Source organism: Corynebacterium sp. HMSC036D02 (assembly GCF_001836165.1).
Classification (GTDB): domain Bacteria; phylum Actinomycetota; class Actinomycetes; order Mycobacteriales; family Mycobacteriaceae; genus Corynebacterium.
The window spans coordinates 120,056-169,037 of record NZ_KV827705.1 but is presented as its reverse complement, the minus strand read 5'-3'; the positions used below and the strand labels follow the sequence as shown (position 1 = coordinate 169,037).

Below are 48,982 nucleotides of genomic sequence, written 5' to 3'. Positions count from 1 at the left end.
CTTCATCCCACCCTGGGGTGCGCCGATTACAGCAATGCCGGAATACCAAGAAGCAGTAGCCAGACTCGCCGCCGAACAAGCAGGACAACCACCAGACCCACCACCTGACAGCAGTTAGTGTCCCAAACACAGAGAGGACAGCGCCAACCACCGGCCCCGCCAACCGAAAGATGGTTGACGGGCATATCGGTGATCTCCGCGAACCGCAGCATGGTGCGCGGGGAAATCGGGGATCCTGGTAGCGATTCGCCTGCCGTCGGATGCATTAGGAGCAACGGGACGCTTAGCCCTTAAAGAGCGAGCCCCCTTAAAGGCGAAACCCGCCAGCCGGATGAAGGCTGACGGGTTAGGCGGCGTGGGTAGTGCGTGTGAGCTAGTGGCCGGTGCCGATTTCCAGGTGCATACCCGGAACCGAGTTGATGAGGTTGCGGGTGTAGTCCTGCTGGGGGTTGTCGAAGATGTCGTCGGCGGTGCCCTGCTCGACGGCCTGGCCCTTCTTCATGACCACCACGTCGTCGGCTGTCTGGCGGACCACCGCGAGGTCGTGGGTAATGAAGAGGTAGGACAGGCTGAGCTCCGACTGCAGCTCCGCGAGGAGCTGGATGATCTGGTTCTGCACCAGCACGTCGAGCGCGGAGACGGCCTCATCGAGGACGATGACCTCCGGGCGCAGTGCCAGCGCGCGGGCAATGGCGATACGCTGGCGCTGGCCACCGGAGAGCTCGTTGGGGTAGCGGCGCATGGCGGAGCGGGGCATGGAGACCATGTCGAGAAGCTCGGCCACGCGGGCCTCACGTTCTTTGCGCGAGCCCACCTTGTGCAGCGCCATGGGTTCCTCGATGCACTTATAAATCGAGTACATCGGATCCAGCGAGCCATAAGGGTTCTGGAAAACCACCTGCATCTTGCGGCGGAGCTTGAAGAGTTCCTGCTTCGATAGCTTCGAGGTATCGCGGCCTTCGAATTCGATGGTGCCGGAGGTCGGCTCCAGCAGGCCCAACACCATGTTGGCTACCGTGGACTTGCCGGAGCCGGACTCACCCACCAGCGCCAGGGTGGTGCCGCGGCGGATGTCGAAGGAAACATCGTCGACAGCTTTGAGGAGCTTCTTGCCGCCGCGCTGGCCGCGGATATCGAATTCCTTGGTGAGGTTGCGCACCGAGATGACCGGGGCCTGAGCCGCGGAAGATGAACCTGCAGCGGTGGAGCCAGGCTCGACGGCGGCGCCGATCGCCTCACCCGACTTCAGCTCCTTGGCCTCCACACCAGCTTCCTTGGCCGCGCGGATGCGGGAGGAGGCGAGGGAGGGGGCGGCGTCGACAAGCCGGCGCGTGTAGGGGTGCTGCGGGGAGCGCAGAATCTCACGTGACGGGCCGGACTCGACGATGCGGCCGCGGTGCATCACGATGAGGTGCTCCGCGCGCTCGGCTGCCAGACCGAGGTCGTGGGTAATGAAGAGCACCGCGTTACCCAGCTCCTCGGTGAGGTGTTCCAGGTGATCCAGGATGGTCTTCTGCACCGTCACGTCGAGGGCGGAGGTCGGCTCGTCGGCGATGAGCAACTTCGGGCGTGCGGCCAGGCCAATCGCGATGAGCGCGCGCTGGCGCATACCACCAGAGAACTCGTGGGGGTACTGCTTGGCGCGCCGCTCGGCGTCGGGAAGCCCGGCTTCCTCCAGAAGCTCCACCACGCGTTCGTGACGCTTGGAGCCCTCCACCACGTGGTTGGCCTTGAGAGACTCCTCAACCTGCGTGCCGATGCGCCACACTGGGTTGAGGTTGGACATCGGATCCTGCGGGACCAAGCCAATCTTGTCACCGCGCAGCGATTCGAATTGCTTGTTGTTGTAGTGAGTGATGTCTTCGCCCTCAAAGAGGATCTGGCCGCCGGTGATCTTGCCTGTGCCCGGCAGCAGACCCAGGATGGACATCGCCGTGGTGGACTTACCGGAACCGGACTCGCCCACGATGGCCACGGACTGGCCCGGGTAAATGGACATGTTGACGCCACGCACTGCCTCAACCACGCCGGTGGACGTGGTGAAGGAGATGTGGACGTCCTTCATTTCAAGAAGTGGCTTAGTCATTAACGCTTCCTCGCCTTCGGATCGAGTGCATCGCGGACGACGTCACCCATCATGATGAAGCTCAACACGGTCAGGCCCAAAGCACCCGCCGGGTAGAACAGGACTGCCGGGGCAACACGCAGGGAAGCCTGCGCGTCGGAGATGTCTCCGCCCCAGGACACGAACGTCGGCGGCAAGCCGATGCCCAGGAAGGACAGGGTGGCCTCGGCGACGATGTAGGTGCCCAGCGCCACGGTGGCGTAGGAGATGATGGGCGCGGCCGCGTTCGGCAGAATGTGGCTGAACAAGATGCGCCAGCTCGACGCACCAATGGAGCGCGCGGATTGCACGAATTCCTCGTTCTTGATGGAAACCACCGCACCGCGCGTGATGCGGGCGATGGAGACCCAGCCGAAGAGGCCGAGCACCAAGACCACCGTGACGATGGTGCGGTGCTCCTTGAACATCTGCATGACCACGATGGCGGCGAGCACCAGCGGGATGGCGAAGAAGATGTCGGTGATGCGGGAGAGAACAGAGTCGATCCAGCCGCCGAAGAAGCCGGCGATAGCACCGATCATGGAACCAAGCACCACGACGAGCAGCGTGGTGAGGATGCCGACGGCTACCGACGCGCGCGCACCGTAGATCACGCGGGCGTAGATATCGCAGCCTTGGCGGTTGAAGCCGAAGGGGTGGCCTGGCTCGGCGGGGGCGAGGGACTTGGACAGCTCGCACAGGCGTGGGTCAGTGCTAGTAAAGAGACCCGGTGCGATGGCCAGGAGGACGGCCACGAGGATCATGACGGCGGCAACCCAGAACAGCGGGCGACGGCGCAGGTAGCGCCATGCCTCGCCCCACTGGGAGGAAGGCGCGGACTCGTCCTTGACGGCATCGACCGCGCCGAGACCCGTTTCATCGGTTTCCGAGACGAAGTGCTCTTGGCCCGGATAGGGAGTGGTTTTCTCGAAATTAGGCATAGCGGATCCTCGGATCAAGTACGGCGTACAGGAGGTCAACGAGCAGGTTGGCGATGATGTAGATGATCACCAATACCGTGGTGAAGGAGACGATTGTGGTCGGCTCACCACGCAGGATGGCCTGGTACATGGTGCCGCCGACGCCGTTGATGCCGAAGATGCCCTCGGTCACGATGGCGCCGGTCATGAGCGCACCGATGTCGGCGCCGATGAAGGTGGCCACGGGAATCAGCGAGTTACGCAGCACGTGGCGGCGGGTCACCGCGCCGTTGGAGAGGCCTTTGGCGCGGGCGGTGCGCACGTAGTCGGCGCGCAGGTTCTCCGCCACGGACTGGCGGGTCAGGCGGATGACATACGCCAAGGAGAGCGCGCCGAGCACCATGGCCGGCATGAGGAGGGACTTCACCGTGGCGTTAGCGCCGACGGTGACCGGCAGGACACCCCACTTGATGCCCACGATGTACTGGAAGACGAAGCCGATGACGAAGGAGGGCACGGCGATGACGAGCAAGGAGATGACCAGCACGGTGGAATCGAAGAAACCGCCGCGGCGCATACCGGCGAAGACGCCGAAGAGGATGCCGAAGACGGATTCAAAGATGATGGCCATGACGGTCAGTTTCACCGTGACGGGGAAGGCGTTGGCCATCACCTGGGTTACGGGGACACCGGAGAAGGTCGTGCCGAAGTCCAGCATGAAGATGCCCTTGATATAGAGCAGATACTGAATGATGAACGGCTTGTCGAGGTTGTATTCCGCCTCAATGCGGGCGCGGGCAGCCTCGGTAAGGCCGCGGTCACCGCCAAGGGCTTCGACAGGATCGCCGGGCATCAAGAAGACGAGCGCGTAGATGAGCAAGGTAGCTCCGAAGAACACCGGAATCATCTGGAGCACTCGGCGCCCGATATAGCGCAGCATAGTGTGGTCCTTTACTCGTTGTGGGGCAGGTGCTTGCCAGCGTTCTCCGGATTTCGGGACGCAGGTCAAAGCTTAGAAGAATTTTAATGTGTGATCCCACGCTTCGAGAAATCTATAGCGCGTTTCTAATCACACTTCGGGGGTGAAAACGTGGGGCGACCCCCGCTCCACAGAGGTTGCGGGGGTCGTGCGAAGTAGCTAGAGGCTGGCGTTACTTCTTGGTGATGTTGTAGTACACCGGCTGGGACTTCCAGGAGAAGACGACGTTGTCGACGTTCTCGGAGTAGCCACCGGTGGCGTTGGAGTACCACAGCGGGATAGCCGGGAGATCCTTGAACAGGACTTCCTGGGCCTCGGTGTACTTCTTGATGGCCTCTTCCTCGGAGGAGGAGGTCAGGGCTTCGTCGAGAAGCTTGTCGAACTCCGGGTTGGTGTAGTCACCGTCGTTGGAGGAACCGTTGGTCCTGTACAGCGGGGAGAGGAAGTTAGCCTGGCTTGGGTAGTCTGCCTGCCAGCCGGTGCGGAAGGCGGACTTGATGGTGCGGTTGGTCACCTCATCGCGCAGGGACTTGAAGTCCGGGTACGGAGCGCCAACTGCCTCGATGCCGAGGGTGTTCTTGATGGAGTTGGTGGTTGCATCCACCCAGCTCTTGTGGCCGCCGTCGGAGTTGTAGGCAATCTCCAGGGTCGGGTTATCCCACTTGTTGAGCTTGTCAGCCTCAGCCCACAGCTCCTTGGCCTTCTCCGGGTCATACTTCAGGACCTCGTTGCCCTTGATGTCCTCGGAGTAGCCCGGCATAACCGGGGAGGTGAAGTCCTTGGCCGGGGTGCGGGTGCCCTTGAAGATGGTGTCCGTGATCTCCTCGCGGTTGATGGCATAGGAGATGGCTTGGCGACGCAGCACGCCTTCCTCGCCGGAGTAGTGCTCGAGGTTCTCGCCCAAGGTGAAGGACTGGAAGATAGCAGTCGGCTGGTTCACTGCACGGTCGCCGAGGTCGGCGTCGTAGACATCGAAAGCGGAGTCCGGAACGGCGTCGAGAACGTCGAGGTTGCCCGAGAGCAGATCGGCGTAAGCGGCGTCCTGGGAGGCGTAGAAGACGAACTTGATGCCGTCATTCTGCGGGGTCTGGCCACCCTTGTACTCCTCATTCGGAACGACGGTGGCGTCCTGGTTGTGGTTCCACTCGGTCAGCTTGTACGGGCCGTTGCCAATCGGGTTCTGGCCGAAGGCATCCATGTCTTCCAGGGACGACTCGTGCAGCGGGTAGAACGCGGAGTAGCCCAACTGTGCCGGGAAGTCCTGCTCCGGGCTGTTCAGGGCGATGGTGAAGGTGTGGTCGTCGACGACCTTGAGGCCCTCCATCTTCTCGACGCCTTCCTCGAAGCCCTTGATGTTGGCAAAGAAGGAGGCGTTGAGCTGGTCGTTGGCCACGGCGTAGTTCCACGCATCCACGAAGTTCTTCGCGGTCACCGGGGAGCCGTCGGAGAACTTCGACTCCTTGAGCTTGACGGTGAACTCAGTGTTATCGTCATTCGGCTCGATGGATTCAGCCAGTTCGTTCTGCGCTTCGCCATCGCCGTCGTAGTAGACCAGGCCGGCGTAGATGGAATCGACGATGCGTCCGCCGCCGACCTCGTTGGTGTTGGCCGGGATGAGCGGGTTCTGCGGCTCGGAGCCGTTGACGGTGACGATGCCATCACCAGAGCCGGAAGCAGAGTCCGAACCGGAGTTGTCGCCACCACAGGCCGCGAGGGTGAGCGGCAGGGTAGCGACAGAGAGAGCAGCGAGTGTCTTCTTGAGCGTCATGTAGGGCTTAGACCTCCGTGGTGCGAAAGATGTAGAAAACCTGTGATGTTGGTTTTATATGAAGCTACCGCGTGGCTCGTCTCATATACAAGGAATTGAAAAATATGTCCTGTGATAAAAGCTATAGGGCGGTAGGTATTCTTTCTTAACCTGCGGTTTTGTCAACGAATTAAAAAAAGTCCCCATCCCCCTGAGAGGGGTGGGGCACGGAGGGCGGTGAATGTTACCTATCTCGCAGCCATTGGATGATGGTCTGAGTAAAACCATGCGGGTTCTCAAGATAGGGCAGGTTCTTGGAACCGGGGATAGTGGTGGCGGTGAAACCCGCGCGGCAGCGCCGCGCCGCCCGCCGCGCAACTGGCCGCCAGAGCATCTGATCGGCATGAATGAACAGCGTCGGGCACTGCAGGGTGAGCTCGAGCCAGCTTAGCGGAACCACGGCGGTACGCAGTCGGTGGTTCCAGATGATTCCCCGGCGGACGTTTCCTATGCGTGACGACGTCACGCGCAGGCGCAGGGCCTCCTCGCGCTCGGCGCCGCTGAAGGATCCGAGGGCGTCGAGATCCATCTCCCGAAGGTAGGTGGACTCCCGTAGCAGAAGGCTTGGGGCGCCAATTTTTCCCAGGCGACACAATGTCGCGCGCAGGAGAACCCACCCAAAGTCCCAGGGGCGTGCGGCGACGGCGCGGCGTAAATCTGCAGGGTGCGCTGCCGATACGGAGATCAGTCCGCGTACCCGTTCGGGCCGCTCGGTGGCCAGCGCCCATGCCACCGCACCGCCGGTATCCGCGCCGACCAGGTAGGCATCGTCGTGGCCTAATGCGCGGATGGCACCGCTGACATCACCAACCGCCACGCGGATATCTTGGCCGGGCTCGAGCGGCGGTTTATCGGACATGCCAAAGCCACGCATGTCGAGGGCGGCGACGTGGAAGCCGGCGTCGGCAAGCGGGGCAATGACATTCCGGAAATCGAACCACCCGCCAAAGGAACCATGGAGCAGCAGCACCAGCGGGTTATCCGGGGCGCCAGCGGTAGCGGCGTGCAGGCGGATGCCGCGCGTGTGCAGGAACTCGTGCTCAAAGGGGCCGTCAAGCTCCACTACGGAGGGGGGTAGGGGATTCATGGGCGGGCCTTTCGTGGGAGGGGTGCACAGACGAAATCCGCCCCGAACGCATGTGCTCGGGGCGGGAGGTTGAAAAGGACCTTAAAGATTTAGGTGTAGAGGCCATGCTCGATGGACTTTTCAGCCTTACCTGGAACCAGCTTCTTGAGTTCCTTCGTGGACTGGATGGTCTTCTCCGGGGCCTTGATCTGCTTGACCTGCTTGAAGCCGATGAAGGCCACGACGGCGGCTAGGACGACCATAATGAGGAAGACAATCAGGAAGGCAGCCCAGCGGTCGAGCCATACGGCCAGCAGCTCCGCCAAGAAGAAGAAAAAGAAGAAGGAGCTATACAGCGCCACGGTGCCAGCCACACCGAACATGCCCGCGCCGATGCCGCCCTTCTTGGCAGAAGCAGCGAGCTCGGTCTTGGCCAACTCGACCTCGGAGCGAACCAGCTGGGACATCTGCTCGGTGGCGTTGGATACGAGCTGGCCGATGGATGCTTCGCCACGGCGGGAGGTATCCGCATCGCTCAAGGGAATGCCGTCTACCTTCGGGGCGAACTTGTTGGACCCGTCAGTGAATAGTCCGTCGTTGCTCACGGTTTAATACTCCTACTGTTTGTCGCAATCTATATCGGCCATAGTAATGAACTTTCCAGAGTTCATGTGGTGCGGCCCGCAAAGTGGGTACGGCGTTATTGTAATGGGTATGCCGCATTCTGACCCGCTGACCCCGCTGATGGCCCTTTCTGGGGTGGAGGATAAAGCTGCTTCTGCCGTCGCAGCGATAGCGCGCGTGCACCGTCGGCCCGCGGGCTTGCGCAAGTTTGACGTTATTTCTTCCGAGTCGCTGTTGCGCGGCGCGCGGGCGGCCGCGGCGATCGACGGCGCGCCACTTGAGGCTGACGGTATCCCGCCCGCGGTTAGTGCTTATTCTTTGCTAGCTCCGGAAAAACAGGCGGCCACGGTGCGCACCTTCGCGCGCGCCCCGCTGCAGGTCTTGGCCAGCATCGATATTGCGGCGAGCGGCGTGGGGCATCCGGATCAGAATCCGGCGGTGGCGCAGGCACTGGCGCAGCTCATCACGCGCGGGGCCGGCGTAGACTTCGACCGTTTGTTGCCGGTGGTGGTGCACGCGGAGATTGCCGCGCGCTCGCTCTTCGGTGCGCGCAGCACCGCCGTGGCGCTCGTCGCCGCGCGCACCGCCGCCATCCATACCGGCTTCGATCCGCGGGGTTTCGCCGTGCCCGAGACCTTTCTTAACCGTCATCGCGCGGATTACCGCGCGGCACTGGACACCTATGGCCAGGATCCGGCGGCACTCATCACGCTGCTTCTCGACGCCTGGGAAGCCGGCGCCCGCGAAGCCGACGGCATCGCGCAAGCGGCTTAATCGCGCAGCTGCTGGCGTGCAAATAAAATTCCGCCGACCACTAAGGCTGCGATGCCGGCCACGACCGCCGAGCCGATACCGAATTCGCGGGCGCTGGGTGCGGTGAAGAGCGGAACGGGGTGTTTGAACGTGCGGATTTCCCAGTCGTGGGCGATGGCGTGCTTCTTCAACAGGCGGTCCGGGTTCACGGCAACGGGGTGGCCAACCTGCTCCAGCATCGGGATGTCTGTGGCGGAATCGGAATAGGCAAAGGACGCGTCGGGGTCGACGTTGAGCTCCTGAGCAATGCGCGCCAAGGCCTCGGCCTTCGCCGCACCTTTGCAATAAAACAGGATCTCCCCGGTGAACCGGCCGTCTTCCTCGGCAAGCTCGGTGGCCACGACGTGCTCGATGCCCAGTTCCTGTGCGATGGGCTTGACTAGCACGCTTGCCGACGCCGAGATGATCACCACCTCGTGGCCGGCGGCGCGGTGGGCGTCGATAAGCGCGCGTGCCTCCGCATAAATGGCGGGGGTGACCACAGTGTGCATGGTCTCTACCGCGATGTCGTGGACCTCCTGAACGGACCAGCCGGTGGCCATGGCGGCGAGCTGATCGCGGGTGGTGTCCATGTGCTCGCTGCTGTGGCCGGCGAGCATATAGCTGGCCTTGGCTAAAGACAGCTGGAGTGCCTCCGCATGCGTAATGAGCCCGTTGTGCATGAACTCGCGGCCGAAGGCATAGGCCGAGGATGTGGCAATGATCGTTTTGTCCAAGTCGAAAAACGCGGCCGCGCGGGTGGTGCCGTCGGTGGGGAAAGGGGTACCGGTCATCGAGGAAGGCCTGCCGTTAGTGTGCGAGTTACCCTGCTCATCGTAGCCTCTTAGCAGGAAGAATCGGGAGTGCGCAAACATATTGCCAGAAAACTCAAGGAATGTTGGATTTCGCTGTTGTCATCTCTTCTTTCGCATGTCATAATGTCAGGTGCAAGGCCCCGATATACAGTGCGGCCTGCCCCGGCGCACCCCCCGATGCCGGGTTACCGATGGCCCGCGCACACCCCCCCGAGGCGCGGGCCATCACCTTTTTCAAAAAACCGGGCTCGCCTGTGGCCATTGAGCTGAGACATATTTGATGTCCTAGCACGGCGATATACTCTCAGCTGTGACAAGCTATCAAGCACATTCTTCTTCTCACCAAAAGGGTTCAGGTCCTCCTCAGGTGAGTTTGCCGCTTGCTGCAGAAAGTGCCGTCTACTTTGTAGATGAAGCCGGAAGTAAAGGCACGTTGGGTAAGCATTTCGTTGTTGCGGCTGTGCGCACGAAGGATCCTGATTTCCTTTCGCGGGAGATTAAGGCATGTCGTGAGCGGAATAACTTCACAAAGGCTGACGAGATTAAGTTCTCGAAAGTTACTAAGCACTCTGAACCGATTTTGCTTGATATTTTTCGAGCAGCGATAAGCTCGGGGTGCACGTTCGGAGCTTTTGTTTTGGACAAGAGGCATTTCGATCCGTGGAGTAGTCGAGAACAGTGGCAAGGGCATTTGTTCGCGACAGATCGGCTGCTGCGGGGGCTGGTTACTCGTCGTGAAGTTGGGGTGGTGATGCTCGACCACATTGATGTCCCAGTAGGGGTTTCCTACGGAGACACACTAGTGAACTCTCTCAACAATCGATTTGGAAATAAGCGGTTTGCAACGGCCGTTAGTCTGGATTCTCGGACTTGTCCGGCACTACAGGTGGCAGATCTGCTTGCTAGTTCGGTTTTCCATGCGCGAAAAAAGATCGAAGACGTGGGGTTGGAGGCTTTCTTGGAAGATCGTTCGCCAAAGGCCCGGCTTTCGAAGGGTATTGCGGCCGCATTAGGCGAGAGTCATTTTGGTGACTGCCGTACACCACTTTTGAAGATTGAGACAAGCCATGAGAGGTCATTGACAGAATTGAAGCGCCAACGATACTCTTAGGTGAGGCGCTGAACGCCATAGCCGCAGGCTAAAAGCAAGCGCCCCTCGGGCCTAGTCTCAGACTTACTACCCGAGTTTTATGGCTAACCAAGCCATTCTTTACCGCACTTATTGCGATACCCTCGAGCGTGGCTCGGGGGTATTTGCTTTTGACCCTTAACCCGATTCTGAGGATTGTGGAAGCACGGTTTCCTGTGAGTTTTGGTACGTGAGCCCCGGTAATTTTGTTCAAGCGTCAGCAAAATAGGGGCGAAAGACGCCACAATGGCGAAGTTATCCACAGGTGGTGAGGAAGCCCTAGCGCGCGGTTGGTGCGCTCGCGCATGCTTCAGGCATGAGCACGTTTCACCTAGTTATCGCTGTTGGGGATTCCACGCTGCGAGCAGAGGCGGCATCCGCGGCAGCCGCCAGTACTGCGGAAGTGAGCACCGTGGAGGACCCACGGGACTTCTCCCGGCACCTGCCCAAGGCGGATGCCGTCTTGGCTGATTCGCTGACGGCTCGTCTCGTGGCGGGGCATCCGAGGGTGTATTTCTTGGCGCTGGATCCGGGGCCCATCGATTATGAGGCTGCGCTGTGCTGCCGCGCGACTGCCGCCTTCATTGTGCCCGCCCAATCGAAAGAGCTCCTGGGCGCACTAGCAGCAGACGCCACTCCGGAGACCACCGTGTCTACCGGCTTAACCCTGGCGGTGACCGGCTCCGCCGGAGGTTTGGGTGCATCAACGGTGGCGGTGGCGCTGGCCCGCGAGGCGGGCGCGGATCTCCTCGTTGATGCGAGCCCTTATTCCGGCGGCCTCGATTTGCTCACCGGAATTGAGAACAAGCCCGGCGCGCGGTGGCCGGATCTTGCCGCGGGGACTGGTTCGGTTGATGCAGCAGACCTTGTCCGTGCTTTGCCCGCCACCCCGGATGGCATCGCGGTTCTCTCGGCTGCGAGGTCATCCAGCGTAGAGGTGGTTCAGATGAGTAGCGCCAGGCGCGCGGCCATTATGCAAGCTGCGTGTTTATACCCGGGGACCGTGGTGGTGGATTGCCCGCCGTGGGATATCCCCGATGCGGCGGATCACGTGGTGGTGCTTACTGCCGCTGAGGTGCGGGCGGCCGCTGCCTGCGCGCAGCTAGTAGCTGAACTTCGCGCCCGGCCGCAGGAGTGCTCCGTCGTCGTGCGCAACCGCCAGTGGGCGGGCCTGGATGCCAGCGATATTGCCACGGTGACTCACGCGGATCCCATCGCTGAGTTGCCCACCATCCGTGGCCTGACGCGCACGGTAGAAACCAGTGGGCTGCCGAGCCAGCTGCCCCGGGCCCTTGCGCGTGCCGCGCGCCAGATGTGGGAGGCCGTGGCATGAACCTGATCGATACGATGCGCACCATCGTGGCCTCCGAGCCACAGCTGGCCCACGACGCCCCTGCTTTGGCGCGGCGCATTCGCCAGGAGGCTGGAGTCATCAGCGATGTCGATGTGCTCGACCTTCTGCAGCGCCTGCGCCACGATTCCGTGGGCTTGGGATTATTGGAGCCGGTCCTGTCGCTGCCGGGGCTGACCGATGTCGTTGTCAATGGCCCCGATTCCTGTTTCGTCGATTGCGGGCAGGGTTTGCAGCCGCGCGATATTGGCTTTGCCGACGACACCGAGGTTCGCCAACTGGCCACCCGGCTGGCTGCGGTGGCGGGCGTGCGGTTGGATGATGCGCAACCTTTTGCCGATGGGCGCCTGACCCGCCCCGACGGAACGAGGATTCGCCTCCACGCGCTGCTTGCTCCTCCCTCGGCAAGCGGAACCTGCATCAGCCTTCGTGTGTTGCGTCAGGCCCAAACCAGCCTGGAGGAACTGATAGCTAGTGGCAGCATTGATTCCAGCCTGGAGCACGTCCTGCGCGCCGTGGTTGAGCGGCGGGCGTCCTTCCTGGTTACGGGAGGGACAGGCTCAGGAAAGACGACGTTGCTCGCAGCCTTGCTGGGGTGCGTGCCCGCTACCGAACGCTTGCTCATCATCGAGGACACCCCGGAGCTTTCGCCTAATCACCCGCACGTTGTGACCCTGGTATCGCGCCGGGCCAACGCGGAAGGGCGCGGCGAGATCTCCATGTCGCTCCTGCTCCGCCAAGCGCTACGCATGCGCCCGGACCGCATCGTCGTTGGCGAAATCCGCGGCGCGGAGGTCGTGGAACTGCTTGCCGCGCTCAACACCGGGCACGATGGTGGTGCGGGCACCGTGCACGCAAACTCTGTTGATGAAGTGCCCGCCCGCATGGAGGCCCTCGCCGCTCTCGGCGGACTCGACCGCGTAGCACTGCATTCGCAGCTGGCGGCCGCCGTGCACGTGGTCCTCGGGATGGAGCGCACGCCGGAGGGGCGTCGGCTAGCGCACCTCGGCGTGCTGGAGGGAAACCCGGTTACACCGCAGCTGGTGTGGACGGCCGAAGACGGTCCGCTTCCCGGGTTTGCGCAGCTGTGTTCGCGGCTGGGGGTGGAACCATGATGTGGCTATTCCTCGCGGCGGCGTGTTTGCTCTCGCAGCCGCCTTCGGTGACGCGGCTGGAATCGCCGAAGCCTCGCTCGTTGGCACCCGCGGCTGTCTTTCTCGGGGTCGGGTGCTGTGTCTTCTTCGGCAGGCCCACTGTCGTGGTGGCGGTGGGCTGCATTGTGGTTTGTGCGCTGTGGTTTGCCAATGACCTGGCGGCGTCCCGGCGCGAGCGCCGTGGCGCGGAGGCGCTCGCCTCCTACTTCGGTTCTGTTGCCGCCGAGCTGCGGGCGGGATCGACAACGGCGGGCGCGCTTCGCCGGGGCGCCGACGCTCTTCCAGACTCCACCCCGGAGAACCTCCGCGCCGCGTTGATCACGGCTGCGGGTCTCGCGGCACAAGGAGGTTCGCCTGCGGTTGCTCTCAATGCACCGGAGGTTGCCCGCTATGCAGCGCTGCTCACGCTCTCGGGACGCCATGGCGTGGCGTTGGCGAACCTCATCGAGCAGGCTCAAAGTCAGCTGGATACCGCGCGCCGCCATGCCGGTGAGACCGCGGCCTCCTTGCAAGGGCCACAGGCCACCGCGGTCATCCTGGCGTCCCTGCCGCTGGCGGGCATCCTTATGGGTGGGGCGATGGGCGCGGATTCCTTGGGGTTCTTGCTCGGCGGTGGCCTTGGGGGCGTGCTTCTCGACATCGGCGTGGCCCTCGTCTGCGCCGGCTTTGCTTGGTCGCGTCTCATTCTGCGAAGGGCGGCGCAGTGATGGTCTTGACGTATATCTCCGCTGCATTCATGGCTGCGGCATTCGCTGTTACCTCTGCTGCACCGTCTGGACGAATAGCCCAGTCTGGCTCACGCACACCGCGTCCGAAGACGCCGCGTGATGGTCCCGAAACGGACTATAGTCCGCTCGATGCTGCCAGCGACCTGGAGCTCTTCGCCGCGTGCCTGGAGGCCGGTCTCTCCACGCGCAGTGCCGTGCTAGCTGTCGCCGAAGCCTCGCCGCAGTGGTCGGAGGCGGCCGCTCTCATCGGGGTGGGGGTGCCCATGAGTTCGGCATGGTCGGCGCTGGCCAGTCAACCGCATTTGGAAGAACTAGTGCGGCTTACGCAGCTGTCTGGCGAATCGGGTGCGGCTATGGCTACGGGGTGCCACCGGTTGGTGGCGCAGCTGCGTGCCGAAGCCTCGGCGCAAGCTACCGCGCGGGCGGAGCGCGCTGGCGTGTTCATTGCAGCACCGCTAGCGGTGTGTTTCCTTCCCGCATTCCTGGTCCTTGGGTTGATACCTGTCCTTATCAGCTTGGGCCAGCAACTCTTCTAGGGCAGTTCATTCCAATAACCGCTTAACTAACCACTCACCAACTCAGTACACGCAACCTTCATAAACACAAGAAAAGAAAGCTAGGTATATCATGCAGAAAAAGGTAAACTACCAGTCACTATTAGCGAATGATGATGGTATGTCCACGATTGAGTACGCCATGGGTTCGCTCGCGGCCGCGGCGCTTGCTGCGGTGCTCTATGCCGTGGTCAACGGTGGCGAAGTCACCAGCGCCATTACCTCCATCATCACCGACGCCCTGTCCAACACCCCAGGCTAATGCGCGCGCTTGATGACGCCGGCTCCGTCACCATCGAGGCGGCATTGTCACTGTCCGCGCTCGTCATCGTTGCTGCGGGAATCGTGGGTGGCATCGCCACGTTGTCGGCCCACCTCGCTGCCGTTGATGCTGCGGGCGCTGCGGCTCGCTCTGCTGCCATCGGTGTGGACTTTCAGCGCGATGGAGTGACGGTCAGCTTAAGCGAAGGCTCCGGGCTTATGACCGCTGAGGCCGCCGTGCCGGCACCGCTGGGGACCATGCGCGCGCAGGCGGTGTTTCCCGCGGAGATGGCAGCCGGTGGGAACAACGGGGCGCAGCCATGAGGCGTCGTCGGCGCAGCTGGGGAAGGATCCTGGCGGGGGAGGAGGGCTATGCCACCGTCGTCACCGCCGGGATCATCGCTGCAGTGGCGTCTCTGTTGTTGGCAGTCGCGGCAGTTGCTTCGCTCGTTGTGGCGCGGCACGAAGCGCAGGTGGCGGCGGACCTCGCCGCGGTGGCCGGTGCGTGGGAGGTGGCCAAGGGCAGGGACGCCTGCACGAAGGCCACAGAGATCGCCGCGCTCAACGGCGCGGAACTCGGCTCCTGCGACATCGATGGGCGCGACGTTGAGGTCACTGCCCGGCTGCGCGGGCGCAGCGCCGTTGCCCGCGCCGGTCCGGTCTAAGAGGTCATGGTGACCAGTGCGCCGAGGAGGGCCACAGCGCCTGCCTTGTCCAGAGGGTTGTTGCCGTTGCCGCACTTGGGGGATTGCACGCACGACGGGCAGCCGGATTCGCAAGGGCAGGAGCGCACGGCCTCGAAGGTGGCTTTGATCCACTCGGGGAAGCGCCGGAAACCTTCCTCGGCGAAGCCAGCACCGCCGGGGTGGCCGTCGTAGACGAAGACCGTGGGCAAGCCCGTATCGGCGTGCTGCGCGGTGGACACGCCGCCAATGTCCCAGCGGTCGCAGGTGGCAATGAGCGGCAACAACCCAATGGCGGCGTGCTCTGCCGCATGGAGGGTGCCCGGGGTGCGCCCGGCGGTGACTCCCATCGCTGCGAGTGCCAGCGGATCGATGGTGTAGGCCACCGCCCGGGTCGCCAGGCGCTGTTCCGGCAGGTCAAGGGGGATATCCTCGCCCACGGAGCCATCGGGAAGCCGCACCTGGTAGCCGGTAACCTTATCGGTCACCTCGACCTCCAGGCTGGCCACCCACAGGCCGGGGGCGTAGTTCACTAGGTCATCGGCCTCGCGCAGGATGCGGATGTCCGTCGTGGACTTCGGCTGTGTGGTGTAGTCCGGGGCCTTCGGTACGGCGAGGGCCACGCCCGGCTCGGCGGACGCCGAACCATCGCCTCCGCCGAGGTGAAGTTCCTCGATGACGAAGCTCTCGCCACGGTGCAGATACACCGCGCCGGGATGCACCTGGCTCACCGCGCGGGCGGAATCGATGGTGCCCAGCAAGCGGCCATCGGAGGAATCCACAATCATGACCTCCTCGCCCGAGCCACCCCGCAGCGAGACGGCCGTGTGAGCGGTCTCCGGGGTGAGCTCGCTGGAGCCAGCCGGCAGGGGAGCGGCGAACCAACCCTGCGGGCGTCGGCGCAGCAAGCCTTGCTGGGCTAGGTCGTGGACCACGGATTCGGCGCGGAAGGCGGCCACGTCGGCGTCGCTTAGCGGCTTCTCCACCGCCGCGCAGTACACGTGCCCGCCCAGGATGTAGGGGTTGGCGGGGTTGAACACACTGGCCTCCACCGGCCGGCCTAACAGCGCTTCCGGGTGGTGAACCAGGTAGGTGTCCATCGGTTCATCGCGGGCCACCAGCACCACCAGCGAGCCCTGGCCGCGGCGGCCCGCGCGCCCGGCCTGCTGCCAGAAGCTAGCAACCGTGCCCGGGAACCCGGCGGTGACCACAGCATCCAGTCCGCCGACGTCGATGCCCAGCTCCAAAGCAGACGTGGTGGCCACGCCGAGCAGGGAGCCATCATCCAGCGCCTGCTCCAGCGCGCGGCGGTCTTCGGCCAAATACCCCGCGCGGTAGGCGGCAATTCGGCGCGCGAAATCCGGCCGGCCCAGCCTCCCGGAGAGCTCTTCTGCTGCCCGCAGCGCGGTGGCCTCTGCCGCGCGCCGCGAGCGCACAAAGGTCAACGTCCGCGCGCCCTGCGCCACCAGCGCGGCCATCATCCAGGCCGCCTCCGTTGTGGCGGCGCGGCGCACGGGGGCGCCGTTTTGGCCCTCAATACCCTCCATGAAGCCCGGCTCCCACAGCGCGACTGTCCGCGCACCCGTCGGCGCGCCATCCTCGGTCACCGCGAGCACTTCGCGCCCCGTCAGCCGCGCGGCATGCCGGGCGGGATCCCGCATGGTCGCCGAAGCCGCAATAATGACCGGCCGCGAACCATAGTGCGCGCACAGCCGCAGCAAACGCCGCACCACTAGCGCCACGTTCGCCCCGAAAACCCCGCGGTAGGCATGCGCCTCATCAATCACGATGAACTTCAAATGCCGCAGCACCCGCGCCCACCGCTGGTGCGCGCCCAGCAGAGAAGAATGAATCATGTCCGGGTTGGAGAAGATAAAACGCGCCTGATCGCGGATGCCGGCACGGGCTTCGGTGGGGGTATCACCGTCGTAGGGGGCGGGGTGGACGTCGTGAAGCGCGGCGATGCTCTGCGTGAGCTCGAGCACCGTGCGCAGCTGGTCCGACCCCAGCGCCTTCGTTGGCGTGATGTAGAGCGTGCACGCGGTCGGGTCCTGCGCCAGACGGGACAGAATGGGCAAACGGTAACCCAAGGACTTTCCGGAACTCGTGCCGGTGGAGACCACCACATCGCGCCCCTCCCACGCCGCCTGTGCCACAGCGACCTGGTGGGCATAGAGCTTGGCGACGCCTCGCTCCTCCAACGCCACCCGCAACTCCGGCAGGACCCACTCGGGCCACTCGGCATAATGCGCGGGCTGGGCGGGCAGGGTGGTGGAGTGCGTTAGCTCGGACTCAGGGAAACGCTCAACAAGGTGCTCGACGAGCTCCTCACCCAGAGGGTTCTCACTCACGCTTGCCTCCACTAATCTGCTGTAGGTGTCCAAACGTGGCACACTGGTGCACTAGTTTGCACTACTTTATTTCCGCAAAGGACAACTCATCATGGCATACGGTACCGTCAAGTTCTTCAACGCCGAAAAAGGCTACGGCTTCATTGAGCAGGAGGACGGCTCCGGCGACATCTTCGTGCACTACACCGAAATCCAAGGCACCGGCTTCCGCACCCTCGAAGATAACCAGCGCGTCTCCTTTGAGATTGGGGAAGACGCTAAAGGTCAGCAGGCCACCAACGTCGAGGTGGTTTAGGGGGATTCGGCGTAGCCGCGCCGGGTATCCCACCATTCCAGCAGCTTATTCTGTCCTTTTTGCAGGCCGAAGCCGATGATGACGGCGGCGATGATGGAAATGAGCATGGCTATCGCGGGCGAGCCGGAGAAGGCCACGCCGCCGAGATAACCAATGGCTAGCGCCTGCGCCACCCACAACAGGACACCGAAGGTGTCGAAGAAGAAAAACAACGGCCAGGGGTAGCGCATGGAGCCCAGCAGGATCGTCATAAACAGGCGGGCCGAGGGGATGAAGCGCGCGATGATGATGGCCGCGCCGCCGCTGCGCCGAATATTGCGCTTGACCCACGTTAAGGCGTCATAAGCCTTGGTGCCCTTTTGGGCTCTATTAATAAGGGCGATGAGCCGCGTTCCCAGGAGGAAGCACAAGTTATCCCCCAAAATTGCGGCAACCATGGCGACGAAAAACATGGTGGGAAGGTGGGGGAACCCTTGGGAACCAGACCAAGCGCCCACCATGTTGAGGGGAACCTCCGAAGGCAAAACGGGGAAGAAGCAGTCGAGGAAAATCAGCGAACCCACCAGCGGATAAATCCACTGTGTGGCCATGATGACCTCGAACCATGCAGTAATAGACGCAATCACGCTGTCTCCCGGTTGTGTACTGTGAGGCGAATCCTCGGACGGCCAGTATAGACCCCCGGTTGTGTGGACGTGTACTGGCCTGAATAACTAGAGTGAACCTCTATCTGTGTACTCTAGGGGCAATTGCCCAGCAGAGGACTAGCCATCGGAAGGGATGAAGTCGAAGTGGCAGAAGCTACCGGCCCGGGGAAGACCCTGGTCATCGTCGAGTCAGCAACCAAGGCGAAGAAGATTCAGCCTTACCTCGGCGATAAGTACATTGTTGAGGCCTCCGTCGGCCACATCCGGGACCTTCCCCGCGGCGCCGCCGACGTCCCCGCCAAATATAAGAAGGAATCCTGGGCACGCCTCGGTGTTAACCCGGAGGATAACTTCACCCCGCTGTACGTCATCAGCCAGGACAAAAAGAAGAAGGTCGCGGACCTCAAGGCCAAGCTGAAGCAGTGCGATCAGCTCTACCTTGCAACAGACCCCGACCGCGAGGGCGAGGCCATTGCCTGGCACCTGCTGGAAGTACTCAAGCCCAAGGTGCCGGTGCGTCGCATGGTCTTCAACGAGATCACCAAGTCCGCCATCCTGGAGGCCGCGGAAAACACCCGTGAGCTCGATGAAAACCTCATCGACGCCCAGGAAACCCGCCGCATCCTGGACCGTCTCTATGGCTACGAGGTCTCCCCGGTGCTGTGGAAGAAGGTCATGCCGCGCCTGTCGGCTGGCCGCGTGCAGTCGGTAGCTACCCGCGTCATCGTCGAGCGCGAGCGCGAGCGCATGGCGTTCATCCCCGCCGAGTACTGGGATCTCACGGCAACGCTGAAGTCCACGCCGGACTTCGACGCGCGCCTGAGCGCCCTCGACGGCAAGCGCGTGGCCGCGGGCCGCGACTTCAACGATAAGGGTCAGTTGAAGAGCGACGAGGTGGTCGTCGTCAAGCAGGCCCAGGCGGAGCAGCTGGCCAGCGCGCTGGAAGGCTCCACCATGACCGTGGCTAGTGTCGAGCACAAGCCTTATTCGCGCAAGCCTTCCGCGCCGTTTATGACGTCGACTCTGCAGCAGGAGGCCGGCCGCCGCCTGCACTACACCTCGGAGCGCACGATGCGCATTGCGCAGCGCCTCTACGAGAACGGTCACATCACCTATATGCGTACCGACTCGACTTCCCTGTCCAAGCAGGGGCTGGACGCTGCCCGTGAGGCTGCCTCCTCCATCTTTGGCGCTGAGTTCGTCTCAGATGGGCCGCGCCGGTATGACCGCAAGGTGAAGAACTCCCAGGAGGCTCACGAGGCCATCCGTCCCGCCGGCGAGCGTTTTGCCACCCCGGGCCAGCTGGCCGGGCAGCTCGACGCCGAGGAGTACAAGCTCTACGAGTTGATTTGGAAGCGCACCGTGGCCTGCCAGATGGCCGACGCCAAGGGAACCTCGATGAAGGTGACCGCAGCTGTCAACGCCGGCGGCCACGACGCCGACTTCTCCGCGACCGGCCGCACCATTACCTTCCCGGGCTTCCTCAAGGCCTACGAGGACGTGGCGGCGAAGGACTCGAAGGGAGAGTCCCGTCTGCCGCACCTCAATGAGGGCGACACGCTGAAGACCGCTGCGGTTACTGCCGACGGCCACTCCACCAACCCGCCGGCACGCTATACCGAAGCCAGCCTGGTCAAGAAGATGGAAGATTTGGGCATTGGGCGCCCGTCGACGTACGCCTCCATCATCAAAACCATCCAGGACCGCGGTTACGTGCTCTCCCGCGGCAACGCCCTGGTGCCCTCGTGGGTTGCCTTCGCAGTGGTAGGCCTGCTGGAGAATAGCTTCACCGAGCTGGTGGATTATGACTTCACCTCCTCCATGGAGGATGAGCTCGATGCCATTGCCGCCGGTTCGGAGAACGGCACGGATTGGCTGAATAACTTCTACTTCGGCAATACTGAGGCCGGCGAGCGTAAGGCTGCGTCCATCGCTCGCCACGGCGGCCTGAAGTCCCTGGTGGACATCAACCTGGAGGCCATCGACGCTCGCCAGGTCAACTCGCTGCGCCTGTACACCGACACGGAAGGCCGCGATGTCTTCGTGCGCGTGGGCCGCTATGGGCCGTATATCGAGCGCGCCGTGGGCACCAACGAGGACGGAACGGTGGAGTACCAGCGCGCCAACCTCTCGGAGACGGTCACCCCGGATGAGCTCAACGAGGCTTTGGCAGAGAAGCTCTTTGCCACCCCGCAGGGTGGGCGCGAGTTGGGACAGAACCCGGAGAATGGACGCACCATCGTGGCCAAGGAGGGCCGTTTCGGACCGTACGTGACCGAGCAGGTGCGTGATGACGAGCGCGAGAAGGCCGAGGCCGAAGCCGAGGAGATCGTCAAGGAAGAGCGCGCCGCGGAGGACGCCCAGCGCGCGGCCGAGGGCAAGCGCGCCAAGAACTGGGAGACCAAGACCGCGGCGAAGCAGAAGGAAAAGCGCATTGCCGAGTACGTCGAAGAGAAGCTGAAGCCGGGCACAGCCTCGCTCTTTGCTTCGATGGAGCCATCCAGCGTCACGCTGGAGGAAGCACTGAAGCTGCTGAGCCTGCCGCGCGAGGTGGGCGTGGACCCCTCGGACGGCGAGGTCATTACCGCGCAGAACGGCCGCTATGGCCCGTACCTGAAGAAGGGCAAGGATTCCCGTTCCTTGGCCAAGGAGGAGCAGATCTTCTCCATCACCTTGGATGAGGCGCGCCGCATCTACGCGGAGCCGAAGCGCCGTGGCCGCGCGGCCGCACAGCCGCCGATTAAGCAGCTGGGTGATAACGATGTTTCCGGCAAGCCGATGACGGTCAAGGACGGCCGCTTTGGCCCGTACGTCACCGACGGCACCACGAATGCCTCGCTGCGCCGTGGCGACGATCCGGAGCAGCTTACCGACGCCCGCGCGAACGAGCTCCTCTCCGAGCGCCGCGCCAAGGACGCAGCGAACGGAGGTGCGAAGAAGTCGACGAAGAAGAGCACTAAGAAGTCGACCAAGAAGGCCACGAAGAAGTCGAGCAAGAAGGCGACGAAGAAGCCTTCGCCGGGCACGAAGAACGTGGTCAAGGCCGGATCGCGCAGGAAGTAGCAGGATATGAAGACCAGCTTCGCCCGCGACATGCTGGCTCGCACCCAGGAGGGCGCTGAGGCTCTCCTGCGCGCGGTGGGCCCGGCCTTTACTGGCCGCGATCACCTCACCCTCGGCGCGCTCGCTGTGGGGGAGACTGCTGTCTGGTCACGCCTGTTTAACTGGCGCACGCTCGGCACGGCCACGACCGCCGCTGTACCCGTGCTGTTGGCCCTGCGCCCGGACTGCGCCTCGGAGACCCGCGTGGGGCTTATCGCCGCTTCGCTGGGCCAAGCCGCCAAGCGCGGTGAGCCAACAACGTTCGGCGTGACGTGTGTCAGCGTGCAATACGCTGCCTTCGCATGGGCGTTGCGCGGTGCGCGCAACGATGCGCTGGGTTGGGGCCTGCGCGCCGGCGCGTGGGCCGCGGGCCTTGCGCTTTCGCGCGCCCGAGGCGAGCGTTTCGCCACGGCTATCGCCGGAATCCCGGCGGCTGCGCTCTCCGCGCTAGCCGGTGACCCAGCCCTGCGTGCTGCCGAATCTACGCAGGGCCTGAGCCACGGCGCTAACCTGCTTCTGGCCTCTGAGGCGCTGACGGTCCTGAACCCGGCTGAGCAGCGCCAGGATGCGGGCCTGCGTGGCCGAGTCCTGGATGCGGCGCAGTCGGCGGCCCAGACGGTAGGCCTGGTGCTGCTGGTGGATGGCCTGGCACGGAAGAGCCGCGGTTAGACGCCGCACCTAATTCCGGGCGCATCGTCTTGCCATAGGACAAGCGTCGGTGCACCCATTCGAAGGGGCCGGGCTTGCCTGCGGCCTCGAGCGCGCAGGCAATGAGAAGCGTGGCCAGCCACACGCCGGCGGCCAGCGCTGCCTGGCCTGTGGCGCTGAACTCCGGCCCAATGTTGAGGGTGAAGGGGTAAACCAGCGCCAGGAAGAACACGGACTGCAGCACGTAGCCGGTCATGGAACGCTTGCCCAACGCAATCAGCGGCCACAGGAACCACGGGCGCGCGCCGCGGCGTTGCAGGGGTTCTAGGGCAAGTGTCGCCGCCGCCACGATGCCCGGCCCGGTGAGCATGCCGATGCAGCTATTCGCCGCGTTGAGAGGCTCTGCCAGCGCTGGGTCCAGCACCCCAATCGTCGACAAGCCCCAGGGCAGGCCGAGAAAGAGGATGATGGCTAGGGCCAAAATGGTCCATGTCCACAGCTCGCGTTGATGACCCCCGGCCAGGGTGCCGCGGCGCGCCCACACGAAGCCCACAAGCATGACCGGAAGAACCATGGCGCCCGTTAGAGGGATGGACATTAGTTGGGCGCCGACCATGATGGCTTGTTCACCCAGCAGCTCCCAATAGGACTCGGCGGCGCTAAAACCGCTGAAATCGAAATCTGAGGTATCGATGAACGCGGCCCCAATACCCATTCCGATGCCCGACACAACCAGCAGCGCACAAAGCCCATAGGCCACGCGCATGAGGAGCTTGTCGGTGAAAGAAAGCAGCAGCGCGATGAGCATGCCCATCGCGCCGTAGAGCAGCATAATGTCGCCGGAAAAGAGGAAGAGGCAGTGCAGGACACCAAACAGGGCCAAGAACCCGTAGCGCTTAGCCAACACGGCCTGCGCGCGCCGCAGTGGGAAGCCGCGGCGCCACAAGCTCATCGCGATAAGCCCCACGCCAAAGCCGAGAAGCGTGGAGAACATCGGCAGGCCGCGCACATGCACGAACATGGCGGAAAAGACCACGTAGATCTTGTCCGCAACGGTCTCGACGCCGCCGAAATAAGCATCGGGACCATCGCCGTCGTTCATAATCCACGCGGTGCAGACGTTTGCCAGCGCAATGCCCAACAGGGCCATGCCGCGGGCGACGTCGGGGACGAGGAGGCGAGGACTCGAGTTCTGGCGTGGCGGATGGGGCTGATGAGGCATGGCCCCGAAGCTACCAGAATTACAAAGACTTATTTATCCGAGGGCACGCTCCGCCAGCGTCGGGCGAATCGGACGTGCCAGCTGCGTCATGCGGCGGCGCCCGCGCAGCTCAATAGACTTCATGAGCGTCCAGCGCGCTTGCTCCGCCTCGTTGGCGCCGCGCAGCGTGGCGGAGTTGGTGAGCACCTGGCCCGGTGTGTCCTTGGCCAGTTCGGTGAGACGCGCGGCCTCGTTGACGGCATCACCAATGACGGTGTACTCGAACCGATCCGCGCCACCAATGTGGCCGGCCACCACGTGGCCCGCCGCCACGCCGATGCCCGCCTGCAGCCGCAACCCGCGTAGCTCCTGGCGAAGTTCGCGGGCGGCGTGTAAGGCCATGGAGTTGGCGTCGTAGACCGTCAGCGGGGCACCGAAAACGGCCAGGGCGGCGTCGCCCTGGAACTTGTTGATGATGCCCTTGTTGCGGTGTACCACCTCAACCACGTGCTCGAAGAACTTGTTGAGCTCCTCCACCACTTCTTCCGGGGTGTGGTTGACGGCGAAGGTGGTGGACCCAATGACGTCGATAAACAGCACCGCTACCTTGCGGTCCTCGCCGCCTAGCTCCGGGCGTTCCTCCAAGGCACGCTGGGCCACCTCGGCACCGACATAGCGGCCGAAAATATCGCGCACGCGCTGGCGCTCACGCAGGCCACGCATCATTTCGTTGAAACCGGCCTGAAGAACGCCGAGCTCGGAGCCGTCGTAGATGTCCACCTGGACGTCACTCTCGCCGCGGCGCACGCGGTTGATGGCGTCCTGCAGCTCAATGATGGGATCGACCACGCTCATCATCGCGAACATGGTGCCCATGAGCCCGGTGCCCAGCGCGGTAACGGTCAGCGCAACAATGGCCGGCATGATGTCTGAGGTCTCCGGGCTAAACAGGCCTGCCTGTTGGCCCATGAGGACAAGCACGATGCCGATGAGCGGGATGCCGGAGGTCATCATCCAGGTGGAAAGCAGCCGGTACTTAATCGGCGGCTCCAGGGTGGAATCCTCAAAGCGCCGGGCCACGGCTTCTGCCGCCACGGGACGCACGAGGCGTTCCGCCTGCAAATACGTCAACAGCACGATGAGGCCACCGGCCAGCGACGCAGACACGCCCACGACGATGGCCAGCCGCGCCGAGTGCTGCCCTGCCAGCACCACCGCCAAGATGATGCCCAGCAGCCACACGCCCGCGGCCACCCCGGCTTGGTAGAGCGGGATGCGCAGGACCAGGTTGCGCACCATGTTGGGATCATGGTCATCGGGGCTGCGTTGCCAGTCCAACACCGGCCTGAACAGTCGAAGTGTTACCGCTATGCCGATGATGACCGCAAAGGTCACGAACAGCGTGCCGTAGGTCCACAGGTGGGGCGTGTGGGCGATGAAGTCGGAGATCTCCGGCATGGGGAGAAAGAAGACCACGAAGGTCATGATCGCGATGGCGCCGATGATGTTGGCTCCAAGGACGAGCGCGGCGTACATCGGCCATTGAGTACCCCATAACCAGCGGGCGCCACGCATCAGTCTATTCATGGTTACACACTTTAGTTATCCCAGTAGGCTAGGGCGAGTGATTACATCAAGCGTTGCAGAAAGGCTTGCCGACGCCCCCTCCGTCGCCCACACCATCCTCAGTGCTGCCCGCGCGGCTCGCGGTGAAGGCGACTCGCGAGCGATGAGCCACTCCTGGCTGTTTACTGGGCCTCCCGGTGCTGGCCGCTCACTGGCCGCGCAATGCTTCGCCGCAGCACTCATGTGCACTTCTGCCGACGAGAACGGCAACCCCGGCTGCGGGCGCTGCCCCTCCTGCCGGAGCGTCCTGGACAAGCAGGAGCACACCGACTTGGTTTACGTGGACCCGCAGGAGCAGTTCATCACCGTTGGCGAGGCCCGCGAGGTCATTGGGCGCGCGGCCAGCCTGCCGAGCGTGGCGCCGTGGCGCGTGGTCATCTTCAACAAAGCCGACCGCCTGCGCAACGAGGCCGCCAACGCGTTGCTCAAAACCGTGGAGGAGCCCCCGGAGCGCACCGTCATCATCATGGTGGCGCCCTCGGAGGATCCAGAGGATTTCTCGGTCACGCTGCGCTCGCGCTGCCGCCACCTATATATTCCGGCGCCGAGTGTGGATGGCGTCGTTAAGCAGCTCGTCGCCGAAGGCGCCAGCGAGGATGACGCGCGCCTAGCCGCCGTGACCACCCTGCGCCACGTGGGCCGTGCGCGGCACCTGGTCAACGAACCCGCCGCGCAGAAGCGCCGCGCCATGGCCATCAACCTGGCCGAGGACGTCTTCCACGGCTCCCAGGCCTTTCAATCCGTCACAGCGCTACTGAAGTTCATTGAGAAGGAAGCCAAGGACTCCCACGCGGCGGCGGAGGAGGCGGAGCGCTCCAAGATTGAGCAATCCTTCGGCGTTGGTGCCAAGGGCAAGGGCGCGACGAAGGCGCAGCGCGACGCCCGCAGTGCCCTGAAGGACCTGGAGGAGCTCCACAAGAAGCGCGCTAAACGACGCATCTCCGACGGCCTCGACATCGCCCTCGTGGATCTCGCCGGCATCTACCGCGATGCGCTCATGCTGAAAGTCGGCGCTGAGGTGGAGATGACCCACCCGGACTTCGCGGGCCTAGCCGGTGAACTTGCCCAGCGCGTGAGCGAAGATGGCTTGCTGGCAGCTCAGTCCGCCATCCGTACCTGCCGCGAGCAGCTGCCGCAGAACGTCACCCCGCAGGTGGCTTTCGACGGCATGGTGGGCCGCCTGCGTCTGGCCTGTGGCGCGCGCTAACCTGCGGGTGTGCTGCACGTGCCTCACATCAAGTGGCCCGATTTCTTTCTCGGCCCCGGCCTAGGCTAAACTCTCACGCGGTGCATATACACACTGCATCGTGCCGCCTTAGCTCAGTCGGTAGAGCATCTCACTCGTAATGAGAAGGTCGCGAGTTCGATTCTCGCAGGCGGCTCCACTTAGACGTCGGATTTGATAAGTACCCTTTTGCGTTAGCGAGTATCGCTTAGGGGGTGTGAAAAATCGCTTGCGTTAGCGGGTTTGGGTTTTGCGTTAGCGGGTATCTTGTTTGCCCTAGTAAAATGCGTATTCAGGGTTTAACGCGCTAACGAAGCGTTAAACCTAAGGCCGTTTCACGAGGAGGTGTGTGGTGAGATCGTATGCGTCCGGCGATGAACTAGCCGCAGAGATTACTAAGCGTGGCGAACTTTTTATCGGCGAGTTCGTAGGCGTTCCTGGCGATGGTTGGGACCGGCTGGTTGACGGTGTTGACCGCACGCCCCGGCAGATGATCGCCTACCAGCTTGGCTGGATGGAATTACTGCTCGGCTGGGAACGTGACGAACAAGCCGGTCTTGACGTGGTGACTCCGGCACCTGGTTTTAAGTGGAATCAACTGGGCGGATTGTATGAATCGTTCTACCAACGCTGGGAGCAGGTATCTACTGAGGATTTGATCGACAGGTTCAAGATCCTGCTTGGTGAGATAGTCAAAATGGTGGGCGGTCTAACCGAATCAGAATTGTTTAGTTCGGGTCAGCGTGCGTGGGCTTCTTCCACCCCGTCGGCGTGGCCGGTGTGGAAATGGGTGCATATCAACACCGTCGCGCCATTTACGACGTTTCGCACCAAAATCAGGAAGTGGAAGAAACTGGCAGCCTGCTAGCAATAGGCACGGTGATTTCAGTGCCGATTCTGAAGACGAACTGGATCTCGTTGGCTCCGATAACGGCATGGTCGATAAGCGCTGTCCACTGGGATGGTTGAAAATGCTGGATGGGCTTGTCGGCCAACTGGGTGTAGGCGGTTTTGATCGCAGTGGCCTTGGCACTCTTGGCAGCAATCTCGGCCTCGATGGCTTGTTTGCGGCCCAGGGTTTTCTGGTATCGCGCTTCTAGCTGGGTGTAGCGGGCGAGGTATTGGTCCTGGTCTTGCGCTACCCGCTGATTTTCTGCAACCAATGATTCAATCTCGCTGGCAAGAGCGCGGATTTTCTCGTCTAGGCGCTTGGACTCCGCTTCGAGCTGGTCTGTATTAAACATGGCGTCGATGACCTGTGGTAGGTGGCTTTGTCCGCGATATTGTTCAGCCAGCTGGTTTAGCGCGGCGAGGAACGCGGTCTGGATTTGCTCATCACGCAAGGTAGCGGTCTGGCAGGGACGGGGATGGTCGTATTTTTGGTTGCACCGCCAGATCGTGTGCTTGTATTTAGTGTTGGATGCCCAGGTTTTGCGTCCGTACCAGGATCCGCAATCTGCGCATTTGAGTCGGCTGGCAAATAGGCCGATTTTGGAGCTGTTGGTTGCGTGGCGGGTGGCCAACTCGTATTGAACCTGATCCCAGACGGGCGCATCAATAATCGGCTCGTGGTTTCCGGTGACGTAGTATTGCGGGACTTCGCCCTCGTTTACTTCGATTCGTTTGGTTAGGAAGTCAGCGGTGAACGTTTTCTGGAGCAGGGCGTCGCCTTTATATTTCTCATTGGTCAAGATGGAGCGCACGGTTGAGGTGGACCAGTTGGTTTTACCTCGCGGAGTCAAAATACCGCGACGCTGTAGCTCGGCACGGATTTCGGTGATCGATGAGCCGTCTAGAAACAGCTGGTAGATCAAGCGCACGGTCGGGGCTTGAGTCTCATCAATAGCGAGGTTACCGTCAGCGCCTTTCTTATATCCCAGTAGCGAGGAGTAGGGCACCATGACTTTCCCATCAGCGAAGCGTCTGCGATGTCCCCAGGTGACGTTCTCAGATATGGAGCGAGATTCTTCCTGGGCAAGACTACTCATGATGGTGATGAGTAGTTCGCCTTTAGAATCAAGGGTGCTCAAAATGGCTTCAAAGCACTAGATAAACACAGCACAAGAATTTCGGGAAGCACCCTCAGTAGTCCAAGCGTCACTAGCCAGCGTCTGTGGCCAAGTGCAGCTTGTTTCTGCTTGCGCCGGTAATAGACTTGGCGGCGCACATGAGCGACGACATCGCCTTCCTCATCGATGATGTCCACGTCGAACCAATGCAAATACTTCTCACCGTTGGCCGTCTTTTCTTCGATGAGCGCGTAGGTCTCCTCGGGGATGCGCATATCGGCGGTGACCGTGCCGCGGCCGGGTTTCAGGTACTTAATTTCACCAGCGGCATCCCAGATGCGGTACTCCTTGCCCAGTCGATGCATGGAGGCGAGCATGAAGAACGGATCCGTCATGGCGGAGAGCGTGCCACCGAAGGCAACACCCATGGCGTTCTTGGTCAGCATGTTTGGCCTGTGGCTGACAACGACGCGAGTGCCGTCATCAGCAAATTCTTGGATCTTGATGCCAGCGCCCAAGAAGGGCGGCCAGAATCCCATGAAGCGCTTGAGCTGGCGTGCAGAAAAGCGGGCCATGAGGAAAGCTCCGTATGAGTTGTGGGGGCAGGTGGGGCTAAGCGGCCCCAACTCTACTGTTGTGGGACGGGGAGCGCCCGCACTTTGATTCGCCGTATCGTCCTTCTTATAGGTGGTGCTAGGTCTTGCACCGTGTATAGGAAAAGTAGTGCTAGCGCTAGTGACCTTCGCTCTCGTGCGAAACACAATAAAGAGCATGAAAAAGCTTGTGGTTGGCATTACTGCCGTGGTGGCCGTGATTGTGGTGGCGTTTGTCGGGTTTGTGGGATTCATGCAGTGGGTGGACGCAGACAGCGTGACCGGTGATGATGGCGTGGCCGCCGGATATAGCGCTGAGACAGGTGGCCTGCTGGAAGCGTCGTTTGCGGGCGAGGGGCCGCACGAGGTCGACGTGCGGCGTGATGGCGACGTGACCGTTGCGGCGCCGACAGGCACGGGACCATTTCCGGCGGTTGTCATGGCTAACGGCACGAACACGCCGCTGAGCAGCTACCTGCCCGTGGCGGAACACCTAGCCAGTTGGGGCTTCGTGGTCGTCGGCGATGAGACTCCCCAAACCGGAACCGGGGAGAATGTCGTGCACCTAATTGAGCGCTTACCGGAACTGGATTCTCGCGTGGACAGATCACGGGTCGGTATTTTCGGACACTCACAGGGCGGCGCGGGCGCTATCAACGCAGCGTCCCACACGGAGGTAGCAGCTGTGTATACGGCGAGCCCGGCCTCCCACAAGGTGGCAAAGTCCAATGACTGGGACTACACCACAGCGGGCGTCGAGGCACCGTTGTTCTTGATGACGAGCGATGGCCGTTCAGACCGCTGGCTTGTCAGCCCGTGGTCAGACTTGCAGGAGAGCTTTGAATCAGCTGGTGGTCCGGCAATCATTGCCCGCCGTCTAGGCGCGGACCACAAGGACGTTTTAGAGTTCGGGGACGGCTATGCCACCGCGTGGTTCCGCTACATTCTTGCTGATGATCCTGATGCGCGAGACGTGTTCGTTGGCACCTCACCAGCGGGCGCCGGTGAGCTAGCGAGCAACGCGCTTTGGGACCGAGTGGCCACCCGCGGCTGGTAGCTCGCCGGGCCTTTCGACATTCCGCGCGGTGCACCTAACGCGCTAAAAGTCATCTGCGCTCACACACCCCCTTCGGAGGAAGTGTGGTTCACAAAAATTGGTAGCCCTGATAAATTTCAAGTGAATTGTCAACCGGGCTGCGCCACGTCAGCCCGTACAAGCGGGACCGAATGAACCATGCAGACAAAGGAGAAAGGCCACGTCGAGGGCCTCTACATTGATGAAAACTTCGAGCTGCGCGCTGGGGCCGTCACGTTCGGAGAGAGTATTGAGGGCATAGCGCTTGGCGACGTCCCCCAGGCTGAGGCCGCCTGGCGCGCCGGGGACCCGGATGCGTTGCTGTGGGTGCCCGGCTTCGTGGACCTGCACAACCACGGCGGCAATGGCGGGGGATTCCCCAACGGCGACTACGAGCAGTGCCTGGCCGCCGCCCGCTTCCACCGCGCGCACGGAACCACGACGCTGCTGGCCAGCTTGGTCTCCGGCACGCAAGAAGAACTCTGCGCCCGGGCGGAGCTTTTAGCCCAGCTGGCTGAAGAAGGCGAGATCGCCGGCATCCACATGGAAGGCCCCTTCATCGCGGCAGCCAAGTGCGGCGCGCAGGACCCTTCGCGCATCGTGCCCGGTGACCCGGACTTCTTCCGCGCAGTCATCGCCGCGGCCCGCGGCCACCTGCGTTCGATTACTTTCGCGCCGGAAACGGAGAACGTCGACAAGCTGCTCGACGTCTGCGCGGAGCATGGCATCATCGCCAGCTTGGGCCACACCGAGGCCGATTACGACACCACGCTGAGCGTTATCGCCAAGGCTAAGGAGCTCGGCCTGACCGTGACTGGAACGCACCTCTTTAATGGCATGCCTTCTATTCACCACCGCGCGCCGGGCCCGGTAGCGGCCTTGCTCACCGCAGCGAAGGCGGGGGATGTGTCCGTCGAGCTCATCGCAGATGGTGTGCATCTTGTCGACGGCGCCGTGGACATGGCTCACAGCCACCGCGCCTTCGCCATCACTGATGCCATGGCGGCGGCCGGCATGGCCGATGGTGACTATGAATTGGGCTCCCTCCCTGTCACCGTGAGCGGGGGAGTGGCGCGCGTGCCCAGCGGCGCCATCGCGGGTGGTACCTCCACCTTGGCCCAGCAATTCGCCAGCTTCGCCGAGCGTCATGGACTCGGGGAAGCAGTTCGTTTTACCTCCACCACGGCCGCCGACGTGTTGGGGGAGAAGGATCTAGGCCGCATCGCGGTTGGCGCGCGCGCCAACCTGGTGGGCCTCAATGCCCAGCTAGAACCGGTACGCGTCATTGTCGGTGGCGCTGAATTCATAGACTCTTAAAAACACTCTCACTCGCATCAGAAAGGCACTCATGGAAATCCTCATCCGCTCCACCCCCGCCGACGTGGCCGTCGCCGCCGCCGATATCCTCGCAAGCTACGCCAACACCTCAGCCACCCTGGGGCTGGCCACCGGTTCCACCCCAGTGGCCACGTACAAGGAGCTCATCGCCCGCCACGAGCGCGGCGAGGTCAGCTTCGCGGGTAGCCGCGCTTTTCTTCTCGACGAATACCTAGGCCTCGCCCCCGAGCACGAGCAGTCCTACTACGCCACCATCCGCCGTGACTTCACCAGCCACGTCGATTTTGATGATGCCCTGGTCAAGAGCCCAGAGGGCAGCGCTGCCGACCCCGTGGCAGCCACCGCCGCCTATGACCAGGCGATCCGGAATGCCGGCGGCATCGATGTCCAGTTGCTCGGCATTGGCGCGAATGGCCACATTGGCTTCAACGAGCCCTCGAGCTCCCTGACGTCTCGCACCCGCGTGGTGGCCCTACATCCGCAGACCGTGCAGGATAACTCCCGCTTCTTCGACAACCTGGAAGAGGTTCCGCGCCACGCGCTGACGCAGGGTTTGGGCACGATTAGCGAGGCCCGCCACCTGCTCCTCATCGCCACCGGCAGCAACAAGGCCAATGCGGTACAGGCGATGGTTGAGGGGCCGCTCTCCGCGCGCTGCCCTGGCTCGGTGCTGCAGCTGCACCCGCGCGCGACCGTGATCGTTGATGAAGCCGCCGCCGCTCTCTTGGAGGACCGCGAGTACTACCTCTTCGCGGATCAGAACAGGCTGCACTAAAGCTCTTCTTTCCCCCTCTTCCGCTCGAAAGGACGTTTCAGACATGAAAATAGATGTCATGGGGCCGCTGCAGCGGCTCGGAAAAGCCCTCATGGGAGCTGTGGCGGTGCTGCCCGTCGCGGCGATCCTCAGTGGTCTTGGCTACTGGATCTCCAGTGCCGCCGGCCCGGATAACCTCGCCGCCCAGCTGCTCATTAGCTCCGGTGATGCGGTGCTGGCCAACCTTGGCTGGATCTTCGCCATCGCCATTGCCTTCGGCCTGGCCAAGGATTCCAACGGTGCCGCAGCACTCTCTGGTTTCTTGGCCTTCGCCACCTTCATGAAGCTGCTCGGCCCAGAGGCCGTGGCCGGCTACCGCGGCATCGAAGACCCCACCGCGCTGACCGGTGACGAGGCCCTGGAATGGGCCTCGGAAGGCTGGAACGCCGTGGGCGGCGGAAACGTCCTCTTCGGCATCCTTGCCGGCGTCATGGCGGCTTGGGTTTATAACCGCTTCCACGGCACCAAGCTGCCGGACTTCTTGGCCTTCTTCTCAGGCCGGCGCCTCGTGCCGATCCTCACCGCGATCATCGCCATGGTGATTTCCGGCATCCTCTACTTCGTATGGCCGTTCATCTACAACGTGCTCTTCAACTTCGGTACCTCCATCCAGGGCCTGGGTGCGGCGGGTGCCGGTATTTACGGCGTGGCTAACCGCCTGCTCATCCCGACCGGCCTGCACCACGCGCTGAACTCCGTCTTCTGGTTCGACGTTATTGGTATCAATGACATCGGAAACTTCCAGGCCGGCCAGAAGACCATCGAGGCAGCTGCGGCAGCCACCTCCGCCGCCGACTGCCCTGGCATCTGGGCCAACGGACAGTGCACGGTGGAAGGCGTCGTCGGCCGCTATCAGGCCGGCTTCTTCCCGGTCATGATGTTCGGTCTGCCGGGCGCGGCCCTTGCCATGTACCTGCGCGCGGATAAGAAGAAGCGCAAGGTGGTCGGCTCGCTCATGGCTGCTGGCGCCTTGGCTTCCTTCTTCACCGGCGTGACTGAGCCGCTGGAGTTCTCCTTCATGTTCGTTGCCCCGCTGCTCTATGTGGTGCACGCGCTGCTGATGGGCCTGTCCGTTTTCATCGCTTCCACCATGGAGTGGACCGCGGGCTTCGGCTTCTCCGCCGGATTCGTGGACATGCTGCTCTCCTCCCAGAACCCGCTGGCCAACAAGTGGTACATGCTGCTGGCGATGGGCGTGGGCTTCTTCTTCCTCTACTTCATCATCTTCTACTTCCTCATCGGCTGGCTCAACCTCAAGACCCCGGGCCGCGGCGAGGACGATGCGGTAGCAGACCCCATGGAGGATTCCGCCACCGGCGATGACAAGACCGCAGCCGATGCCGCCCGCATTATCGAGGGGCTCGGCGGCAAGGACAACATTGACTCCCTGGACTACTGCACCACGCGCCTGCGCGTGGGCGTCAAGGATCGCGCGCTTGTCGACGACTCCCTGATCAAACGCGCCGCCGTCTCCGGCGTCATCCACCCCTCCGGGAAGAGTGTGCAGGTCATCGTGGGACCGGCCGTACAGTTCATGTATGACGAGGTCAGCCACCAGCTGCGCCATGGCTCCCCGGCCCTGGCCACGGCGGGTGCCGCGGGTGCTGCAGCCAGCGTGCCGGCCAGCGCCGCTTCCGCTGAGAGCGTCAGCGTCGATGATGGGGACGTTGAGGTTCGCGCCCCGTTCGCGGGTGACGTCGTCGAGCTCTCCCAGGTCCCGGATGCCTCCTTTGCGCAGGGCATGGTGGGCGAAGGTTTCGCCGTGATGCCGGATCCCGTCGATGCCTTCGACGTCTGCGCCCCGGTAGACGGCACCATCACCATGGTTTTCAAGACGCGCCACGCCTTCGGCATGCAGACCGCGGATGGGCTGGACCTGCTCATTCACATCGGCATCGACACGGTGGAGCTCAAGGGCGAAGGTTTCACCGCCCTGGCTAAGAAGGGTGATGCTGTCACCGCCGGCACGCCGATCATCGCGGTGGAGGCGCAGAAGCTACGCGAGCGCGGCGTCAACCTCATCACCCCGGTGGTGTGCCCGACGGCCAAGCAGGTCGCCGGAGTCGACATCGCTCGCGAGGGCCATACCCAGCCAGGCGAGGTTGCTGCAACCGTCAAGCGCAGCAGCTAGCCGGCTGGATTAAATCCCAGACACAAAAACTGCCCGAGTTGCCAAAAACAACTTTGTTCGCCTGCGGTTAGGAGCGAAGGTTTTGGCAACTCGGGCAGTTTGGCTCGGAGGGTTCTATGCCTTGAGAGGAATAGGCGTGGGCTAGTCGGTGCCGTGCAGCAGGCGCGGCACCACCTTGCCCGTGGCATTGCGTGGCAACTTGTCCAGGAAGTGGACATCGCGCGGCACGGAGTGATCGGCGAGGTTCTCGCGGACCCAGGTGCGGATGCTATCGGCAGTCACGGTGTTGCCTAGGGCATCGCGCGTGGTCACTGCCCACACGGCGATGCGCTGGAAGGTGGTGTCATCCTCCACGCCGCCGGCATGTACCTCCGCGATGCCCGGCATGGCCTCGAGCACCTCCGTCACCGACTGCGGGTGCACGTTCTCGCCGCCGACGATGATCATGTCATCCGCGCGGCCCACCACGTGCAGGTAGCCCTCGGGGTCGATATAGCCCAGGTCCCCGATGGAAATGAGGCCATCAACCTTGTTGAGCGGGATCTTCGGGTTGGTATAGCCAATGAGCGCGGTGGAGTTGGTCAGGTAGATCTCACCGACCTCGCCGTGCGGAACCTCATTGCCCTCCTCATCGAGGATGCGCAGCTTTGTGCCGGAGGCAATCTTGCCGCCGATGGTGGGATCCTTGGCCACCTCTTCCATGCTGGCCGTCGATGCCAGCGCCAGCTCTGTGGAGCCATAGACATTGCAGAGAATCGGGCCGAAACGTTCGTGGGTTTCCTTGACAATCTCCGGGGTCAGCGCGTGCCCGGCGGAGGCAATGAACTTCAGGCTCGAAGTATCGAAGCGGGAATCCGTGTCCGCCTCGACCATCTGGCGGAAGAAGACGGGGGAGGAGAGCAGGCCATCGAGCTGGTAGCGCTGGATATCATCGAGTGCGGCCGCTGGGTCAAAGACGCGGCGGGTGACAATTGTATTGCGCAGGCCCAGCGCGATGTTGAGGCAGGCCCAGCCCCACGTGTGGAAGATGGAGGCGGTCATCTGCACCTTTTGGTCCCCGCGCCACGGCACCGCATCGACGATGGAGGCGACCACCACTGGCAGCGTCGGCTCCGGGCGCATGATTCCCTTAGGAATGCCCGTGGTGCCGGAGGACATCAGCACGATATGCCCGTGCTTGGGCCAGGTGGGAAGCTTGTGCTTCTCGACGCCCCGCGGATTCTCCACGATCTTGCGCAGCGTTGCTGCCTGCGCCAGCTCAGCGGGAATCTCTTCACCGGACTCGTGGCCAATGACCACGTGCAGGCCATCAATGGGGGTAGCGCTGTCGAGGCGGTCAACGAACTCATCGTCGATGACCAGGACGTTGATGCGGTTTTCCTCGATGCATCCGGCGAGCTGCTCGGGGGAAGAACCAACGTTGAGCAAAAAGATGTGCGCCCCCGCATAGCCCTTGGCGGCTAGCGGGGTGATAATGCCGCGGCCATTGCGGGCCATCACACCGAGGCGAATCTCCTCGAGCCCCAAAGAAAGCAGCCAGCGCGCGAAGGTACGAGAGTGATCGCGCAGTTGGCGGTAGGTGAGTGCCCCGTCATCGTCGATAAGCGCCAGGCATTCTGGGCAGGTCAGATAGGCTTGCTCCACTTCGCGGGCGGTGGTGAAGCGGTAGCGCGCCAGAACCGGCGCGGTCAGGGCCACCGCCCGCGGGCCGCCGGCGGGGCTAATGAGGCCCGCGCGGAACAGGGAGGGGATAAAGCGCGCGAGGGCGGCGGCGTGGAAGGTTACATCAGAAAGCTTCATAAGGTTCTCATCGAAAGGAGGGGAAAAGAGGTTACGGAGATGGCGGACTCGCCATAATCAAAACGACAACCTGTTAAAGGTGTTGCTATTGTTACATAAGCTGCAACCGCAAGCGTAGTCTATTATGGTTTCGGTCTAGAACATACTCTTTTGGAAGGACGTTAGTCACGTGAAGTCTACTCAGCGCATCGCTGCTCTCTGCGCCTCCCTCCTCGTGGCGGTAGGCCTGTCCCAAGCTCCGCAGGCAGTTGCCGGCGAGCGAAACCTCGTCGCCTTTGGTGATTCCGTGCTGGCGGATCCGCAACTTGATACCTACCTGGCCTCTCGGGTGGGCTCTTCTCAGCGCAACCCGAGCCTGAACTGCCCGTCTGGCAATAACTACGCCAAGCGCACCGCCGCCAAGCTGGGTATGCCGGTGGCGGATTTCTCCTGCTCCGGTGCTGTGTCCATGTCTCAGGGCCCGCAGGTGAACGCGCAGATCGACGATGCTATTCGCCGCGGCGCGCTCAGCGGGGATACGCAGCGCGTGCTCTTCTCCAGCGGTTTCAATGACACGTACAACAACGCCGGGCTTTCCGACGGTGACCTGCGCGCCCGCTGGGTCGGTGCCAACGCGCCGCTGATCCACAAGATCCGCGCGGCGGCCCCCAACGCTCGCATCCAGATTGTCGGTTACCCGACCATCGGCTCGGGCGACCGCTACTGCCTCCTCCACTTTGGCCCGAAGCCGGCCGACGCCACGGCCCTGCCGATGGTGCAGCGCTATGAAAACGTCGCGCAGTGGATGCAGGTGGACCTGGCGCGCGCTACCGGAACCGAGTTCGTGGACATGAAGCCAATGACCTGGGATCGCGGCATGTGTGCCGACGCCGACAAGCGCCTGTGGGCGGGCCTGGTGGACTTCTCTGCGGGGCCGGGTAACCTGCCGCTGCACATCAATGCGCGCGGTCACGAGTTTGTGGCCAACCACCTCGCTAGCTTCTAGAGGGATTTGAATCTTGTTGGGCCCGGGCGACGCCGCCCGGGCCTTTCGCGTACCCTCGCGAGCATGACTGTTAATGAAAACGTAAATGAAAACGATTCCCAGCAAGGTGCGGAGGTTGTTCGCGGCGTGATTGCGCGCGCGAAGGGCGAGCCCGTCGAGACCGTCAACATCGTCGTGCCCGCCCCGCGCGAGCACGATGTCGTGGTCAAGATTCAGGCCTGCGGTGTCTGCCACACCGACCTGGCCTACCGCGATGGCGATATCGAGGACGCCTTCCCCTTCCTGCTCGGGCATGAGGCGGCGGGCGTCGTCGAGCGCGTGGGCGATGCTGTTACCCACGTCGAGGTCGGGGACTTCGTGGTCCTGAACTGGCGCGCGGTGTGCGGCGAGTGCCGCGCTTGCAAGAAGGGCGAGCCGAAGTACTGCTTCAACACCCACAACGCCTCCGCGAAGATGACGCTCGCGGACGGGGATAAGGACGCCGGCACTGAGCTCACCCCGGCGCTCGGCATCGGTTCCTTCGCCGAGAAGACCCTGGTCCACGAAGGCCAGTGCACCAAGGTCAACCCGGAGGCGGATCCGGCCGCCGCGGGCCTGCTGGGCTGTGGCGTGATGGCCGGTTTGGGCGCTGCGGTGAATACCGCGGACGTCAAGCGCGGCGAGTCCGTCGCGGTCTTCGGCTGCGGTGGCGTGGGCATGGCGGCCATCGCCGGTGCGGCGTTGGCTGGTGCTTCCAAGGTCATCGCCGTGGACCTGGACCCGGACAAGCTGGAGCTGGCCAAGAAGTTCGGTGCTACCCACACTATTGCGTCGAAGGACAAGTCTGAGGACGAGGTCATCGAGGCAGTCCGCGAGCTCACCGATGGTTTCGGTACCGACGTGGCTATCGATGCCGTGGGTATCCCGGTCACCACTCGCCAGGCCTTCTACTCCCGCGACCTGGCCGGCCGCATGGTCATGGTGGGCGTGCCGAACCTCACCAGTCGCTTCGATGTCCCAGCCATCGACTTCTTCGGCCGCGGCGGCTCACTCAAGTCCTCCTGGTACGGCGACTGCCTCCCGGAGCGTGACTTCCCCATGTACGTCGACCTCTCCTTGCAGGGACGCTTCCCGCTCAGGGATTTCGTGACCGAGCGAATTGGTCTCGACGACGTGGAAGAGGCCTTCGCTACCATGAAGGCTGGCAAGGTACTTCGATCCGTAGTGGAGCTGTAAATGATCATTGAACAGTTTGTAACCTCAGGAAAGTTCCGCCTGGATGGCGGTGAGTGGGACGTGGACAATAACGTCTACATCCTGGCCGCAGGTAGCGCGTCAAGCGACGCCGAGTGCTACATCATCGATCCTTCCCACGACGCCGAGCGCGTCATCGAAGAGGTAGGAAAGCGCACGGTCAAGGGCGTTATTCTCACCCACGCGCACAACGATCACTGTGAGCTTGCTCCCCAGGTGGCCGAGCACTTCGATGTGTCCGTGTACCTGCACCCGGATGACCGCCCCCTGTGGGAGGAAACGCACGAGGACGCCACCTTCGTGCCGCTGGAGGATAACCAGCTCTTCACCGTGGGTGATAGCGATTTTGTGGTCTTCCACACGCCGGGTCACTCGCCGGGATGCGTGGTGCTCTACATTGCGGACAAGGCCACGCTTCTGTCGGGAGATACTCTCTTCAACGGCGGGCCGGGCGCTACTGGCCGCAAGTACTCCGACTTCGATGTCATCATCGAGTCCCTGCGCAACCGCGTGCTGAACCTCCCGCCGGAGACCCGCGTCCTGCCGGGCCACGGCGATGAGACCACCATTGGTGCTGAGGCGGCGCGCATCGATGAGTACATCGCGCGCGGTTACTAGACCTTAAGCAAACCTTAGGCCTGGGTGCGGGCTGCTTTCACTCCCACGGCCACCGTGGCAGCGAGTGAAAGCCCGAACCAGACCCACGCATCCGCCACGCCCGCGCTGAAGGCGCGGGCTTTTTCTTGCACCGCGAACTGCGCATCCGTGCTTAAGACCGCAGGTAGGGTAGCGCTGCCATAGCTCAAGATAAACAGCACGCCGATGAGCACGAAGAACGCGCCCGACACAATGGACAAGGTGTTCGTGCGCACGGGGCCGAGGACCACCTCGCGCCCGCGCAGCCACGACCACGAACCCACATCGAGGCGCTCCCATAGCGCGGCCAGCACAAAGAGCGGTGCGGCCATGCCCGCGGCATAGGCCACCATGATGAGCCCGCCGTAGAGTGCGCTGCCGGATGCGGCGGCCGTGGTGAGGACAGCGCCCAGGAGCGGGCCCGCGCAAAAGCCGGCGAAGCCATAGACCGCGCCGAGCAGAAATACTCTTCCCCGCGCCTTACCGGACAGGGCATCCATGCCGGGGATGCGGAAACCGCCTCCCAAGGCAGTAAAGACTCCCAGCGCGATGATGATCCACCCCGCCACCGTGATGACCTGGCTGCGGTATTGCGCAAGCAGGGCGGCCAGGCCCATGCCGATGGGCACGAGCGTGGTGCACAGGCCCAAAAAGAAGACCATGGTCTTGAATAGCAGCTGGCGCTGCGACTCAAAGGCATAGGCAAAGAAGGCTGGCACCAACAGCGCTGAACAGGGGCTGATCAAAGTCAGCACACCGGCGATGACGGCGCCAAAAATTCCGATGCTCATACGCTCACCCCTACTGCATAACCGCCCAAGAATGCGGTCAAGATAACCAGTGCGATGAAGACCCACACAATCAGAGGTGGTTTAGGCATTGGCCGCCTTTCCCAGCTGCTCCTGGATGATCTGCTCAAACACCTCTAGGGGCTGCGCACCACTGACGAACTGATCTCCCACCACGAAGGCCGGGGTACCCGTAATACCAATCTGGGACGCATAGCTGGTGGCTGTCTCGATGACCTCGGTGTAGGTGTCATCCGTGGCCTGCTGGCGGAACTTCTCCAAGTCCGCAACGCCGGCCTTCTTGGCAAACTTCATGAAGTCCTCGATGCCGAATTCTGGGTGGCCGCTGATGTCCTTGCTAGCGGTGTAGAGCTCGTGCTTGAACTCCTGGAACTTACCCTGCGCCGCGGCGGCGCGCCCGGCCTTAGCAGCCTCTACGGCGGCGGGGCCGTTAACGGGGAAGTCATTCCATTCGATGCGCACCAGGCCCTTTTCCACGTACTTTTTAAGGATATCCGGCTCGGTGACATTAGCGTGGCGGGAGCAGAACGGGCACTCGAAATCGGAGAACTCCGAAATCACCACGGGTGCATCCACCGCGCCTACGGCGAAAGGATCGTTCTCCTTCTTGCGGTGCACCACCGTGATATCCCCCGACATGGTGTCACCGCCGGGCCCGAACATCATCGGGTCACCCTTCCCATCGGAGAACTTCGTGCCGGGCGTGGCCTTGTCAGCATCCTTCGCCAGGTCTTCGGTAGGCGCCGTGCTCGTCGTCGTCTCCTGTGCTGCGGGAGTGCTTTCCTTGCCAGAAGAATTGCGCTCCGCCAGCAGGAAGCCAATGATGATGGCCAAAATTACAATGATCACCAACAATCCCCACGCCACGGGGCTGATGGTGGATAGCGCTGATTTCTTCGAATCACTGGTAGGGCGAGAGGATGAACTAGGCATGCGATTACCTTAACGCGTTTAGGCTGGTTTGGGTGATGGCGGCTCCCGCCTGCGGGGCACGGTTGCTTAAGTACGTACGGATCGATCAAATAAGGCCTCAGATCCCGCGGATTCTCGGCCCTTATTTGATCGATATGTACCTCGAGCTCAGCTCTCTTGGGCGGCGGCCAGGAGATAACGGCCATAGCCGGACTTCAGGAGGGGCTCGGCCAGCTCAGTGAGTGCTGCCGCATCGATGAAGCCTTCCTCGAAGGCAGCAACCTCCGGCGAACCAATGACGGTGCCGGTGCGTTTTTGCATCACCTCGACGTAGGCCGAGGCCTCACTCATGGAGTCCACCGTGCCGGTATCCAACCAGACGTCACCGCGCTGCATGCGTTTGACGCGCAGCTGCCCGCGGCGCAGGTACTCTTCGTTGACGGCGGTGATCTCTAACTCCCCGCGCGCGCTGGGTTGGATGGACTTGGCAATCTCCACCACGGAATTGTCGTAGAAATACAGTCCCACCACGGCGTGGTTGGACTTTGGTGCGGCGGGCTTTTCCTCGATGGACAGGGCTTGGCCTGAGGAGTCAAAGTCGACAACGCCGTAGCGCTGCGGATCGGAAACCTCGTAGGCGAAGATGATGCCACCATCCGGGTGGCTGCACTCATTAAGCGCGGTGGAGAAACCGTGGCCATCAAAGATGTTGTCACCCAAGACGAGGGCCACGTCATCTTCAGCGATGAAGTCTTCCGCGATGAGGAAGGCCTGGGCTAAACCTTCGGGGCGGGGTTGGACCGCATAGTGCAGCATGAGGCCGAGCTGGGAGCCGTCGCCAAGCAGGCGCTGGAAGGCTGCTTGGTCCTCCGGGGTGGTGATGATGAGAATCTCGCGGATACCGGCCTGAATCAGGGTGGTCAGAGGATAGTAGACCATCGGCTTGTCATAGATGGGCATGAGCTGCTTCGAGATGCCCTTGGTGATGGGGTAGAGGCGGGTTCCAGAACCGCCTGCGAGAATGATGCCCTTCATGGGCTTCAAGCTTAACGGAGGGGCTCACGCCGGGGTGCGGCGGCGCGGACTGGCGAACATAACACTTAACTTCCCACTTAACATAACACCTGGGAAGTGTTGAGTGTTATGCCGGGTAAAGACCCAGGTAGAGCGCCAAAGCGGCCCGCCAATTCATCGGCTTAAAGCCGGTGGCTTCAATCTTGGACAGGTCGAAGGTGGACTCCTTCGGGCGAGGAGCTTCGGGCCCGGCAATCTCGCGGTACTGCTCAGTACTTACTGGCGTGACATCGGCGGGATCCTGGCCCACGCCGGTGAAGACGGCCATGGCAATCTCATCGCGGCCCACCGCATCACCGGAGTTGGAGATGTTGTACACGCCGTACTCGGCTTGGATCTTGAGCAGGTGGATGATGCCCTTCGCTAGGTCCTCGGCAAAGGTGGGGCGCCCGCGCTGATCATGGATGACGGAGGGCTTGACTCCCTTATTCGCCAGCGAGCGCATCGTGGACATGAAGTTGGCGCCATCGCCGAAGACCCACGAGGTGCGGATGACATAGTGGCGCGGGGCGGTCTGCGCGGCGGTATCGCCCGCGGCTTTAGACGCCCCATAGGCCGAGAGCGGGGAGGGCAGCTCATCTTCGGAGTGGACCTCGTTAGAACCATCAAAGATGTAATCGCTGGAGACGTGCACCAAGGTCAGGTTATTCTCCGCCGCAATGCGCGCGAGCTTCGCCGGTGCGGAAGCGTTGACCGCCCAAGCCGCGGCGCGATCGTCCTCCGCGCCGTTGACATCGTTATAGGCCGCGCAGTTGATGATGGCGGAGTACTGCTTCCACGGGCGTGCAGGCGGGTTGGTGATATCGAAGTCCTCGTGCCCACGGAACTCCACCGCGCCCAGACCAGCGGTGGGCAGGAATTTCTTTAAAGCGCGGCCCAGCTGCCCGTTGGCGCCGGTGACCAGGATGCGGCGAGGGGGCATGGGGGAGACGTCGGCAAGCGCGGGGTGCTCCTTGTCCTTGTCGGAGATCTCCGTCGGTTCCAGCGGCCAGTCCACCATGTCCAGGTTGACGCAGGTGTACTCCGCATCCGGGGACCAGTGGTCATTGACCAGGTAGGAGTAGGCGCAAGCCTCCAGCGCCTGGAAGCCGTTGGCTACACCCCGCGGCACGAAGACCGCCACGTCCTCGCGCAGCTCGTGGGTCACCAGCTGCCCAAAGGTGGACGAGCCCTCACGCAGATCGCACCACGCGCCGAAAGCCCGGCCGGAAGCCACGGAGACCAGCTTGTCCCAGGGCTCCGCGTGCAGACCGCGCGTAACACCCTTCTCCGCATTGAAGGAGACGTTGTTCTGCACAGGCTGAAAGTCCGGTAGCCCGGCCGCCACCATCTTCTCGCGCTGCCAGTTTTCCTTGAACCAGCCGCGGTTATCGCCGTGGACGTCCAGCTCCACAATGAGCAGGCCTTCGATGGCCGTTGACTGCACCTTCATGGCTATCTATTGTCCTTGCTTTGCGTAGTTGGCTTCGACTTCTTCCTTGCCCGCGCGCCACCACTCTTCGTGGGCGCGGTACCACTCAATGGTGGCGGCCAGGCCTTCTCGCAGATCCGTGTAACGCGGGGCCCATCCCAGCTCGCGGCGCAGCTTGCTGGCATCCATGGCGTAGCGCTGGTCATGGCCCGGGCGATCCGCCACGTGCTCAAAACGCGCTTGACCGTCATCCGTCGCCCCCATGAGCTCACAAATCATCTCGATGACTTGGCGGTTGTTCGTGTCCTCCTGGTCGGCACCGATGTTATAGGTCTCACCGATGCGCCCGCGGTCCAGGATGGCGAGCACCGCCTCGTTGTGGTCATCCACGTGAATCCAATCCCGAACCTGCTCGCCCGTGCCATAAAGCTTGGCGGGCTGGCCCAGAAGCAGGTTGGTGATTTGCCGCGGGATGAACTTCTCAATGTGCTGGTAAGGGCCGTAATTATTGGAGCAATTCGAAATGGTTGCCCGCAGCCCAAAGCTGCGCACCCACGCGCGCACCAGGTGATCCGAACCGGCCTTCGTGGCCGAATAGGGCGAAGAAGGGTTATAGGGAGTCTCCTCGGTGAAGTAGGTATCCGCGCCAATTTCCAAATCACCAAAAACCTCATCGGTGGAGACATGGTGGAGGCGCACATCGTGGCGACGGCAGGCCTCCAGCAGCACGAAAGTACCCATGATGTTGGTGTGGAGGAAAGGCGAAGGATCCCGCAAAGAGTTGTCATTGTGGGATTCCGCAGCGAAGTGCACCACGGTATCGGCCTGGGACACGAGCTTGTCGACGACCCTCTCATCCGCCACGTCCCCCACCACGAGCTCGGCGTCCACGCCGTCGAGATTGGCGCGATTGCCCGCGTAGGTGAGCTTATCCAGGACGGTGATCTCCACCTCCGGGCGCTGCTGGGCCACGAGCCGCACGAAGTTTGCACCAATAAAGCCGGCGCCGCCGGTAACAAGCAGTCTGCGCATGGTCTCCCAGTCTAGAGCATGCACTAATCACGGGACTGCCGGGATGAAGCGGCCGATATTTATAGCGGGAAGCGCGGCAGCTCCGGCTCATCCAACCACTGGGCTAGGAGCTGGTCGACGTCACTTGGGTTCTCCGCAGCCTTGCGCATGCGGCTGATGAGATCCTCCGAGCTCACCACCGAGTGCTGCGCTGCGGTGAGGTACTCCCGCACCGTGGCAAAGAAGGCCTCATCACCCACGAGGCGGCGCAGCGCGTGGACGGTCAGCGCACCGCGCTTGTAGACGCGGTCATCGAACATATCGCGCGTCCCAGGATCGCTGAGCAGAATGTCCTGTTTCTTGCGGGCCAGCACCTGGTAGTGCGAGCGCGCCGATTCATGTGCCGGGCGGCCATGCGCGTGCTCGAACCACAGCCACTCGCAGTAGCAGGCAAAACCTTCGTTGAGCCAGATATCCTTCCACTCCATCAGGCCCACGGAGTTGCCGAACCACTGGTGGGAGAGCTCGTGCGCGATGAGCCGCTCGAAGACGTGATCACCCTTGACGTGGTTGGAGCCGAAGATGGACAGGCCCTGGGCTTCGAGCGGGATCTCTAGCTCATCATCGGTGATGACTACCTGGTAATCGGCGAAGGGATAGTGGCCAAAGAGCGTGGAATAGAAATCCAGCATTTCCTGCTGCTGAGCGAATTCTTCGAGCACCACCTGCTTGAGCCGGGCCGGCGCCCACGCGCGGACGTTGGCCCCGAGCGGGATTTCGATGTACTCACCAACTTGGACCGTGGCGAGGTATGTGGCCATGGGGTGCTTGACGCAGTAGTGCCAGCGCGTCATGGAGCCACCTGCGCTGCGGCGGGAGACCAGCTTGCCGTTGGAGATGACCACGAAAGGATCGTCGGCGGTAATGCGAATATCGTAGGTGGCCTTTGCGGACGGGGTGTCATCGCACGGGAACCAACTGGGTGCGCCGTTGGGCTGGCTAGCCACCAAAGAGCCGGAATCCGTCTCCTCCCAGCCGATCTCACCCCATGGCGTGCGCAGCGGGCGGGGTGAGCCACCATAGCGAATGTGCAGCTCAAACTCCTGGCCTTCCGCAATTGTGTCGGCGAAGTTCAGTCGGAGCTTTCCGCCGGACAGCCGGAACTTGGCCACGCGCGGCGCGTGCTTCGCCGTGATGCGGCGGGCCACCATGGCACCGCCGAGGTCGAGCGTGAGCTTGTCCACGTCCTCCAGTGCGCGAATATGGAGCACAGCTTCGCCTTGAAGCATGTTGGGCTCCACGCGGTAGGTCAGGTCCAAGTCATAGTGGGTGACCTCGAAGCCGATGTTGAAATCCACCCCCGTGTAGCTATCCCGGGAAGGCGCGGCGTGGCCGCGGGCGGACGAGATATGCGAAAGGGCGGTAGAAAGCAGCTTCATAATGCCGCTATCCTACCGCCCTGTTTGGCTTATTCGAAGCCAGGGGAGCAGGCACGTCACGCCGCGACGTGCTCCGCTCACTATTTAGGAGTTGAAGGCTTCCTCAAAGGTGGGCCAGGACTTCACCAGGTCCTCGCGCCAGCCCGGCCAGGAGTGCGTGCCCACGTTGCGGAAGTTGTAGGTTGCCGGAATGTTCTGCTTATCCAGCTTTGCCTTGAGCATGTGGGTGCAGTGGTTAACGGCCGCCTCAATGACGCCGCCTTCCACCTGCAGCTGAGCTGATCCCATGTATGCCGTCAACGGGCTGTAGCCCTTGTTGATGTAGTAGGACGGGGTGTCCTGCTCGCCCGCGAAGCCCGATGCGGAGGAGATGTACAGCTTGGTGCCGCGCAGCTTCTCGGAGTTCATCAGGGCGTCGTTGTAGCGGTTGTAGGCAGAACCCATCGGCCCCCACATCTGCTCCGGCTGGCCGCCACCGCGGTTCACTGTGAGACGCAGGAACTCGTACTCAGTGGGGTAGGCGGTCGCAGCACAGCCAGCGAAGGAACCAACTGCGTCATAGAAGCCCTGGTTGTGCTGAGCAAGCAGCAGCGAGGACGTCGCGGACATGGACATGCCGGCAATGGCGCGCTTATTGCTTGCGTTCAGACGCTCCTCCAGCGGGCCAGGCAGCTCCTTGGTCAGGAAGGTCTCCCACTTCTGCGGGCCCTTGAGGTACTTGCCGTTGGGCTCCTCCAACCAGTCGGTGTAGTAGGAGAAGGCGCCTGCCTGCGGAACCACTACGTTGACGTCCTTCTCAGCGTAGAAGTCCACGGCATCGGACATGTTCAGCCAGTCAGAGTCCTGCTCGGCGGAGCCTGCACCGTTGAGCAAGTAGACCGTCGGGCGGTCCGGGTTCTTGGCCGGGATAACAGCCAGCGGAATAGCGCGGCCGTTCATCGCCGGCGAGGTAGCCTCCAGCTTCAGAACTCGGGGGTCATCCTTGTATTTGTCATACCACTTTTGGCTTTCGACCTCCGGGGTGACTTGTAGGTCCGAGATAGTGGATAGGGCAGTGTCACCTGCAACTTGCTGTGGGGTGATGGTGGCAGCACCCGCAACGGGGCTGACCAGCGCGGCTGCGCTGAGCGCGCCGGCGGCGAGGAGAGAGCTAAGACGCTTCATAACGTTCCTTTATCAACGGTTGGTACGGCGATTGAGCTTAGCGCTCGGTCGCCTCAGTATCTACTGGCAGGGAATCAGCGGGGGCGTCGTTGTTCGCCTCTGCCTCATCCAGTTTCGCATCCTGCATATCGGCTTCGGCGTTCATTTCGTTAGCGCTCGTGCCCTCATCTGCTGCATAAGTTGCCGCTACCGGCGCGGAAGGATTCTCGGGAAAGAAGGCGCGTGCGAAGGTCGGCCAGGAGGAGTTGATGTCGTCATACCAACCCGGCCAGGAGTGGGTACCGGTGTTGCGCAGGTTGAAGACTGCGTCAACGCCCTCACGCTCCATCTTTGCCTTTAGATCATGCGTGCAGGCGTTCATGGCTGCCTCGATGACGCCGCCCTCAACCACGAGGGTGGAGGAGGACTTGAAGGCCTGGGATGAGCCCAAGGCATCAATCTTGGACGAGCCCAAGTCAGTTGCCCCAGCCAAACCGGAGTTGGCGGAAACATAGACCTTGGAATCGCCCATGTTGTTCTCGGTGGCGTTGATCAGGCCATCGTTGTAGCGGTTGTAGTCGCCGCCCTTCGCGCCCCACATCTGCTCGGTGCTTCCGCCACCGCGGTTCACGGTGAGCTGCGCGTAGAAGTTCGGCAGCGGGGCCGAGGTGGCAGCACAACCGGAGTAGGAGCCGATGGCATCGTAGAAGTTCGGGTTGTGCTGTGCCAGCACGAGCGAGGAGGTAGCGGACATGGACATACCGGCGATGCCGCGCTTGCCGTTGCCGTTAATGCGATCCTCCAGCGGTCCTGGCAGCTCCTTGGTCAGGAAGGTCTCCCACTTCTGCGGGCCCTTGAGGTAGCCGTTGTTCGGGTCGGTCAGCCAGTCAGTGTAGTAGGAGAAAGCTCCCGCCTGCGGGATGACGACGTTCACGTTGCGGTTGGCGTAGAAGTACGGCAGGTGCTGCACACCCTTTGCCTTCGGATCGAGATCCTTGCCAAAGGTGGAACTAATCCAGTCCATGCCCTGCTCGGCGCCGCCGGCACCGTTGAGCAAGTAAATGGTGGGGCGGGAAGCATCAAAGGTGCCGTCTGGGGTGAGTACGGCAAGGGGAACGTCGCGGTCCATTGCGGGTGCGGTGGCCTTAAGAGGCTTCACCAACTCACGGTATTCCCCGTACCTGAAGACGTAGCCCATCCACTTCTTTTCGTCCGGGAGTGTGTTGATTTTGAGTTGGCTGAAATTGGTGTTTCTGTCGTTAAGGGCAGCCTCATATTCCTCTCGAGACGGCGACGGGTTACCGGCCTCATCCTTGGGCAGGTACTCCTCGAGCTCGGTGTAGAGGTCGATATCGGAAATCTGGGATTCTTCAGCGTTACCGCGGATCTGAGCCGGGTCAATGTCGGATGCGCTGGCGATAGGGGATACAACGGCGCCGAGGGCTAAGGCTGAGGCCGCCGCCAGTGTGGTGAGAGAGCGCGCAATCTTCATGGAATCTCGCTTTCTTGATGATGAGCGGAAGTGTAGGGGCAAGTTTAAGAGATGCTCCGGACAAACCACCCTTGAAATGAGTAAAAGTACTGATAGGCGGGTAATTCAGTACCCCCGAAGATAAGGGTAGCGAGATTAAACATACCAAGTTATTAAAGTGAATGGTGGTATTGAAGTGGAAACCGTGTCATAATTTTTCCGCGCCAATTCCTGGGTTATGTAACGTAACGACCATCTCGTTCGTTAGTGGAGCTAGGTACCGAGACCGCTTTTGGCGGCGGCTGCCTGCATCGCTGTGACCTCGCGGGAGGGGCGCCGCGTGAAGTCGCTCACGCCGCTCACATACCAACAGAAAGAAGAAGAATGAACTTTTTTGACACCATCCTCGTTTCCATCAACCAGGTGTTGGGCCAGATCGCTCACTTCGGTTCCTCCACGTCCTCGAAGGCTGCCCTGGACTGGGGTCTGTTCTAAGAAGTCTGCGGGGGTAGTGCCCCGCTTTCTTTCCCCTAATCCCCTTCATTGGGGGTTGGGGGTTTATTTATGCCGGGCTGCGCTCCATGTGTTAGGCCGCATCAGAAGGGCTATAAACGTCCTGTGGGAATAGGTGCGGGGGTGGTGGGACAGCGAGCCTAAAGTTACGTATCCTGTAGAACGTGACTAATGAACATTTTGACGTTGTAGTACTCGGCGCGGGCCCCGGCGGCTACGTGTCCGCCATCCGCGCTGCCCAGCTGGGCAAGAAGGTTGCCGTTATTGAGAAGCAGTACTGGGGTGGTGTCTGCCTCAATGTGGGCTGCATCCCGTCCAAGGCTCTTCTTAAGAACGCTGAGGTTGCACACACCTTCAACCATGAGGCAAAGGCCTTTGGTATTTCCGGCGATGTTTCTTTCGACTTCGGTGTTGCGCACAAGCGCTCCCGCAAGGTTTCGGAGGGCATCGTCAAGGGCGTGCACTACCTGATGAAGAAGAACAAGATCACGGAGATCAATGGCCTAGGCTCCTTCAAAGACGC

Annotated in this window: 43 protein-coding genes and 1 tRNA gene (1 of these 44 only partly in view); 22 read left to right on the top strand and 22 right to left on the bottom strand. The window is 62.4% G+C overall.

From position 1 onward, the window contains the following. Positions 1 to 373 precede the first annotated feature (373 nt). The 6 genes from HMPREF2743_RS10800 to HMPREF2743_RS10775 form a co-directional block, all read right to left on the bottom strand. A complete protein-coding gene (locus HMPREF2743_RS10800; RefSeq protein ID WP_070744901.1) occupies positions 374 to 2,086 on the bottom strand; it encodes an ABC transporter ATP-binding protein in 1,713 nt (570 codons plus the stop codon). Then, complete coding sequence (locus HMPREF2743_RS10795) at positions 2,086 to 3,045, bottom strand: ABC transporter permease (protein WP_070527758.1); 960 nt, start codon at positions 3,043 to 3,045, stop codon at positions 2,086 to 2,088. The genes HMPREF2743_RS10800 and HMPREF2743_RS10795 overlap by 1 nt, the downstream gene beginning before the upstream one ends. Continuing rightward, positions 3,038 to 3,964: an ABC transporter permease gene (locus HMPREF2743_RS10790; protein WP_070744903.1), complete on the bottom strand. Its 927-nt coding sequence runs from the start codon at positions 3,962 to 3,964 to the stop codon at positions 3,038 to 3,040. The genes HMPREF2743_RS10795 and HMPREF2743_RS10790 overlap by 8 nt, the downstream gene beginning before the upstream one ends. 211 nt (positions 3,965 to 4,175) lie before the next feature. After that, a complete protein-coding gene (locus tag HMPREF2743_RS10785; RefSeq protein WP_070818796.1) occupies positions 4,176 to 5,771 on the bottom strand; it encodes a peptide ABC transporter substrate-binding protein in 1,596 nt (531 codons plus the stop codon). Positions 5,772 to 5,994: 223 nt separating this feature from the next. Next, positions 5,995 to 6,897, bottom strand: a complete 903-nt coding sequence (locus tag HMPREF2743_RS10780; RefSeq protein WP_070818795.1) for an alpha/beta fold hydrolase — start codon at positions 6,895 to 6,897, stop codon at positions 5,995 to 5,997. A gap of 89 nt (positions 6,898 to 6,986) precedes the next feature. Then, positions 6,987 to 7,481 carry a phage holin family protein gene (locus HMPREF2743_RS10775; protein ID WP_070818794.1) on the bottom strand — a complete coding sequence of 165 codons (495 nt, stop codon included), beginning with the start codon at positions 7,479 to 7,481 and terminating at the stop codon, positions 6,987 to 6,989. Between the two features lie 103 nt (positions 7,482 to 7,584). Between HMPREF2743_RS10775 and HMPREF2743_RS10770 the strand changes: the two genes are divergently transcribed. Further along, complete coding sequence (locus tag HMPREF2743_RS10770) at positions 7,585 to 8,274, top strand: oxidoreductase (RefSeq protein WP_070527746.1); 690 nt, start codon at positions 7,585 to 7,587, stop codon at positions 8,272 to 8,274. Here HMPREF2743_RS10770 and HMPREF2743_RS10765 read toward each other — a convergent pair. Continuing rightward, positions 8,271 to 9,086, bottom strand: a complete 816-nt coding sequence (locus tag HMPREF2743_RS10765) for an HAD family hydrolase (RefSeq protein ID WP_070744909.1) — start codon at positions 9,084 to 9,086, stop codon at positions 8,271 to 8,273. The genes HMPREF2743_RS10770 and HMPREF2743_RS10765 overlap by 4 nt on opposite strands. A gap of 331 nt (positions 9,087 to 9,417) precedes the next feature. Here HMPREF2743_RS10765 and HMPREF2743_RS12530 point away from each other — a divergent pair, with 331 nt between their 5' ends. From HMPREF2743_RS12530 to HMPREF2743_RS10725, 8 genes are all read left to right on the top strand, one after another. Continuing rightward, a complete protein-coding gene (locus HMPREF2743_RS12530) occupies positions 9,418 to 10,218 on the top strand; it encodes a DUF3800 domain-containing protein (protein WP_141761414.1) in 801 nt (266 codons plus the stop codon). Positions 10,219 to 10,552: 334 nt separating this feature from the next. Next, positions 10,553 to 11,569 carry a septum site-determining protein Ssd gene (ssd, locus tag HMPREF2743_RS10755; protein ID WP_070527740.1) on the top strand — a complete coding sequence of 339 codons (1,017 nt, stop codon included), beginning with the start codon at positions 10,553 to 10,555 and terminating at the stop codon, positions 11,567 to 11,569. Further along, positions 11,566 to 12,702: a TadA family conjugal transfer-associated ATPase gene (locus HMPREF2743_RS10750; protein ID WP_070527737.1), complete on the top strand. Its 1,137-nt coding sequence runs from the start codon at positions 11,566 to 11,568 to the stop codon at positions 12,700 to 12,702. Before ssd ends, HMPREF2743_RS10750 begins: the two co-directional genes overlap by 4 nt. Continuing rightward, positions 12,699 to 13,448 carry a type II secretion system F family protein gene (locus HMPREF2743_RS10745; protein WP_070527731.1) on the top strand — a complete coding sequence of 250 codons (750 nt, stop codon included), beginning with the start codon at positions 12,699 to 12,701 and terminating at the stop codon, positions 13,446 to 13,448. The genes HMPREF2743_RS10750 and HMPREF2743_RS10745 overlap by 4 nt, the downstream gene beginning before the upstream one ends. After that, a complete protein-coding gene (locus tag HMPREF2743_RS10740; RefSeq protein ID WP_070744911.1) occupies positions 13,448 to 14,005 on the top strand; it encodes a type II secretion system F family protein in 558 nt (185 codons plus the stop codon). Before HMPREF2743_RS10745 ends, HMPREF2743_RS10740 begins: the two co-directional genes overlap by 1 nt. 91 nt (positions 14,006 to 14,096) lie before the next feature. After that, entirely contained in the window at positions 14,097 to 14,285 is a 189-nt protein-coding gene (locus HMPREF2743_RS10735; RefSeq protein ID WP_010189925.1) for a DUF4244 domain-containing protein, read from the top strand. Next, positions 14,285 to 14,608, top strand: a complete 324-nt coding sequence (locus HMPREF2743_RS10730; protein WP_070818793.1) for a hypothetical protein — start codon at positions 14,285 to 14,287, stop codon at positions 14,606 to 14,608. Before HMPREF2743_RS10735 ends, HMPREF2743_RS10730 begins: the two co-directional genes overlap by 1 nt. Further along, positions 14,605 to 14,949 carry an Rv3654c family TadE-like protein gene (locus HMPREF2743_RS10725; RefSeq protein ID WP_070527722.1) on the top strand — a complete coding sequence of 115 codons (345 nt, stop codon included), beginning with the start codon at positions 14,605 to 14,607 and terminating at the stop codon, positions 14,947 to 14,949. The genes HMPREF2743_RS10730 and HMPREF2743_RS10725 overlap by 4 nt, the downstream gene beginning before the upstream one ends. Here the strand turns inward: HMPREF2743_RS10725 and HMPREF2743_RS10720 are convergent. Beyond that, complete coding sequence (locus tag HMPREF2743_RS10720; RefSeq protein WP_070818792.1) at positions 14,946 to 17,318, bottom strand: DEAD/DEAH box helicase; 2,373 nt, start codon at positions 17,316 to 17,318, stop codon at positions 14,946 to 14,948. The two genes, HMPREF2743_RS10725 and HMPREF2743_RS10720, sit on opposite strands and share 4 nt — an antisense overlap. Before the next feature lie 91 nt (positions 17,319 to 17,409). Here HMPREF2743_RS10720 and HMPREF2743_RS10715 point away from each other — a divergent pair, with 91 nt between their 5' ends. Beyond that, complete coding sequence (locus HMPREF2743_RS10715) at positions 17,410 to 17,613, top strand: cold-shock protein (RefSeq protein WP_010189920.1); 204 nt, start codon at positions 17,410 to 17,412, stop codon at positions 17,611 to 17,613. Here the strand turns inward: HMPREF2743_RS10715 and HMPREF2743_RS10710 are convergent. Next, positions 17,610 to 18,203 carry a DedA family protein gene (locus HMPREF2743_RS10710; protein ID WP_154761934.1) on the bottom strand — a complete coding sequence of 198 codons (594 nt, stop codon included), beginning with the start codon at positions 18,201 to 18,203 and terminating at the stop codon, positions 17,610 to 17,612. The genes HMPREF2743_RS10715 and HMPREF2743_RS10710 overlap by 4 nt on opposite strands. A 201-nt stretch (positions 18,204 to 18,404) precedes the next feature. Between HMPREF2743_RS10710 and topA the strand changes: the two genes are divergently transcribed. Beyond that, entirely contained in the window at positions 18,405 to 21,323 is a 2,919-nt protein-coding gene (topA, locus tag HMPREF2743_RS10705) for a type I DNA topoisomerase (protein ID WP_070818791.1), read from the top strand. A gap of 544 nt (positions 21,324 to 21,867) precedes the next feature. Here the strand turns inward: topA and HMPREF2743_RS10700 are convergent. After that, positions 21,868 to 23,232: a DUF418 domain-containing protein gene (locus HMPREF2743_RS10700; RefSeq protein WP_246824500.1), complete on the bottom strand. Its 1,365-nt coding sequence runs from the start codon at positions 23,230 to 23,232 to the stop codon at positions 21,868 to 21,870. Between the two features lie 33 nt (positions 23,233 to 23,265). Beyond that, positions 23,266 to 24,798, bottom strand: coding sequence for an adenylate/guanylate cyclase domain-containing protein (locus HMPREF2743_RS10695; RefSeq protein ID WP_070744919.1), 1,533 nt, complete (start codon positions 24,796 to 24,798; stop codon positions 23,266 to 23,268). Between HMPREF2743_RS10695 and HMPREF2743_RS10690 the strand changes: the two genes are divergently transcribed. From HMPREF2743_RS10690 to HMPREF2743_RS10680, 3 genes are all read left to right on the top strand, one after another. After that, the gene (locus tag HMPREF2743_RS10690; protein WP_083298997.1) at positions 24,797 to 26,044 is read left to right on the top strand and encodes a DNA polymerase III subunit delta'; all 1,248 of its coding nucleotides are present in this window, start codon (positions 24,797 to 24,799) and stop codon (positions 26,042 to 26,044) included. The two genes, HMPREF2743_RS10695 and HMPREF2743_RS10690, sit on opposite strands and share 2 nt — an antisense overlap. A 102-nt stretch (positions 26,045 to 26,146) precedes the next feature. Continuing rightward, a tRNA-Thr gene (locus HMPREF2743_RS10685) sits at positions 26,147 to 26,222 on the top strand. 192 nt (positions 26,223 to 26,414) lie between these two features. Further along, positions 26,415 to 26,930 (top strand): ClbS/DfsB family four-helix bundle protein, encoded by a 516-nt coding sequence (locus HMPREF2743_RS10680; protein ID WP_034969882.1) that lies wholly within the window; start codon positions 26,415 to 26,417, stop codon positions 26,928 to 26,930. On the opposite strand, the gene HMPREF2743_RS10675 is transcribed toward HMPREF2743_RS10680, so the two are convergent. Next, positions 26,899 to 28,050: a recombinase family protein gene (locus tag HMPREF2743_RS10675; RefSeq protein ID WP_198531383.1), complete on the bottom strand. Its 1,152-nt coding sequence runs from the start codon at positions 28,048 to 28,050 to the stop codon at positions 26,899 to 26,901. The genes HMPREF2743_RS10680 and HMPREF2743_RS10675 overlap by 32 nt on opposite strands. Positions 28,051 to 28,088: 38 nt before the next feature. Further along, positions 28,089 to 28,646, bottom strand: coding sequence for a DUF4442 domain-containing protein (locus HMPREF2743_RS10670; RefSeq protein ID WP_232751635.1), 558 nt, complete (start codon positions 28,644 to 28,646; stop codon positions 28,089 to 28,091). Positions 28,647 to 28,842: 196 nt separating this feature from the next. Here HMPREF2743_RS10670 and HMPREF2743_RS10665 point away from each other — a divergent pair, with 196 nt between their 5' ends. The 4 genes from HMPREF2743_RS10665 (at position 28,843) to nagE (ending at position 34,022) form a co-directional block, all read left to right on the top strand. Beyond that, a complete protein-coding gene (locus HMPREF2743_RS10665) occupies positions 28,843 to 29,721 on the top strand; it encodes a poly(ethylene terephthalate) hydrolase family protein (protein ID WP_070527702.1) in 879 nt (292 codons plus the stop codon). Positions 29,722 to 29,898: 177 nt separating this feature from the next. Beyond that, positions 29,899 to 31,056 (top strand): N-acetylglucosamine-6-phosphate deacetylase, encoded by a 1,158-nt coding sequence (locus tag HMPREF2743_RS10660; RefSeq protein ID WP_070527699.1) that lies wholly within the window; start codon positions 29,899 to 29,901, stop codon positions 31,054 to 31,056. 31 nt (positions 31,057 to 31,087) lie between these two features. Next, complete coding sequence (nagB, locus tag HMPREF2743_RS10655; protein ID WP_070527696.1) at positions 31,088 to 31,852, top strand: glucosamine-6-phosphate deaminase; 765 nt, start codon at positions 31,088 to 31,090, stop codon at positions 31,850 to 31,852. A 43-nt stretch (positions 31,853 to 31,895) separates the two neighbouring features. Further along, positions 31,896 to 34,022, top strand: coding sequence for an N-acetylglucosamine-specific PTS transporter subunit IIBC (nagE, locus tag HMPREF2743_RS10650; RefSeq protein ID WP_070818789.1), 2,127 nt, complete (start codon positions 31,896 to 31,898; stop codon positions 34,020 to 34,022). A gap of 141 nt (positions 34,023 to 34,163) precedes the next feature. On the opposite strand, the gene HMPREF2743_RS10645 is transcribed toward nagE, so the two are convergent. Next, positions 34,164 to 35,822: an acyl-CoA synthetase gene (locus HMPREF2743_RS10645; RefSeq protein ID WP_070818788.1), complete on the bottom strand. Its 1,659-nt coding sequence runs from the start codon at positions 35,820 to 35,822 to the stop codon at positions 34,164 to 34,166. Between the two features lie 169 nt (positions 35,823 to 35,991). On the opposite strand from HMPREF2743_RS10645, the gene HMPREF2743_RS10640 reads away from it, so the two are divergent. The 3 genes from HMPREF2743_RS10640 to HMPREF2743_RS10630 all read left to right on the top strand — a co-directional run bounded on the left by HMPREF2743_RS10640 (position 35,992) and on the right by HMPREF2743_RS10630 (position 38,658). Continuing rightward, positions 35,992 to 36,807, top strand: coding sequence for a GDSL-type esterase/lipase family protein (locus tag HMPREF2743_RS10640; protein WP_070561511.1), 816 nt, complete (start codon positions 35,992 to 35,994; stop codon positions 36,805 to 36,807). 63 nt (positions 36,808 to 36,870) lie between these two features. Next, the gene (locus HMPREF2743_RS10635; RefSeq protein ID WP_070818787.1) at positions 36,871 to 38,022 is read left to right on the top strand and encodes an S-(hydroxymethyl)mycothiol dehydrogenase; all 1,152 of its coding nucleotides are present in this window, start codon (positions 36,871 to 36,873) and stop codon (positions 38,020 to 38,022) included. Next, a complete protein-coding gene (locus HMPREF2743_RS10630) occupies positions 38,023 to 38,658 on the top strand; it encodes an MBL fold metallo-hydrolase (RefSeq protein ID WP_070744933.1) in 636 nt (211 codons plus the stop codon). It begins immediately after the preceding gene. A gap of 14 nt (positions 38,659 to 38,672) precedes the next feature. Here HMPREF2743_RS10630 and HMPREF2743_RS10625 read toward each other — a convergent pair whose 3' ends face one another. The 8 genes from HMPREF2743_RS10625 to HMPREF2743_RS10590 all read right to left on the bottom strand — a co-directional run bounded on the left by HMPREF2743_RS10625 (position 38,673) and on the right by HMPREF2743_RS10590 (position 47,967). Next, positions 38,673 to 39,467, bottom strand: a complete 795-nt coding sequence (locus HMPREF2743_RS10625; protein WP_070744935.1) for a cytochrome c biogenesis CcdA family protein — start codon at positions 39,465 to 39,467, stop codon at positions 38,673 to 38,675. Positions 39,468 to 39,548: 81 nt separating this feature from the next. Then, on the bottom strand, positions 39,549 to 40,418 hold the full coding sequence (locus HMPREF2743_RS10620; protein ID WP_141761413.1) for a DsbA family protein: 870 nt from the start codon (positions 40,416 to 40,418) through the stop codon (positions 39,549 to 39,551). Positions 40,419 to 40,565: 147 nt separating this feature from the next. Then, positions 40,566 to 41,432, bottom strand: a complete 867-nt coding sequence (gene rfbA / locus HMPREF2743_RS10615; protein ID WP_070744937.1) for a glucose-1-phosphate thymidylyltransferase RfbA — start codon at positions 41,430 to 41,432, stop codon at positions 40,566 to 40,568. 106 nt (positions 41,433 to 41,538) lie between these two features. Next, entirely contained in the window at positions 41,539 to 42,903 is a 1,365-nt protein-coding gene (locus HMPREF2743_RS10610; RefSeq protein ID WP_070744939.1) for a sugar nucleotide-binding protein, read from the bottom strand. Positions 42,904 to 42,909: 6 nt separating this feature from the next. Beyond that, positions 42,910 to 43,914, bottom strand: coding sequence for a dTDP-glucose 4,6-dehydratase (gene rfbB / locus HMPREF2743_RS10605; protein ID WP_070527665.1), 1,005 nt, complete (start codon positions 43,912 to 43,914; stop codon positions 42,910 to 42,912). A gap of 59 nt (positions 43,915 to 43,973) precedes the next feature. After that, positions 43,974 to 45,332: a M1 family metallopeptidase gene (locus HMPREF2743_RS10600; RefSeq protein WP_070744945.1), complete on the bottom strand. Its 1,359-nt coding sequence runs from the start codon at positions 45,330 to 45,332 to the stop codon at positions 43,974 to 43,976. A gap of 84 nt (positions 45,333 to 45,416) precedes the next feature. Further along, complete coding sequence (locus HMPREF2743_RS10595) at positions 45,417 to 46,496, bottom strand: alpha/beta hydrolase (protein WP_070527659.1); 1,080 nt, start codon at positions 46,494 to 46,496, stop codon at positions 45,417 to 45,419. Between the two features lie 37 nt (positions 46,497 to 46,533). After that, positions 46,534 to 47,967, bottom strand: coding sequence for an alpha/beta hydrolase (locus HMPREF2743_RS10590; RefSeq protein WP_070818786.1), 1,434 nt, complete (start codon positions 47,965 to 47,967; stop codon positions 46,534 to 46,536). A 656-nt stretch (positions 47,968 to 48,623) separates the two neighbouring features. Here HMPREF2743_RS10590 and lpdA point away from each other — a divergent pair. Beyond that, positions 48,624 to 48,982: the 5' portion of a dihydrolipoyl dehydrogenase gene (gene lpdA, locus HMPREF2743_RS10585; RefSeq protein WP_070818785.1), read on the top strand. It continues 1,054 nt past the right edge of the window; only the first 359 of its 1,413 coding nucleotides appear in the window; it begins with the start codon at positions 48,624 to 48,626; its stop codon lies beyond the right edge, outside the window.

Excerpts from the sequence above, each read along its gene's own strand:
- HMPREF2743_RS10785 (WP_070818796.1), bottom strand. The coding sequence starts at position 5,771 with ATGACGCTCAAGAAGACACTCGCTGCTCTCTCTGTCGCTACCCTGCCG.
- HMPREF2743_RS10665 (WP_070527702.1), top strand. The coding sequence starts at position 28,843 with ATGAAAAAGCTTGTGGTTGGCATTACTGCCGTGGTGGCCGTGATTGTG.
- HMPREF2743_RS10635 (WP_070818787.1), top strand. The coding sequence starts at position 36,871 with ATGACTGTTAATGAAAACGTAAATGAAAACGATTCCCAGCAAGGTGCG.
- HMPREF2743_RS10590 (WP_070818786.1), bottom strand. The coding sequence starts at position 47,967 with ATGAAGATTGCGCGCTCTCTCACCACACTGGCGGCGGCCTCAGCCTTA.
- HMPREF2743_RS10625 (WP_070744935.1), bottom strand. The coding sequence starts at position 39,467 with ATGAGCATCGGAATTTTTGGCGCCGTCATCGCCGGTGTGCTGACTTTG.
- HMPREF2743_RS10770 (WP_070527746.1), top strand. The coding sequence starts at position 7,585 with ATGGGTATGCCGCATTCTGACCCGCTGACCCCGCTGATGGCCCTTTCT.
- HMPREF2743_RS10735 (WP_010189925.1), top strand. The coding sequence starts at position 14,097 with ATGCAGAAAAAGGTAAACTACCAGTCACTATTAGCGAATGATGATGGT.
- HMPREF2743_RS10710 (WP_154761934.1), bottom strand. The coding sequence starts at position 18,203 with ATGGCCACACAGTGGATTTATCCGCTGGTGGGTTCGCTGATTTTCCTC.
- HMPREF2743_RS10600 (WP_070744945.1), bottom strand. The coding sequence starts at position 45,332 with ATGAAGCTGCTTTCTACCGCCCTTTCGCATATCTCGTCCGCCCGCGGC.
- HMPREF2743_RS10725 (WP_070527722.1), top strand. The coding sequence starts at position 14,605 with ATGAGGCGTCGTCGGCGCAGCTGGGGAAGGATCCTGGCGGGGGAGGAG.
- HMPREF2743_RS10630 (WP_070744933.1), top strand. The coding sequence starts at position 38,023 with ATGATCATTGAACAGTTTGTAACCTCAGGAAAGTTCCGCCTGGATGGC.
- HMPREF2743_RS10715 (WP_010189920.1), top strand. The coding sequence starts at position 17,410 with ATGGCATACGGTACCGTCAAGTTCTTCAACGCCGAAAAAGGCTACGGC.
- HMPREF2743_RS10780 (WP_070818795.1), bottom strand. The coding sequence starts at position 6,897 with ATGAATCCCCTACCCCCCTCCGTAGTGGAGCTTGACGGCCCCTTTGAG.
- nagB (WP_070527696.1), top strand. The coding sequence starts at position 31,088 with ATGGAAATCCTCATCCGCTCCACCCCCGCCGACGTGGCCGTCGCCGCC.
- HMPREF2743_RS10670 (WP_232751635.1), bottom strand. The coding sequence starts at position 28,646 with ATGGCCCGCTTTTCTGCACGCCAGCTCAAGCGCTTCATGGGATTCTGG.
- HMPREF2743_RS10645 (WP_070818788.1), bottom strand. The coding sequence starts at position 35,822 with ATGAAGCTTTCTGATGTAACCTTCCACGCCGCCGCCCTCGCGCGCTTT.
- HMPREF2743_RS10765 (WP_070744909.1), bottom strand. The coding sequence starts at position 9,086 with ATGACCGGTACCCCTTTCCCCACCGACGGCACCACCCGCGCGGCCGCG.
- HMPREF2743_RS10745 (WP_070527731.1), top strand. The coding sequence starts at position 12,699 with ATGATGTGGCTATTCCTCGCGGCGGCGTGTTTGCTCTCGCAGCCGCCT.
- HMPREF2743_RS10620 (WP_141761413.1), bottom strand. The coding sequence starts at position 40,418 with ATGCCTAGTTCATCCTCTCGCCCTACCAGTGATTCGAAGAAATCAGCG.
- HMPREF2743_RS10610 (WP_070744939.1), bottom strand. The coding sequence starts at position 42,903 with ATGAAGGTGCAGTCAACGGCCATCGAAGGCCTGCTCATTGTGGAGCTG.
- HMPREF2743_RS10700 (WP_246824500.1), bottom strand. The coding sequence starts at position 23,232 with ATGCCTCATCAGCCCCATCCGCCACGCCAGAACTCGAGTCCTCGCCTC.
- nagE (WP_070818789.1), top strand. The coding sequence starts at position 31,896 with ATGAAAATAGATGTCATGGGGCCGCTGCAGCGGCTCGGAAAAGCCCTC.
- HMPREF2743_RS10750 (WP_070527737.1), top strand. The coding sequence starts at position 11,566 with ATGAACCTGATCGATACGATGCGCACCATCGTGGCCTCCGAGCCACAG.
- HMPREF2743_RS10690 (WP_083298997.1), top strand. The coding sequence starts at position 24,797 with ATGGTTACACACTTTAGTTATCCCAGTAGGCTAGGGCGAGTGATTACA.
- HMPREF2743_RS10660 (WP_070527699.1), top strand. The coding sequence starts at position 29,899 with ATGCAGACAAAGGAGAAAGGCCACGTCGAGGGCCTCTACATTGATGAA.
- HMPREF2743_RS10695 (WP_070744919.1), bottom strand. The coding sequence starts at position 24,798 with ATGAATAGACTGATGCGTGGCGCCCGCTGGTTATGGGGTACTCAATGG.
- HMPREF2743_RS10730 (WP_070818793.1), top strand. The coding sequence starts at position 14,285 with ATGCGCGCGCTTGATGACGCCGGCTCCGTCACCATCGAGGCGGCATTG.
- rfbB (WP_070527665.1), bottom strand. The coding sequence starts at position 43,914 with ATGCGCAGACTGCTTGTTACCGGCGGCGCCGGCTTTATTGGTGCAAAC.
- HMPREF2743_RS10740 (WP_070744911.1), top strand. The coding sequence starts at position 13,448 with ATGGTCTTGACGTATATCTCCGCTGCATTCATGGCTGCGGCATTCGCT.
- ssd (WP_070527740.1), top strand. The coding sequence starts at position 10,553 with ATGAGCACGTTTCACCTAGTTATCGCTGTTGGGGATTCCACGCTGCGA.
- rfbA (WP_070744937.1), bottom strand. The coding sequence starts at position 41,432 with ATGAAGGGCATCATTCTCGCAGGCGGTTCTGGAACCCGCCTCTACCCC.
- HMPREF2743_RS10800 (WP_070744901.1), bottom strand. The coding sequence starts at position 2,086 with ATGACTAAGCCACTTCTTGAAATGAAGGACGTCCACATCTCCTTCACC.
- HMPREF2743_RS10790 (WP_070744903.1), bottom strand. The coding sequence starts at position 3,964 with ATGCTGCGCTATATCGGGCGCCGAGTGCTCCAGATGATTCCGGTGTTC.
- HMPREF2743_RS10795 (WP_070527758.1), bottom strand. The coding sequence starts at position 3,045 with ATGCCTAATTTCGAGAAAACCACTCCCTATCCGGGCCAAGAGCACTTC.
- HMPREF2743_RS10675 (WP_198531383.1), bottom strand. The coding sequence starts at position 28,050 with ATGAGTAGTCTTGCCCAGGAAGAATCTCGCTCCATATCTGAGAACGTC.
- HMPREF2743_RS10595 (WP_070527659.1), bottom strand. The coding sequence starts at position 46,496 with ATGAAGCGTCTTAGCTCTCTCCTCGCCGCCGGCGCGCTCAGCGCAGCC.